Below are 56,302 nucleotides of genomic sequence, written 5' to 3' on the forward strand. Positions count from 1 at the left end.
TCAAAAATAACCTTTAAATGTTGCTGCACAAAATTAACGTAGTCGGCATTGTTGCTGGCGGAGATCCCTTGTGATTCAGCCGCTTCAACCATACCGTTTATACCAATAGTCAAAAACTGCTTATCCAGTGAAATAAACCCCGCATCGTAAACCGTCAGCAGTCCCGCTGCTTTGTATTCCTCTATCAACTTTCGATAGGCGACTTGGTAGCGATGAATTTTCGTAATTTCAGTCGCCAAATCTCGACCATCTTGCACTAAGCGATTCATATTAATGGTAATGACATTGATAGATCCGGTGGCAACGCCACCAGCACCGAGTGAATAGGAAAAAGTATTATCGCTGATTTCACTGCGAAGACGGCAGCATGAAGCCAATGAGTCTGCGTTATCAGATTGGTACACAAAAAACGAATTCCCGGCTGCTAATTGTTGCGCAATTTCATTGGCAAATTGCAGATCTTTACACTGTCCATTTTCGGTCAACATCGCTACCGTAATAACCGGAAAAGTTAATATGGCTTTTTCCCGTTCATTGTTGATCCAGTTCAAGAAAAAGCGCTGCAGAGCGTCCACCGATTGCCACTGTGGTTTAATGAAACACGGAAACACAAATTGACCGAACATGCTGTCAAAGTAATGTTGATCATAGATAGAAATATTCCAAAACACACTTTGATAACCGCGTGCCGCAGCAGGTTGATTCAACGCGTAAACCACATGTTGCAAATGGTTTTCTATTTGTTTGGAATGCGTATTAAGATAATCATCGCCAAAGTCTTTCTTGGCGAAGTAATCAAAATACGTGAGAAACTCTACGGTCGCGACTGCTCCAGCAAATTGACTGCTGACCGCAAATACAAAATTAACAAAACAACCACAGAATGACTCCAAATGTTTCGGCGCTTGAGACTCGCCACCCAACTTGGTTAAACCGTCACGTAAAAATGGATACATGGTGAGCGATACACAATACGGCTTTAAACTGGTTTCATCATGCACATAGATCTCGTGTTCTTCTATTTGGCGCAAGTATTCAGCCGCAAGTTCAGCCCCAAAAAGTTCAGAGATTTTATTACTGACCAGTGCTCGGTTCACTTGAATAAAGTGATCTTTCATCAACTCCGCTTCTAAAGTAGCAATATTTTTTTGTGTCACATTGGCGTTGGCATCCATCTTAGAACCATCAGCAGCATTGTCTGCATGCAGATAGTTTTCAATGAAGTTGAGCTTGTTCTGAATTTGGTGAAAATTTAGCGTTTGCATAGTTTTTCTCTTGTTATTATGTGCGGATAAAACGGTGGTTGAGACAATCACCTGTGCGTAAATCAATTAGGCGTTGGTTTGTTATCGGACTTTCCAGGCCACCAAATTCTTGTTGCCAACGGCCCGTCTTTAGATAGGTTAATTGGTCTTTTAGTGTCGATGACACGTCATCACGACCTGTATATAGGCAGGTATGCAGCTGCCTGCTTTTGGCCATTTTCAACAGCGGAAGTAACGCTGATAGCTGCCATTCGCCACCTAAAAAAAGCACGCAACTGATCAACCCTTGGTATTTTTGTAAGCGTTGCAAAAAATAACTCTGACTAAGAGCAAGCCCGTTATTTTGATCCCAACTCTCACTACTATGGCAGCCTTTACATCTCAAATTACAGCCACTAATAGTAAAAGCCAGCGACACTTCATCTGGCACTTCTAAAAATACAATGTTCTCGGCGGTAAAATTCAGCACAAACACCCTATATAGTAAATTGTTAAATTATAAATACTACATCTTGTGTTTTTAGCTTAGTCAGCATTTGTGCGTAAATCCAGCACAATCTTCGTCGTTGAGGGGTGAGTCAAGCTACAAGGCGCACCAAATGGGCATTAGATACCCCATCGGTGGTAGTTCAAAAAGTGGCCACAAAGATTGTGATGTTATTGGTCTTTTACGTTGATACTGATGTCGCTGATAAGATTAGCACTCGGACATTGAAGTTTAAGCTTAGGAAGGATGTTTAAATCTTGACTGCAAATGGCAAAAAATAGCGAGACAGCCACCTACCAGGTTATGTAGTTTGTGCCCAGTGCCAAGCAAAATAGTTAACTCAGTTGATCTAGGTCAAAGGGATACTTCTAATTGCAGATATAATCATTGCTCCAACTCAGATCCGGTATTCCTAATGGCAGAATCATATATTACACCGAGGCAAACTCACGATGAGTTTTTCCCCTATTCTGGCTGTAAGGAGGATCAACTTCGATTTTTACTACGCTATGCCGTGCTCGCCCCATCCCACTACAACGCTCAACCATGGAAGTTTCGGCTTCACTCAGACGGAATTGAAATTATTAAAAATGCTTCTCGAGCGGCCCTTACCGTTGATCCGCAACTTAGAGAATTAACAATCAGCTGCGGTGCGGCAGTGCGGATGATTGAAGTGGCTGCACGGTATTTTGCCCTTGAACCTCAGGTAATTTTTCCTAGCGATAATCAATCCGACTTTTTAGCCAGAATAGAATTGATTGATCGGCATGAACCCAGTGATCAAGATGCATTGTTATTCCATGCGATTAAAGAGCGACAAACAAATCGGGGACTTTTTACTGATGCCATCATTCCCAATGAGGTGACCAAATCATGTCTTGCTAGTGCTCGTGAACTCGGTGTAGAGCTTGGGTTTACCCATAATAAAAGACTAAAGATGGCGTTTGCTTCCTTAACGGCTTTCGCTGTCAGGCACCAACTCTCCTTACCTTGGTACCGACTGGAGTTTGCCTCTTGGATGCGATCATCAATCTCGTTAAAACCAGACGGTATGACTGGGTTTGGATTTTTTGCATCAAATCTACCGTCCCCATTAGCAAGAACAACCATGAAATGGCTGAATCGCGGCAAGCAAATTGGAATATTCAACAAAAATAAAGTGATCACTGCCAGTCCTATTCTAGCCGTGATTTCAACCGATGCAGACAGTCAGGAAAGTTGGATAAACACGGGGCGCTTGCTATCTGATCTATTGTTAAAATTAACCACCGTTGGCCTTTCCGCCTCATTTATGAATCAAGCAATCCAAGAGCCAAAATTACGTAAACAAGTAGCAAAACTATTTAGCTGTGAAGCCAAACCACAATTAGTTCTGCGCATTGGCGTAGCCGAAAAAGTGCAATGGACGCCGCGTATGCCAGTTGATGATTGCATAATTTGAGTTAGTTTCCATGAAATCCGTGTTTTTAAATACTATCTCAGAGGATTTAGGAATTCATGCTGCTCATTTGAAGAAGTTGTGGCCATTTAGTGATCTGAATCAACATCCCGATTTAAAAACTGTGTCAATCTGTTAACCAAGCTAAATAACATATTGTGTACAAGAGAAAGCAGTTGTGAAAATAGAGACAGAATTGGCACAAAAAATCATATCACTGATTGATCTGACGTCGTTGAGTGGTAATGAAACACTCGCAGATGTTATCCAAATTTGCCAAAGCGCCATGACGCCTTATGGCAATACAGCCGCCGTTTGCGTTTATCCAAACTATGTACAAACTGCCAAAAATTTCCTAGCGGCTAAGGGTTGTAAAAAGATGAAAGTGGCAACCGTTGTCAACTTTCCTTCTGGTCAGCAGTCTATTAAAAAAGTCGTGGCAGATACCCAATTAGCTATCAAACATGGGGCTGATGAAATCGACATAGTGCTACCCTATCATGATCTAATAACGGGCAATGTGGATTCAGTAACGACAATGCTTAGTGCGTGTAAACAGGCCTGTACTGAAAAAGCAGCACTTAAAGTCATTATTGAATCTGGAGAGCTAGGTACACCTGAGCTGGTCAAAGCAGCATGCCAATTATCTCTTAACAATGGTGCTGATTTTATTAAAACCTCCACCGGCAAAGTGCCAGTGAATGCCACGCTTGAGGCGGCAACTTGGATCCTAGAATCGATAAAGGAGTCTGGAAACAAACAGGTCGGCATTAAAATATCCGGCGGTGTTAAGACCTATGAACAAGCAGTTGAGTATTTAACCTTAACGCAAAAAATCATGGGGGATCATTGGATAGATAGCGATCATGTCAGATTTGGTGCGAGTTCATTACTCATGGATGTGATGACACATATTGAACAAACATCTGCGCTAACATCACGAGCGTTGAAATGAATGACTTTGTGACAATTATCGATCGAAAAAAACAAGGTTTGGCGTTGTCGTCTAAACAAATAGTATTACTAATCAGGGCCATAACCGATTGCAGCGCTTCTGATCAGCAGATAGCCACCTTTACTCAAGCCGTGTGCCAACATGGTATGACAAGTACCGAAACCCTTGCGTTGACGGTTGCCATGAGTCAATCAGGCGAAAACCTCAAATGGAAGCTAAACGGGCCAGTTGTAGACAAGCACAGTACTGGTGGTGTGGGCGATTTTATGAGTTTAGTTCTTGCCCCAACGCTAGCTGCATGTGGTGCCTATGTGCCCATGATCACTGGCAGAAGTTTAGGTCATACCGGCGGTACAGTGGACAAGCTTGAAAGCATTCCTGGCTATAATAGCAGTCCTTCTTTGTCTCAGTTTCAGCAATGCGTAAAGGAGGTAGGCATGGCGATAGTGGCTCAATCATCGAACATCGTCCCTGCGGATAAACGCATGTATGCGATCCGAGACGCTACCTCGACCATATCCAGTGTTCCGCTGATTGTTTCTTCGATTCTTTCTAAAAAAGTAGCCGAAGGTTTGGATGCCCTGGTTATAGATTTAAAATGGGGAAATGGTGCTTTTGCTCGCCATTATGATGTTGCTTTGGAGTTGAAAAGCGGGATTGTTGAGGTTGCACAGGCCATTGATTTAAAGGTTGAATGTTTGCTCTCGGACATGAGTATGCCTATTTCTTGTAATGTCGGAAATAGCCTTGAAATCATCGAAGTGATTGAGTTTCTCAGCGGCCAGAAACGCCATCCTCAAGCGCTCATGTTACTCGAAAACTTGGCCTCGTCACTATTGATAAAGTCAGGTTTGGCGGTCGATAAACAACAGGCGCTGGGCATGATCGACACGGCACTAAGTAGCGGACGTGCGGCGGAGCAATTTGCCAAAATGATCCATTATCTAGGAGGTCCCAGTGATTTAGTTTCGCGGCCAAATGCGTATTTGAAGGATGCGAAGGTAATTAAACCCGTGTTCGCCAAAAGATCCGGCCGCATTAGCGGCTACAATATGAAACATCTGGGCGAAATGTGTCGACAGTTAAGCATATCAAAGAATAAGCCAACCACTATCAGTCGTCATCGAACTGGCGTAAGCCTGCTTTTACCAGTGGGTACACAAGTCGATATTTGTGTTCCATTATGTCATTTACATGCTGAGAGTCATGAAGACTGGGATACCCAAGCGCGTTTCTTACAACAGCATTGTATCACGGTCGATAGCGGCGAATTCACACAAACTCACCATCCAATTGGACAATCGGCATGACAGTCGTCCCTCTGCGGCGAGCATTAGTTATTGTGTTGGATTCGGTTGGCGTAGGCGCTGCTCCAGATGCCGACAGCTTTGGTGATATCGGCGCAAATACAATCTTGCATATTGCTCAAGCTTGCGCCGACGGACTGTGTGAACAAGGCCGTAATGGATTATTACACTTACCAAACTTACAAACGTTAGGCTTGGTACCCTGTTGTCAATTAGCCTGTAATCAAACCATCCCATTACGTGAATCAATAGTGCCTAAAGACGCTGCTTTTGGTTGTGCCAAAGAAATCAGCACGGGCAAAGATACGACTTCTGGGCACTGGGAAATGATGGGGGCTCCGGTACTATTTAACTGGGGTTACTTTAGCAATCCAACAGATAGCTTCCCTGCAGACTTCATTGTACGACTTATCGAGCAAGCAAAGTTACCCGGCATCTTAGGTAATTGCATCGCTTCGGGCACTGAGATTATTGAACGTTTTGGTGAGCAGCATAGGTTGAGCGGCAAACCCATATGCTACACCAGCGCTGACAGCGTCTTTCAGATTGCTTACCACGAATCTGTGCTCTCGCCAGCTAAAGCAGACGCAGTCTGCCAAATTGCCAGAGAATTATTGAATGAATATAACATTGCGCGGGTCATTGCCCGGCCATTTTCTGGGCAAAATGCCAATGATTTCCGCAGAACTGCCAACCGTAAAGACTATTCTGTTGCACCAACGCAAACGACCTTTCTAGACCAATTACTTGAACATCAGGGACGGGTTATTTCAGTAGGTAAGATAGCAGACATATTTGCCAATAAAGGGATAAGCCAAAAGATTAAAGCGAATGGTTTGGAACAGCTGATGGATAGCACCATCGAAGCATGGCAAAGCTGCCGAGACAAGGATTTAGTGTTTACCAATATAGTTGATTTCGACACCCTTTATGGGCACCGACGAGATGTTAACGGCTATGCATTAGCATTAGAACAATTTGACCTTCGTTTGGGAGAGTTATTAACGCATGTGAAAGACTCTGACTTAGTGATCTTGACGGCTGACCATGGATGCGACCCAACGTTCCCAGGCAGTGATCACACTCGAGAATTTGTGCCATTGTTGAGCAAAGGCGCATTTCAATCTGGCAGCATCGGTATTCGCGAGACCTTCGCCGATATCGGCCAAAGTTTGGCTGAATATTTTGATATGCCACCTATGTCTAATGGAAAAAGTTTTATCAACCACACTCAATAGAGACACGCTATGACGACCGCACACATTAATGCGCAACCCCATGACTTCGCGAAAACTGTACTCATGCCCGGTGATCCGTTGCGCGCCAAATATATTGCTGAAAACTATTTACAGAACGTTAAGCCGGTAAATACGATTCGCAATATGCTCGGCTACACAGGCTTTTTCAATGGTCATCGGGTCTCGGTAATGGGCTCGGGTATGGGGGCGCCTTCAATATGTTTGTATGCTCATGAACTCTATTCTGATTTTGGCGTTGAAAATATCATCCGAGTTGGAAGCTGTGGGGCATTGCAAGCGCATGTAGCGTTAAACGACATAGTCTTTGCGATGGGAGCGACGACAGATTCAAATATTAATTTGATCAGAACAAATGGCTACGACTTTGCTCCAATTGCCGATTTTGATTTACTCCAGCAGCATGTATCCATCGCCAAACAAAAAACACTCAAATTCCATGTGGGCAATGTATTTACAACGGATCTTTTTTACAACTCACATACAGAAACGACCAAAACAATGACGCGATTCGGGGTGTTAGCCGCAGAAATGGAAACCGCGGGCTTATATTGTATTGCCGCACAATTTGGCAAAAAAGCGTTAACGATTTGCACCGTCAGTGATCATATTTTGCTGAATCAACAGCTCTCTACTAGCGAGCGAGAAACCGGTTTCGATACCATGATTGACATTGCGCTACAAAGTCTCGACACAAAGTATTAGCAGTACTAAAACAGGCAACATCAAGTAGATTACTGGTATGTTGCCTATATTAATTGCCTATGATTTTGCTATGAGATCGAAGCAATGACACTCATAGGACGAAAAATGTGTGCGTTAATCGTTAAATGCAGCTTCTGCCATATTACACTGGCATACCTGTTATGCTCTACCTAGTAAAAATTAAAAAAAGTGAATCCCTTGTCAGACCCAAGTAAAAATGACCAAAGCCTGAACAAGGCATCACAGCTGCAGAGTACTAATCACTTGATCGTGGAAGCCATTGTCAATATGACCAACATTGTCGAGTCTATGCATCATCGACTAAGTCCCATTTCGAAACGGACAGAGTCACCGCAAACTGAGCGAGCTAGAGGCCTAGCAGGATTAGTTTACAAGAGTATTCGAAGTTTAACGGAGTTAGTGGGAAAAAGCCTTGATGCGCCGCTAGGGATAATGAGTGAGCTGCTGTCACAAAACTCAACGTTTTCAAGTAAAGATCGCCTATTGTCAGCCCTAAACGGTGTCTTGGGTGATCATTTAGTAAAGCGAAACAGCTCACTTGCAATTCCAATGGCACTTAGAAAACAAGGGATACAACTTGCACCAAATAGACTGGCCAAGTCTCTGCAGCAATCAAATGGCAAGCTTGTCATCATGATCCACGGATTATGTATGAATGATCTACAGTGGAAGCAAAAGGAGCATGACCATGGTAAAGCGCTCGAGACTGATCTAGGTTACACCGCAGTTTATCTGCATTATAACACCGGCCTGCATATTTCCGAGAATGGCAAGCTATTCGCGCACATGCTTGAGCAACTAATATCAGACATGGATCTTGCCAATATTGGCTTACCACTAGACATATCAATTGTTGCCCACAGCATGGGAGGCTTAGTCACCAGAAGTGCACTTCAGCAAGCAAACATCATCGGCCATCAGTGGCCTGACAGAATGAAAAATATTGTTTTTCTTGGTACTCCTCATCACGGTGCTCCATTGGAAAAAGCGGGGAATTGGATGGACCTACTTCTTGGTGTTCACGCTTATACGAGCCCACTCAAAGGTTTGTTAAGGATCCGCAGTGCTGGGATCACCGATCTTCGCCATGGTAATCTTATTGAATCTGATTGGCATCAACGCAGCCGCTTTGACTTTTCTAAAGATAAGCGAACCCCAGTAGCCCTGCCTGAAAACGTCAATTTTTATACAGTGGCAACCACTGCCTCAGCCAAGACAAACAACATCAACGAACAGTTAGTCGGAGACGGATTAGTCCCTATCGATAGCGCGCTGGGTAAGCACCAAACAAAAGCCTTCACATTGGATTTTGCTAAATCACATCAGTGGATCGGCCGAGATATCAATCATATGCAGTTACTCAGCAATCCTGAGGTTTATACTGTTATCAAAAACTGGCTGGTTAAGAACTCATACAGTAGCAATGAATAGCTATCCGATACGATATTGCTCAAATGGCTCCGTGTTGCAACGATAAGTTGATAGGTTAGCTTGTTTTGTTGTCCAACCTCTTTTAGCTGTATCGATAGGCTGGAAATTGATCAATATCAACAAACGCCGTCCCCGATCATGTCAGTCTGGTTGTGAATACGACTAATACCTTTGAGCATTGAAAAGTGAACGGAGAACAACATGAATAGCAGATTTCTTTTATTCCCATTTATGCTAACGGTGGCATTACTAGCGTGTAATTCGGGCCCAGAAGCACCTAGAGGCTTCAGCTTACCCGAAGGTGACGTGGCTAAAGGTGAAGCGGTATTTAGAAAGTATCAATGCCTTGGCTGCCATTCACTTGAAGGCTTTGAAGATCCAGACATTACCAAAGAGTTTTCTCGCCCAGTCATGCTTGGAGGCGACTCATCTAGAGTTAAAACTTATGCTGAACTGGTCACTTCTGTCATCAATCCATCCCACAAGTTGGTACCTCGCGCTATCAAGCTTGAAAGTGTGGTCAATGAAGATGGCACATCTAAAATGCGAGTCTACAATGATGTCATGACGATCAGTGAGTTGATTGACTTGGTTGCTTTTTTGCAACCTAAATACCAAGTCAAACCAATGCAATATACCCACTACAACATCTATCACATTCCGTAGTCGTGATGCGTGAACAAGTGGCATTGCATTATCCATAGTAGCACAGTGCCTCGTCTTAGCTGACTTTGTCGCTGGTATTAAGGCTCGTTCGCTGCGCTAAAAACGATTGTGGATTTAGTCGCTGGATGCATCACTATCCCATGTCAGCATGTTTGTTCATTTTCACGATGCACAGTGAGGAAGTTAGATGGAATTTAAAGACTACTACCAAATACTAGGGGTCAATGAGGATTCCGATCTAAAAGATATCAAAAAAGCGTACCGAAAGCTGGCGTTAAAACTACACCCCGACATGAACCCTAAAGAAGGCGCGGGGGATAAATTCAAACAAGTCGTTGAAGCATACGAGGTACTAAAAGATCCGGAACGTCGAGCGGAATATGATGAACTGCGTAAATACGGTGGTAACTCCCCTGATGGCTTTGAACCGCCGCCAGGTTGGCAAAGCAGTCACAGTGGTGCGGCAGGCTCACACAGTCAAAGCGACTTCTCGGATTTCTTTAATTCTATTTTCGGAGGCGGTGGTTATGGCCAGCACCAATCGAGATCCAAAACGGGCCGTCAATCGCATCCCTTTGACAGCAAAGGCAGTGATGCCGAAATTGAAGTGCCTATTTTCTTAGAGGATATCTTTTCTGACCAAGCAAAAACCATTCAATATAGCTACCCGTCGCTGGAAAATGGCCAAGTCAAGCATATTAATAAAACCTTAAAAGTAAAAATACCCGCTGGCGTAACTAACGGTGAGCGTATTAGATTAAAAGGACAGGGAGGCGCAGGGCAAGGCAACGGACCCAACGGCGATTTATATCTGCATATTCGGTTAGTGCCCCACCCTCTGTTTGACGTTGAAGCTCATAACCTGATTTTACCCGTACCTATTGCACCTTGGGAGGCGGCACTTGGCACCAAAATTACAGTGCCGACCTTAACGGGTCACATTAACCTAACAATCAAACCCAATAGTCAAAGTGGTCAAAAGCTGCGAATAAAAGGCAAAGGATTGAGGAAGAAATCAGGTAGTGGTGATTTGATAGCGATCCTTAAAATCGTCATGCCCGATGAGTCTACCGAAAAAGACAATGCACTGTGGCAACAACTTGCCCAATATCACCCTTTTGATCCACGGGCACAATGGAGCAAACAAAATGACTGATACCATGTTAATCATATCCTTTGCCGAATTATGTCAATCAGAGCAACTCAATCAAGAGGTGATAATTGACGTGGTTGAGTATGGTATTGCACAGCCCATCTCCGGTAATCACGCGCAAGAGTGGATCTTTGACACTGGCAGTGTTCATTGGTTAAAAAAGGCTGTCAGATTGCATTATGAATTGGAAATCGATTGGGTTGCGGTTGCCGTGATTGTCGACTTACTAAAGCAACAAGAAACGTTAAAGTCCAAGATCGAAACCCTGCAAAACCGACTAGAGCGATATTGAAACCACTTTATCTTGATCTGAATCAATTAGGATTATGCCCAGCTCACTACCATTGGGGTTGATTCGATAGGCAATAGGGATAGATCATGAAAGCACCTAAAAACATACTGGTAGTAATAAGTGGCAAGCGTAAAACCCATGAAGCACTTGAGCGAGCCTTATTGTTTGTCACCAACAAAGCGGTGCATCTGCACATTTTCAATGCGATTTATGAGCCCGTTATGGAACTGTCAGATGTGTTATCCAGCGCCCATCGTGAGGAAATGAAACAGCAATACTTGGCGGATCGCCATCTGTATATGGACGAAATAGCGGCGCAACTTGAAAACAAAGGGATCAAGTGCAGTGTGCACGTTGCTTGGCACAGAGAGCTACACGAAGCAATAGAGCAAGCGGCAATCGAGCTCAAGCCTGACTTGGTGATAAAACGCATTAGCGCTGATACCGATAGTATCAATCCTTTTGCCATGCCAGTTGATCGACACCTTCTTCGCTATTGTTCTGTGCCGCTACTACTGATAAAAGGCTCTCAGTGGAGCAAAGGACCGATTTTAGCCACCATCGATCCTCATGCCTCTGACGAGGCTCACATTACCCTTAACAATAAGGTGCTTAATTACGCTAAGCTGCTGGGCAAAATGACCGATAATCCAGTCTATGGTGTCGCTAGCTATATCGTGCCCTCTATGAGTCCAGCAATCGGGTTGCCGGGGGTTGACTATGATTTAATCCGCCAAGATACCTTTAAGTTTTATGAGGAAAAAATGCAAACGTTGCTCACGGCTCATAATATCCCGCTTAGCGACATGCATATCATCGAAGGACAACCACAACGTGCCATTCCCAAGTTTGTAGAACAAAATGACGCTCATTTGGTGGTGTTAGGTACGGTGGGCAGAACTGGGATCTCTGCTGCATTTATTGGCAATACAGCAGAGCATGTGTTGGCTAATTTGGAGTGTGAAGTATTAGCGCTAAAGCCAGCTAAAGAGATTTAACAATCCGCTTGTAGCTTGCTTTAAGCTCCTCACCTAATAACTGGGTAGCGGCGAACACATCTTTGGACGCCGCTTGAGCCTCAATGCTGGCATGTCGGGCGCTGCCTTTGAAGTGATGCCATTTTTTCTCAAGGGCTTCCCATTCATCTTTGGTCTCCTTTTTGAACAAGTGGGCCTGCAATTTAAGTTCGTCGCGGTTTTGTTCAATATCCCCTACCAACTTATCAAACATACTCTTGTCATTTTTCTCTTTCATCTTGAATTCCTTTAATGATTTAATTCAACTAACAGGCTAGTTAGAAGCCAATAGCGCATCTTGACCCAGATCAATTACTTCAAGCTTAAACGACACTAATGCGAGACAAAATTGACTATCTATAATTGTAAACACTGCCTTTTTGTACCATCTATAGAGACATCAAATAACACTTTAGTTTATTAATGACACCTGTTCGTTACTCGCTATTAACGGTATTTAATCGTTGTATAGCGCCCCGCTCTGATTAAGCAAGCGCGTCACTAACATTAGCGTTTAACACAGGTGATATGAAGCCTTTGGGTTTAAAAGCCAACACAGAGCAAGAGACCTCATTTAGTACTTTTTCTGCAGTATTACCAATGATAAATCCTGCAATTCCAGTGCGGCAAACAGTACCCATAATAAGTAAGTCAATATTTTCCTTGTTGGCTAAATTAATAATCTCTTCGGCCGGATTGTTAGAGCGAGGGAAATGCGTTTTTAATTCTGAATCCCCCCAATCCTGTTCAGAAATGACTAACTCGACATTCTGTTGAAAGTCCCGCAAGGTTTCAGCCCTCAGCTGATCAATGGTTTGTTCCGATATGCCACCTCTTGAAGAAAGATAGCCCTCTCCATAGACGGACCAAACTTGAACGAAATGAATCGACTCATTGCCAGGTTCAACAACGGCTTTAGTCGCTTCAACCAGCGCGTTATTCAATGGCTCGTCTTCATTATCTAAGGTGTCGATAGGGGTTAAGACTCTTTTGAAAATAGGTCCTGAATCCGGTTTCAAGATCCAAACTGGGCTAGGACATTTCCTCAACAAATGCATTTGAGTACTGCCAAAAAATTTTTCTGAAATGCTACTTTTTTGGTTATCCGTCATCATCATTACCAAATCATAATGATGTTGTGCAACTAGCCGGATAATTTCAACAAAGGGGATCCCTTGAAGCACATTTGCATTCACCCTAATACTGCGATGTTTGAAGAAGTCATTGGCGACGGTGAGAGCAGCATCAGCGTCAAGCTGCTTAGCCGTTAATATTTCTTTGGCATATTTTTCAAGTATCGCTAGCTCTACTGGTTGTGGAATCGGCTGCACCACAGCGCACAATGAAATATCCGAACCAAACTTTTTAGAAAGGGTTAGTGCGCACTGCAACATATTTTCACTATTTACGTTGGGATCGATGAATAACAATATATTTTTGAACATGTGCTTTTTCACTCCTGTAAAGAGGTTAAATACGTCTCACGTCGTGCTAATAGACAATTCCATCATCAGGCTTTACGTCGCTATTGTGTGTCGTTACTTTCCCAATAAGAGACCAAATGTTGGTACGCTTGTTTTGCTGTTTCAACGATATGAAAAAGTTCCATGTCGTCTTCTGCTATCGCCCCCTGCTCCACTAAAAATCTAAAATCGATTAACCTGTTCCAGTAATCTTTGCCCACTAACACAATTGGCACTGAACGAATTTTTCGGGTTTGTATCAGGGTCAAGGTTTCGAATAGCTCATCTAGGGTGCCAAAGCCTCCTGGAAAAGCGACCAAGCCTTTCGCACGCTTTAAAAAATGCATTTTTCGTATTGCAAAATAGTGAAATTGAAAACACAGCTCTGGTGTGATGTAGGGGTTAGGCTTTTGTTCAAAAGGCAACACTATATTCAACCCAATACTCTTGCCGCCCACATCTGCTGCACCGCGATTAGCGGCTTCCATAACTCCCGGGCCACCGCCAGTAACAATCACGAACTCCTTACCCTCGTGTTGCAGTGAAAGTGCTGTAATTTTCTGTGCCAGTGCTCTTGCTTCAGCATAGTAATGACTATTTTTCCAGACGTTTTCGGCTCTCGTTTTCTGCAGTTTCAGTTTTGCCGATGCGGGCTCTTGCGCTAGTAATTTGCAAGCTAGATCAAATGATTGTTTAGCTTTGTCATGATCATCAAAGCGGGCACCACCGAAGATCACTACCGTTGAATCAATGTCATTTTCCTCTTGAATTAGATCAGCTTTGCGCCACTCTAGTTGCAAACGAACTGCTCTTAAATCATCTCGCATAAGAAAATCGTCATCTGCATACGCTAAACGATAGGCGGGGTTATCCATCCTTTGCGTTCTTGCCAACTCAAAATCTTCTGCTGCGCTTGGAAAAACATGCGACTTTTGATCTTGTTTAGTCATAGGGCCAAACCCAGTTATCGACCTCGGGTAAATCGACACCATGCTCATGAGCATAATGCTGACATTCTATCTGTCGGTCTCTAAACATTTGTTTTGCATGAGCGCCCGATACCTTCAACCGAGGAACGCGGTTAATGACATCAATCGCCAAGCTAAAGCGATCAATTCGATTTTCGATTGCTAATTCCAGTGGCGTATTAATATTGCCCTTTTCAATGTATCCCCTAACATGCAGGTTGTTATGATTGGTGCGTCTATAGGCGAGTCGGTGAATTAACCACGGATAGCCATGGAAATTGAAGATAATGGGCTTGTTCATTGTAAAAAGACTGTCAAAATCATAATCTGATAGTCCATGAGGATGTTCGGTTTCAGGCGTCATTCGAAACAGATCGACGACATTAATAAATCGAATTTTAAGGTCAGGGAACTCGTTTCGTAGTAATGCTGTTGCTGCCAACGCCTCTTTGGTCGGAATATCACCACAACCCACCATCACAACATCTGGCTCTGTGCCTTGATCATTGCTTGCCCAAGACCAAATCCCCAACCCTTTAGTGCAATGCTTGATAGCATCATCCATATTCAGATATTGCATATGCGATTGTTTATCACACACAATCACATTGATGTCATTTTGACTACGTAAACAATGATCTGCGGTAGACAACAAGCAGTTTACGTCGGGCGGAAGATAGATGCGGGTTACCTGCGGGCTTTTATTTACAACCAGATCTAAAAACCCCGGATCTTGATGGGTGAAACCATTATGATCTTGCCGCCATACCGTAGAAGTAATTAACAAATTGATAGACGCTATCGGCGCTCGCCAAGTTAATGCTTCGCTAATTGCCAACCATTTAGCGTGTTGATTAAACATCGAATCGATAACGTGCACAAAGGCTTCATAGGTCGCAAAAAAACCATGCCGTCCGGTGAGAACATAGCCCTCAAACCAGCCTTCTAAAGTGTGCTCTGATAGCATTTCTAACACACGACCATCGGGACTAAGCTGTCCACCATCATTATCTTCGGGTAGATAGTCTGCTAGCCACAGTTTTTTCGAAACTTCATAAATCGCATCTAATTTATTGGACGAGTTTTCATCTGGCCCAAATACCCGAAAATTAGTTTGGTTGATGCGCATGATATCCCGCAACATGGCGCCAAGCGGCTTGGTATTCATCGCCTGAGTTTTTGCTGGCTGCTCAACAATAGCAGCGTAGTTTTTAAAATCTGGCATCCTCAAGTTGCGTTTGAGTAAACCACCATTTGCATGTCGATTAGCACTCATGCGACGCTCACCTTGCGGTATTAGCGCCTGTAATTCAGACACCAATTGACCATTCTCATCAAACAGCTCCTGTGGACGATAGCTTTGTAACCAGCTTTCTAACATCTTAAGGTGCGTTTGATTCTTACGCACATTGGGCAAAGGTACTTGGTGAGCTCGCCAAAAGCCTTCAACTTTATTGCCATCCACCTCTTTTGGCCCTGTCCATCCCTTTGGAGAGCGCAATATAATCATTGGCCATATTACCCGTTGGGCAATGCCCGACGCACGGGCCTGTTGCTGATGTAGACGAATATCTTGGATACACTGCTCCATGGTATGCGCCATTTGTTGGTGCATAGTGGCTGGATCATCTCCCTCAACAAAGTAAGGTTTCCACCCATAACCTTGGAACAGTTTTTCTAATTCATCATGGGGAATACGCGACAGCAAGGTCGGATTATTAATTTTATATCCGTTCAAATGCAAAATCGGCAAAACAGCACCATCGCGGATCGGATTGAGAAATTTACTCGAGTGCCAAGACGTCGCCAATGGGCCTGTTTCCGCTTCGCCATCGCCAACGGCGACAGTTACGATCAAGTCTGGATTATCAAATGCCGCGCCAAAGGCGTGAGAGACACTGTATCCAAGCTCCCCGCCTTCATGAATTGAGCCAGGCAACTCTGGGGTACAATGACTACCGATACCACCGGGAAAAGAAAATTGTTTGAAAAATCGTTTCATACCCTCGGCATCTTGACTGATGTCAGGATAGACCTCTGAGTAAGTCCCCTCAAGATACACAGGACCCAATACGCCCGGCGCGCCGTGTCCTGGTCCAGCCAAAAAGATAGCGTTTAAATCATATTTGTTGATCAGACGATTAATATGCAAATACATAAATGCCAACCCAGGGCTGGCGCCCCAATGCCCTAACAAACGATTTTTTATGTGTGCCGCTTCCAAAGGCTTGGTCAATAACACATTATCTTGTAGGTAAATCATACCAACAGCAAGATAGTTGCAAGCGCGCCAATAAGCATCGATTAAACGCAGCTCCTCTTCGCTTAACGGGTATTTAGTATTGCTGTCACTGCCCTTGTCGTTTTTCATTATTATGCTCCTTTATCCGTCTGTTGCCGTTTGGCATTGTGCTACTGCATAAGCCTGAGTGGCTGGTAAGTAGTAAACGCTAAGCACTGCTGGCCATCATCACTTCTTCATCACTGTTAATTGCAAACACTTTAATTGCGCTATTTTCACCGCTTATAAGCACATTGTTAGCGCGATTAAAATCGGCTTGAATAGCGATGCCAAGCCAACTTAATTGTTGACATATCTGCTGCCGAATGTGGCTGCTATTCGCTCCTACACCACCGGTAAATACAATGGCATCTACTCCCTGCAAAGCCCCCATAAGCGAGGTCATCTCACGACAAGCACGATAAACAAAGTACTCAATTGCAAATAGCGCATCTTTGTCGTTGCTACTAAGCAAAGTACGAAAATCACCACTGTTTGCCGATAGTCCAAGTAACCCTGATTGTTGATTGAGTAACTCGGAAATTTCAGCAAACGTCAGTTTTAACTCACTCGCCATATACAGAACGGCGCCGGCGTCTATGGCTCCGCAGCGTGTTGCCATTGGCAATCCGTCTAGTGGCGTAAAAGTCATGGTTGAGGCAATGCTTTTGCCGTCTTTTAACGCGCACATACTGGCGCCCGCGCCTAAATGCGCAATAATGACTCTTGCGGGTAAATGACCATCATTTGAATCTGGTAGGACGGTTGCAATATAGTGATAGGACAATCCGTGAAACCCGTAGGGTTTGATACCTGCAGCCGTCATATGCTTGGGGATAGCGAAAGTTTGAGCGACCCTTGGCATGGAGCGATGAAACGCCGTATCAAAGCAGGCTTTATGAGTGGCATCAGGAAAGCTCGCCATAAACACCTCAATGGCATCTAAGCCAATAGGTTGATGCAGTGGCGCAAGCGGAATCAACGATTTTATCGCCTGAATAACATCCGAATCTAAGCGCACAGGTTGATTAAATTGATTACCGCCATGAACAATCCGATAACATACTGTTGCTATGCTTAATGACGATAAAAAACGGCATAACCACTGACTAAGCGCATGATGTGCTTCGGTTAAAGTTGAGAACGTTAATTGAGCAAAGGCATCGACTGCTTGTTGCGGGATATTTTGCATTGTGTGTTGATCAATTTGCGTAGTTGGTGAGTCACCTATACCCGTCAATACACCGCGGCAAACACACTTCGGAAACCGGCTTTGCGAAGCCGATTTAAACAACCCAAACTTAATGCTGGAGGACCCAGAGTTAACCACTAAAATCAAATTAGCCAAGTGATTGCTCCGGTGCCGTTGTGGCGGCAGGATTATCGGTTACGCTCGGCGAAAAATACTGCACAGTGGTGCAAGCCACCACGTCACCTAAGACGTTAATAGAGGTTCTGCACATGTCGAGTATTCGGTCAACGCCAAGAATTAATGCGATGCCAGCGGCAGGAATGCCAACCCCTTCTAAAACCATGCTTAAAATAATGATCCCGGCGCCTGGCGTAGCTGGGGAGCCTATCGACGCAGCAACCGCCATAGTCACGATAAAAAGATAGCTCGATAGGCTCAAATCCACGTGAAAGACCTGAGCCAGAAATACGGTCGCAACCCCCTGATACAGTGCGGTGCCAGTCATATTGATGGTTGCCCCAAGGGGCACTAAAAAGCGTGAGATCTCTGCCTTGACCTTGAGCTTTTCTTCAACCACCTGCAATGTTAACGGCATCACGGCAGCTGAACTACTAGTAGAAAACGCCAGAAGTAATAACTCTCGCACACTAGTAAAGAAGTAACCCAACCGTTGTTTAGAGGTTATTTTAGCAACTGCAAAATAGAAGCAAGCAATTACCAGCAACCCTGCAATCACGGTCAATACATAAACAACGATCCCTCCTAGCACTTCCACACCTAGGTTAGCCACCAAGCGAGTAATTAACCCAAATACTGCAATAGGTGCCAGCAGCATAGCCCAGGATACGATGCGTAAACTAACTTCTTGCAGAGCACCCAGCAAATCGAATAGTGGCTTAGATTGTTGCGCAGGAATCGACAACAGTGCCGCTCCCAATACGGCGGCGAATAAAATCACTTGCAACATTTCACCGGAGGCCATTGAAGCCAGTGGATTTTTAGGGATCAGGCCTGACACTTTGCTTGGTAAATCAGCTAACGCAGGAAAGCCCTTGGCCGTGACATTGGTCACCGTCTCGGTACCCGACTCAACTAATAATGAAGCGTCGACGAAATAACCCGGCTGAATATTCAACGCTAAAACAATACCAACCACAGCGGCTAATGCGGTTGAAAAAAGTATGAAGAGTATCGCAATTATACCGTTCTTCTTCATCGCATCAGGATTATTATTGGCCGCCAATCCACGCACTATTGAGGCCACAACAAGGGGTACGACAATCATTTGAATGATAGCTAAAAACACTTGACCGGGTAACGCTAACCAAGCCGTGATATTGGTAACTGCACTTGCAGAAACCAAGCCCAAATCGGGACCTAATAAAATACCCGCAATGACGCCTAGCGCAAGCGCGAGTAATACTTTCAACCAAAGCCGACCGTGTATCAATTTATCAAATTGGTCTGCTATGTTCTTTAGCGGATTAGTAAACCTTTGATTCATTGTGTTGCTTCCCAATATTCGGCTAGAATTTTCATCTTGACTAAGCTTTCACAATCAAGGCATCAACCGCCAGTCGCTCAAGTATTTTTTCAGCGGTATTCCCGACTACGAATCCTTTTAGGCCGGTTCTGCCAACATTGCCCATGATCACCAAGCTGGATTTTAGTTTTTGCGAGACCGAGGATATTTCCTTAGATACAACACCAACAGATACGAAGGTTGAATAGACAATAGGTTGGCCTTTGGTACTGATCATATCGGCTAATCTCGCCTTAATCTCTTTGCCCTTAGTTGCCATTAACTCATGTGGGATTGCGATATCTAACTCTTCACGAATTCCTGATATTTCGATGACACTCAATAGAGTTAATTCCGCTTGAGTCATATTTAGAAGCTGCACTGCCGTATCAGCAACTTTGTCATTTAGTAAACCTTGAGATGGACTGTCGTCAACCATATCGAGCGTGGCCAGGACCTTCATTTTTTTCTTCCATTTGTTGTCCCCACAAAATAACACTGCCGATTGAGATTCACTTTGAAGCACGGCCTTTACTAACCCAAAATCGTGCTGACCTTGTCCGAGTTGAGGTCGATAAATTACGACCATGTCAGGGTTAGTGTGACTGAGCAAATCCGTCATGCTTAGCTTCTTCGCGTGCTTATCAAAGGCAGAATTAATTATCAGGTTGGCGGTACAATGGCCCGCGGCAACGTCATTAAGTACGGTCTGGACATCCGCCGCAACAGCGTTACTATCACTGAACAACACTACGCTGATGCTCTCTGGTAAAAATCGTAACGACTTTTCCAACATCATCTTGGCACTGTCTGCACTCTCGACTACCACTAAGATATTTCTCATTTAAAACCCTTTGTTCAATAATAGTTCAACTACTTGTATAACTCAGGTTGCTGATTGCGCAACTTTAACGTTGTAATTATTCAATTTCCGTTGCACAAACTTTTCGACTTCAACGATAAGAAGGATAGGAAAAGTGCAGACTATTATTTTTAACCAGTCATCTAAACTAATGCTTACCAATCCGAAAAGTTGCTGCGACTGCGGCAAGTAACTGAAGCCAAGCTGCAAGCATATAACGGCGGCAGAAGCGATCAGCATGGGTTGACTGCCGTTTAGGAAGTGGCCACTAAAAACAGATTGATTGAGGAATCGGCAGGTAAATAAATAGAAAAGCTCGATCATGACAAGGGCGTTGACCGCTACTGCCCTTGCGTACTCAATCGAGGATCCGTTATTCCGATAATACGCAAATAGCTCAAACACGATGGTTGCGCCAATCACGCCCACTAACACCATTCTAAGCAATAGCGCAACCGTAAATAACCCTTGCCCAAAAGGCCTAGGTGCCTTGTTCATGACATTGGGCTCTGGATGTTCAAACGCCAATGCCAGTGCTAAGGTGATCGCCGTGATCATATTCACCCATAGTATTTGCGCTGGCGTGATTGGCATCATCCTGCCTAGCATTATCGCAGTAAATATCACCAAAGCTTCGGCTAGGTTCGTGGGTAAAATAAAAATAATCGATTTAACAATGTTGTCGTATACCGTTCGACCTTCGCGAACCGCGCTGGCGATGGTACTAAAATTGTCATCGGTCAACACAAAGTCAGCCGCCTCTTTTGCGGCATCAGTCCCCTTATGCCCCATGGCTACGCCAATGTTAGCCTGCTTCAACGCAGGAGCATCATTGACACCATCGCCAGTCATGGCGACAACATGCCTATTCTTCTGCAAGGCTTCGACTAGTTGTAGTTTATTGGAGGGGCTGGTGCGGGCAAATACGTCAACCTGCTCGACGAGCACTGACAATTGAGCGGCAGGTAAATTATCAATCTCTTGACCGGTCAGCACGCGCCGTACATCAAGGCCGAGCTCGGCGCCAATCGCCGCTGCAGTAACAGGGCTATCACCGGTGATCATCTTGACGCGAATGCCCGCGCTATGGCACATTTTTATGCTGTCGATAGCCTCTTTGCGTGGCGGGTCACTGATGCCCACCAGCCCGACTAGAATCAAATTACTTTCAACCTCTTGATGGCTAAGGGTATCTGGCTTGGTATTGTACCTTTTCATTGCCAATGCCATTACTCGCATTCCCCTGCGCCCATAATCTGCGGTCATTGCTAGCCATTGAGTTTTGTCAACAGGTTGCACCCCAGACTCATCCAATTGATGGCTGGCATAATCGATGAGTCTCTCTGGCGCACCTTTGACCATTAAACTCACTTCGCCAAGGGTATTGTGATGTAAGGTTGCCATGTAACGTTTTTCGCTTTCAAATGGCAAGATATCGATACGTGGCAAATCGTGCTGCAAACTACCGACCGTTAGGCCATGCTTGAGGGCCAATGTCAGCAACGCACCTTCCGTAGGATCGCCATGTAGGAGCCAATCACCGTTCTCATGTTCAATGTTGGCATCGTTGCATAACAAGGCTATTACGCAAGCCTGAGTGAAACAGCTATCGTGATCGATCAACACAGACTCTGAAGTGCTATTCGATTTAATCAGTCCCTCAGGTTTATACCCTTCTCCTGAAATACGGTAACCACCAGAGGCGGTATAAACCTCGCGCGCGGTCATTGCATTTGCGGTGAGGGTTCCAGTTTTATCAGAGCAAATCACGTCCACTGCACCGAGCACTTCTACCGCAGGTAAGCGTCTAACCAAGGCATTATTTTTAGCCATTCTCTGAACACCGATAGCCAATGCAATGGTTACAATAGCCGGTAACCCCTCAGGTATAGAAGACACCGCGATACCAATGGCGGCTTGAAACATATCGCCTAATGCATATTGATGAATGAAAATTCCCAGCACCATGGTAAGAACGGAAACCACGATAATCCCTATGGTTAATTGATGGGCGAATCTCGCCAATTGCAGCTGCAGTGGTGTTTGCATCAATTTAACTTTGCCTACCAAGTTGCTTATCTCACCGATTTGGCTTGCTAATGCTGTATGGGTTACCACACCGCGCGCAAGACCATAGGTAACCATGGTGCCCATATAGGCCATGTTCTTACGTTCAGCTAAAGGAACGTTACCTTCAATGGGGGTAATACGTTTGCTTACAGGCTGCGCTTCTCCGGTCAGCGCGGATTCATCGCACCTGAAATCTTTACTGAAGAATAGTCGGATGTCTGCGGGCACCCGATCACCTGCCTGCAACATCACCACATCACCAATGACCAGCTCACTGCTGTCTATGGACTCAAGCGCCCCATTTCTTACAACCATGCACTGCGATTTCGTCATTGACATGATTGTACGTAATGCATTCTCGGCTTTTCCTTCTTGGATAAAGCCAATAATGGCATTCACTAACACCACCGCAAAAATCACACCGCTATCGACATAATGCTGTAATAAGATACTAAGTACGCCACTGCCTATGAGCACATAAATAAGGACGTTATGAAATTGGGAAAAGAAACGTTTCCAAGCTGAACGTGCCGGTGCCAACGGCAAGCTATTTTTGCCATACAATGACAAACGTTCAGAGGCAAGTTGTTGTGATAATCCTGCTTCACTGCTTTGAAAAGTGGAGAAAACTTCATCAACCGTACTGTTATGTGGAACGATATTCGCACTCATAACACAACCTTAATCTGTTGACATTTCCGTTTTTGAAAACCACTGACTTTCAATGCAACTCCAGCCATAAAATGCCAATTAAAACGCAATCGATTGATCTAATATGGGGATCTCAGACTCAATGCCTTTTTCGTCCCACAATTTTTGTGACAAACAATCTAGCGCCTCTGGATCACCATGCACTAAAATTATTCTTGGATTACTTTGGAAGTTTGACACCCACTCGATAAGCTCCAGCTGTCCTGCGTGAGCAGAAAACCCGCCGAGGGTTTCAATTTGTGCTTTCACCGCATAACTGTCATTGAATATTTTAATCATGGATTTACCATCCACTAACAGCCTGCCCAAAGTTCCTTTGGCTTGGAACCCACAAAAGATAATGGTATTGCGACTATCCCAAATGCGTTGTTTAAAGTGGTGGCGAATTCTGCCACCGGTGCACATACCGCTGCCGGCTAGAATAATCGCTCCTTGTTTAATTTTGTTGATTGCCATTGAGTTTTCTGGCGTAACGGACAAAAACAAACGTGGAATAAAGTCTTTTAGTAATGAATGAACCGAGGGCGTTGCCTGCTCAATTTCGTCATTGTCTAAGGAATCGAACCAGCGGTCATACACTTTCGTGACTTCAATCGCCATAGGACTGTCTAAAATGACCTGCCAGTTTTCTAGCAATCCCCGATGGTGTAATTGTCCTAAATAAAACAACAGCTCTTGTGTGCGCCCCACAGCAAACGCGGGGATCATGATGTTGCCGCCACGCTTTTGTGTATCTTCGAGTATGGTTATAAGTTGCTCAACGGTATCTTCGATTGAGCGATGGTTTCTATCACCGTAGGTGCCTTCCATCAGTACCACATCAGCTTGGGTTAAGATGGCTGGATCATTCATTAACACGGCGCTTTTATTGCCCAAGTCACCAGAGAAAACCAATGTTTTGCGTTTGTTGCGCTCTGAAAAAGTGATCTCGACAATGGCGGAGCCAAGAATGTGACCGGCATCGTGAAATGTCACATGCCCATCCTCTGTTAAATTAAAGGCTTCACCGTAATTTTTTGTTATGCATTGGCTTAAGGTCGCATGCACATCCTCTTCGGTATACGAGGGCTCCAACAACGATTTTCCTTTGCGCGCACGTTGGCGATTTTCTCGTTCCAAATCACCTAAATAGATGCCCACTGAATCGAGCAACATGATCTGCAACAAATCAGCAGTCGCATCCGCGCAGTAAATGGGCCCCGTAAAGCCTTCGTGCACCAATTTGGGCAACATGCCGCTATGATCTAAATGAGCATGAGAAAGTACCACAGCATCAATGCTAAGGGGGTTAAACAAAAATGCCTCTTGCTGAGTTCTACGCTCCCAACTCCCACCTTGATGCATGCCACAATCAAGTAGAATGGTACCCAGTGCCGGTGACGTTAGCATATGACAGGATCCTGTCACTTCTTGAGCTGCACCACAAAATTTGATCGAGGCCATATAAAAATCGACGAATTGTTGAATAGTGCACTCACTTCACCATCAGACGCTTAGTGCTATATTGATCTTAATCAAGTTTTCCAGCGATAGCAGTCAAAACCGTTTATTTTTCAAAGGGTTCTATATGAACAACGGCATCTTCAATATGAAATTTAGTCGCCAGTAAATGCTCAATACTGTCTGCAACTTGGTGCGAATCAGCGGTAGACATATTCGGATCAACCGTCACCACAACATCGGCAATGCGGTATTTTCCGCTCGATCTTGACCGCACTCGGCGCACCTCTTTTACGGCGTCGATATTCATAATGGCATCCGTCATTTTATGTGCATCGACTTCGCTGGAGTCGACAAGTATCGGTATCGCACTTTGAAAGAGCTTAAAAGCAAGATAAAAAATTATACTGGAGATAATGATCGCAAAGACAGCATCTATCCAATAATAGCCTCTAGAAGCAAGTTGCCAACCAACGATGACGGCAATACTGGTCAACACATCACTTAGCGTATGGGTGGCATCTGCAACTAATATATCTGAGTTTAATCGCTTCGCCCAATGACGCTCCCATAGCGTTAAAATCGTATTAATAATCAATGCCGCAATAAGTATAATTAACCCCAAAAAGCTGTGTTCCACTGGCTCGCCGATGCGTTGAAACGCGCTCAGGGATATTTCAAACGCAACAACAACTAGCAAGGTTGCTAGAACAAAAATGGCTAACTGTTCAAACTTTTGATGGCCATAAGGATGCCCTCTGTCCGCAGGCGTTTCAGAAATGGTGACAGCCATCCAGGCCACAATATTATTCGTTACATCGGTAAAAGAATGCACTCCGTCGGCGATAATGGCGGTCGAGTTTGTCATAAAGCCGACACTGAGTTTACACAGCGCAATCAATAGATTAACGCAGCCTTCAATGAGCAAGACAGTTTTTACCTGCATAAGTCTCTCAATCTTATAGTTGCCATTTTCGTGTTACTTTTTTCATTTTTAAACTCACAGAATATTGTTTTATGTCAATGTCATAGTGCGTGTAAGCAATATGCTTGTCTGTGCCAATTAAAGGGGCATCGAATGTTTTAGTATAGCCCCAACTAAAGGAGCGCAAATGCAAATAGGTATTCTTACTGGCGGCGGTGATTGCCCTGGCCTGAATGCGGCGATAAGAGCCACAGCTAAAAGCCTGATGTTAAACTGCAATGCGAAGATTATCGGAATTGAAGATGGTTTTGCTGGCTTAATAGAGCAACGGGTAAGGCCTCTTTCCTACTCTGATTGTAGCGGCATTTTATCTTTAGGCGGAACCATCCTAGGAACCAGTAACAAGGCCGACCCGTTCAATTACCGAGGTGCAGATCACAGTGCCAAAGTTGTCTCCTATTATCATTCATTAGGACTCGATGCAGTTGTCGTGATCGGTGGTGACGGCACTTTGTCTATTGCCTATGAGCTGTCTAAACTGGGCATGAATATCGTTGGCGTCCCTAAAACCATAGATAACGATCTCATGTGCACCGATCGAACCTTTGGTTTTGACACTGCGGTGTCTATTGTCACCGAGGCGCTAGATCGCTTGCGTACCACTGGTCAATCACACAAACGCGTGATGATCCTTGAAACCATGGGCCGTTACGCTGGCTGGATCGCTTTACATGCAGGTGTCGCGGGTGGAGCTGACGTTATATTGCTACCTGAATTTCCGTACGATATGGATGAAGTTGCCAAAGCATGCAAATTACGCGCAAGTGATCAACAATATTCCATTATCGTAGTAGCGGAAGGTGCCATGCCTCAAGGGGGTCAAGCCACGGTTCGTGAAACCTTAGGTTGTGCGCCAGATCCTATCCGATTAGGTGGTATCGGTAATACATTGAAGCTTCAGCTTGAACAGCGGCTTGACGCAGAGGTAAGAGCCACCGCTCTGGGCCATATTCAACGTGGAGGGACGCCAACAGCGTTTGACCGGATATTTGCCAGCAGTGTGGGCCAAGAAGCAGCCTCTTTGATAGCGGCAAAACAGTTTGGCCGAGTAGTTGTGATGAATAACAACCAACTAAGCAATGTGATGCTGGAACAAGTCGCCAATCAAACCAGAATGGTTCCTGCAGATGATACATCCCTGAACACAGCATTATCATTAGGGATCAGCATTGGCGTGCCTGCTCTTACTCGTATTAGTGAAATGGTGTGACTCTGCAAGCAAGACTAAGCAGCGTCTCTCTAAGCAATCTCAAACTCAACGCGATAGCGGCCTGTATTAATCATCAAACCTTGATCCGGGTCAATTGTAACCTGTTAAATCGCTACATAATCACCCCTAGATATCAACGATCAAAAGCACAATCACAACTCTGATGAACATCGACAAGCATGCCACAGATAGTAAACCTAAACGCTTAACAACGACTGCGACAAGCGATTTTCTAAATTGTGATGCAAAGGTGATTAGTTATGTGCCGCACTTGCTTACTATCTATGTCGCTTTAATTATTGCCTTTGCTGATCGTCTCTTTGAATTACCTAGTCTTATTCGACACTATTTAGTGGCACAAACCGGAGGATGAATCATGCAATTTGATTGGTTTACGATGACCATACAAATTTTCAATTTGGCTATTTTGATTTGGCTTCTTCGATGCTCTTTCAATTTACCTGCTGTTGATAGTCTGCAAACATCTGCCCCTCACCAGAATAATACGTTTGACCAAGCAACTCCCAAAGCCGAATCAGCAGAACAATGCGAGCAACACTGTGTCAGTATGCTCAAAGAGTTAGACCATCAGCGCATCAATATTGTCAAAAAAATGCATGAAGAGGCTGAAGAGCAACGCAACTCACTATTTAATTCAGCCCAGAAAGCGGCCGACGAAATGCTACGTAAACGATTAAACTCGCTGCAATCTGAATTGTATCAACTGCAAAATGATGTACTGCGTAAGAGTGTCAAAGAAATCTATGCCATCGCCGGTAAAGTGTTAACCGACCTTGCAGGACAAGATATTCAACAAGTGATGATCGACAAATTCTTGGAACAGCTTGCGTCACTCGATGCAACACAACACGCTGACTTAGTGAAAGCACTGACAACGTCTTCTTATCATATTAACCTGCGCTGTGCATTTGAGATCTCTGATGTGCAAAAATCAGTCATAAACCAAAAAATAGCGAATATAGTTAGCCAAGCCAAAACAATCAAAATAAAGTTCACATATCAACATATACCCGATTTGATTTCAGGTCTTGAGTTGAAAATCGGTGATTGGAAGTTAACGTGGAGCGCCCATCATTATTTGGAAGAGTTACAAGAACATATCAGCGATATAGTGCAATTAACGCCGCTAAAGCAACAAAATCTCACGCCAAGTGTTAGAGAATCCCTAACTAGCCATGACAAATAAATTCGCCAGTTTCAGTATAGAGCATTGGTTCCATTGTCAAATGGACAAGGCCTTTGATGACGTTTTTAATGATTTGAAAAAGTTTCGAGAATCCCTTGATGTTGGCCTTTCACTTCAACAAACAGGTACTGTGATCAAGCTATCTGACGGTATTGCTCTCGTTAGCGGTTTGGCTAGTGTTGCATTTGAGGAATTACTGAAGTTTCCCTATGGTATTTATGGCTTTGCTTTAGATGCAGATGACGCAGGAACGCGTGTTGTTCTGCTGGGTGATTACAGCAAAATTGAAGTCGGAAACGAAGTCAAACGAACCAGACGAATCTTGCACAATGCCGCCAATGAAAGACGAATCAACAGAGTAAGAAATCATCTGGGCCGCTGCGCTGACGGCAAAACCTTGGGGTAATCGATGCCGAGACTCGACTACGAGTATCCTAGGGTTCCTTCATCATTATTCGTATGCACAGATTAACTTTGCACAGTGACATCACATTCCAGTAGGGTTTCAGTGGTTAAAGAGTTTGCCACCAAGCAATTTTGATCCGCTTTGTGCAAAATGCGTTCGGCGTCTTCGATGCTTTGATTTTCGCCTATCACTAAACAGGCTTTGGTGACTACTTTGGTAAATTGTGTTTTACCATCGACTCTGTCTAAGGTGCCTTCGGAGTGACACTCGAGTGACACCCAGTTCAGTTTAGAGGCTCGCGCGACGGCTCTAAATGATAAAATAAAGCAGCTGGAAATCGATGCCATAAAGAAATCTTCTGGCGACCACACATCGCCTGGCCCACCAAATTGTGCAGGTGGTGCAACGGCCATATCGTCTAAATTATTAACACTGACGATAAGACTGTTGTCAGACTTTCCCTTGGCTTTGATCTGGTATTGATGAGGTAATGCTTGCATAAGGTAACACTCCGATTTTAGTAGATTTTAATATGCTAAATAACCTGAACTTTGGTTAAATATAGTATTGAGATAATGTGCTTATTCACATGCTTTTTGGATTGTGTCCAAATCGCAGGTGATCACACTGACATTGTTAAACCCTATTCTAGCCAGTTGTTCAGCGGATAGAATGGCTCTGACTGAGGTAGCACAATGCAAATAGATAGCCCGATTTGGATCTTTTTCTATCTCCAAAACCTTCATTTCAAGTAACCCTCGGGGAATGTTAATCGCACCTTTTGCCCCCTTTGCTTGATGTTCTGCTGGCTCTCGAACATCAATTAATAGGCCCTTGTTGTTTTCCAATTCTCTGGTTGCTGTATCAGCATCAATCCGGCGTACATTTTTTGCTGCTAGCTGCACTAATTCGGGAACGTTTTTTAACATTTCTTACTCCTGTAAATCTGCGTTTTTTAGGATGGTCTTCATTGGACACCAATGGGTGAATGCAGACTGAATTAAATTGATTGCAATAAAGATAGTCAGAAATACCCAGTTAGTATTAGAAAATAAATTAAAGCCAGTGACACTAAAACCATCACGTCTGCGATTAATAGTAACGCGGCATCTACTTTCATCAATAATTCGTCTTTGTGTGGCGTCGATTATATTAGATTTACCTTATATTAGTTGACACTAATATAAGGTAAATCTAATATACAAGTTGCAAGGTGTCAACCAAAGCTACATTTTTATGAGTTTGGAGTAATCAAAAATGGATCTACATCAATTAGCCGCGAACGCCTCCGAGGCAGAATCATTTATGAAATTGCTGGCAAATAAAAATCGGCTAATGATCCTGTGTAGCCTGATCGAAAACGAATGCAGTGTGTCACAACTCAATTTACGGATCCCGCTTGGGCAATCGGCGCTGTCGCAACATCTGGCGACCTTACGTAAGCATGAACTGGTTTCAACTCGGCGCGATGCGCAAAGTATTTATTATTCGGTAAGCGACCAACGAGTGAAAGATATCATCGGAACGCTATATCAGTGCTTTTGTGTCAAGTAAGGAGTTTGATAGGTGAAAGACCTTTATGTAGACAAATTGGTCTAATATTCTTTAACTAGTAAGCTGCCACTGTTGCTATTCGTGTTTGCTGGGGAATGTGATCAAATGCAATGCAAGTGGCGGGGGAATGCCTGCCACTTTCACAAAAACATCAGTCACATTGAGCGATTGAGCACAAATATCGAAATGCCCTCAATTAGGCCACCAAAGCTGAGCTTGATTGGAACTTTAATTGTTGCACTTTACAATCAGGTGTCCACGAATTACCCGGTTCATCAAGCAAGCAGCGTTGTAATTTGTCCATATTAATTAAGTTAATCTGCCGACGATTCACCTTAATAATCTTCTGCTGCTGTAACTTGGTCAAAAGACGGCTAATGGTTTCAATCGCCATACCAAGAAAATTAGCAATATCGATTCGCGTCATACTTAGGTCAAATGTTGTTGCACAGAGTCCCTGTAATTCGAAACGTTCAGATAGATCCAATAAAAATTTTGCAAGCCGTTGTTCAGAGCTCAACTTAGCCATATTAACTAGCATCCGTTGTTCATCGACCAGTGCGTGGCTCATGCTTTTCAACAGTTGCCCGCGCTTAGTAGGTGACTCAATTAAGGCTTTATCAAGCTCGTTAAGCCCTATCCAGCAAACACTGCTCGTTTCTAAGAATTTTAAGCTGTGACCGTGTGTCATATTGTCAAAGCCATCGGCGCCGAGCATATCTCCTTTGTAGAAAAAACCCGATATCTGCTCGTCCCCTCTTGCTGTACTCACAAATGACTTTGCAGAGCCAGTTCGCATAATATAAACCGCCGCAAACTCATCTCCCATGGAAAACAGCGTCTCTCCGCGATGATAGACTTTGTGCGACCTTTGGAGCTGTTGAGAAGATGTGCCACCTAAACTACCGAAGCACATAGCCGATCTGGCACATTGTCGACACAAATTTGATGATGTTAATGACTTCTCGCTCATAATATTGCCTCCCAAAAAACGTGTAAGGCAATACATCAGAATTTGCCGAATAAAGTTTCTTACTGCTTAAAAAACCATAACGCTAAATGTAAAATGAGGATATTCGTTGTTTTGCGTATTTTATTGCGGAAACTACCTAGTCCGAGGTTGGAAATTAATCCCGCACTGAAGAACAACAATCAAATTTACAGCGTTCTATTGCGTAATCTCAGAGCATTGCCAATGACGGAAACCGAACTTAACGCCATGGCAGCGCTTGCGAACATCGGGCTGAGTAAAATGCCAAACCATGGATAAAGAATGCCAGCGGCGATCGGCACTCCAAGAAAATTATAGATGAAAGCAAAGAACAAATTCTGGCGAATATTTGTCATAGAATGCTGACTTAGCAAGCGCGCGGTGGCGATTCCTCGCAAGTCCCCTTTAACGAGCACAACTCGTGCACTGTTCATTGCAACATCTGTTCCGGTCCCCATGGCAATACCCACGTTAGCTTGAGCTAAAGCCGGTGCATCATTGACGCCATCTCCAGCCATGGCGACGATATGTCCTTTGGATTGCAGCTGCTTTAAATATTTTAATTTATCTTCTGGTAAGGCTTCTGCAATAAAATCCTTAAGCCCGAGTTGTTTAGCAACAGCGGCGGCTGTAGTTGTGTTATCACCTGTCACTAAAATGATGTTCAAACCTGCGCTTTGTATTGTCTTAAGGGCTTCTTCTGATGTCGATTTAATTGGATCTGCCACACTGACAACTCCAGCCAATGCCCCTTCAACACTTAAAAACATCACCGTTTGCGCATTCTCTCTCAGCTTTTCCACCTCACAGGCAAGAGCCGAGATGTCAGTGTTTTGCTCTTGCATCATGCGCACGTTACCCAGTGATAATACTTTTCCGTGCAATACCCCCTTTACACCTCTGCCGGTAATAGACTCAAATTGTTCAATAACCTCAACAGATATATGGTTTGCTTTAGCGTGCTCGACAATAGCAACCGCTAATGGATGCTCACTTGAAGAATCTAAATTTGCTGCATATTGCAGTACAGTTTCCTGATCAAATCCAGCCACTGGGATCACGTTTTGCACTTTTGGTTTGCCAAGGGTAAGCGTGCCAGTTTTATCTATCACTAAGGTATCGACTTTCTCCATTAACTCTAAGGCTTCAGCATCTTTAATTAAAACGCCCTCAATTGCGCCACGACCGACTCCCACCATGATAGATATGGGTGTTGCTAAGCCAAGTGCACAAGGACAAGCAATAATGAGTACCGAAACTGCTGCAACCAGCCCATTAGCAAATGCGGGTGTGGGTCCTAATAACGCCCAAATCACAAAAGCCAGCACGGCAATAATGATGACAGCAGGCACAAACCACCCTGCTACTTGGTCCGCTATTTTTTGTATCGGCGCACGAGAATGGCCAGCATCATTTACCATTTGTACGATACGCGACAACAAGGTATCGGCACCGACCTTACTGGCTCGCATTAAAAACGTACCAGTTTGGTTAACCGTGCCAGCGGTCACCCTGCTACCAATTTTTTTCTCAACAGGTGCTGGCTCACCGGTTATCATCGATTCATCAACGTTGGAGTGGCCTTCAGTTATCTCGCCGTCGACTGGGATTTTGCCACCGGGCTTAACTCGCAACAGATCACCAACCTTAACCTGATCCAAATGCACCACTTCTTCATTGCCATCGAGATTAATACGTAACGCTGTATTGGGCGCTAGTTCAAGAAGTGACCTGATAGCATCACTAGTACGAGAGCGTGCTCGCAACTCCAATACTTGCCCGAGCAACACTAGGGTAATAATGACTGCTGCGGCTTCAAAATACAGCGGAGCCATACCATTTAATTTAAATGCGTCAGGCAACATAGTTGGCAACAACAAAGCGTAAATACTAAAAGCAAATGCCGATCCCGTGCCCAGCGAAATCAAACTGAACATATTGAGGTTCCACGACTTGAATGAAGCCCAGCCTCTGGTGAAAAATGGCCAGCCGCCCCAAAGAACAACTGGTGCAGCCAGCATTGCTTGTAACCAATTAAAGGCATTCATACCTATTAGCTGATGTAAATTAAAGCCGGGGATCATGTCGCTCATGGCAATTAGCATCAGCGGTAAACTTAATGAAAGACAAAACCAAAAGCGGCTTGTCATCGCTTTTAACTCACTGTCGTCTGCCGTTGTTGTGATATCCATTGGTTCTAGCGCCATGCCGCAAATTGGACAACTACCAGCACCAACTTGCTGGATTTGTGTATGCATTGGGCAGGTATAGAGCACATTTTTGTTTAATGTTTTTATTGAGTCTGATGCAATAGCAGATACCGCAGAAGTTGCAGTATATTGCGCTGGGTCGTGACGAAATTTATCAAGGCAATGCTGGCCACAGAAATAAAAAATGCCCGCCGCGCACTCAACCGATTTAGTTGGATTGATGGACACTTTCATGCCGCAAACGGGGTCAATTACGGATCCATCGGTTGCGATGGTCGAATGAGGTGTTTGTTTATCAGTGTGACCATTTTGAGTTTGATTTTTTTTCAACATAATACCGACCTTGCTATTCTCAATATATTCGCTGGTTTTCGGGCTTTGGAATTAACTCAAAAAAGAACTTTGAACAGCAAGCGTCAATCCACCTAGCAGTATTGATATAACCCGGTATGCTTATGGAATACGGTAGTTTTATTTTCAAGCTCAAGCAGTTTATCGTAGCGGTAAGTTGGTCCCTGTTTACACACTAGTTCATTGGCCAGATAGCAATGGCCACACAGACCTATCCCGCAGCGCATTCGCTTTTCAAGAGACAACCAAATTTTATCGCTGCTAATCAATAAACGATGACAAGTGATGGCTACCGATCTCATCATCGCTTCCGGACCGCAGGTCAATACTATTTGGGGGTGCCGGTCTGACTCAGCTAACACATTTTCGATGTGTTGAGTTGGCGTCCCTGACTTGTCTGCGTCATTAGTTTGCATAAAGGTGTCATGCACTAGAATCTTATTTTGCCAATTTCTTCGTTCTCGGCTTAACACCTGTGACGGCCTATCTTTAGCACCATAGATCAACGTTGTGTTCCCCGCCCGGCCTATCTCAATCAGATGATCAATGGTTGCCGCCAAAGGCGCTATCCCGCAGCCACCGGCAACGATCAACACCTCTTTATTGGCAAGCATTTCAATCGGCCAGCCTTGACCGTAAGGACCGTTATATCCTAATACAGCGCCTTGTTTGAGAGCATAAATAGCCTTGGTGAGTTTACCGACTTTGCGGATCAATGCGACAAATCGCCCTTTGCTATCAGGAAGCGAGGTGTAGGTGAACGGAGCCAAGCCTGCGCCGGGGACACTAAGCATAAAGAACTGCCCAATACGAACCGGTTGTTCGTGGATAAAGTCTATAGGCTCAAAGGTAACGTGTTTAGCATTTTGGCCATCTTCATAGCTGTCGACGATACGGATTGAACGAGGTGTTAATTGCAACATACTTGATTTATCCTCTTCATCACGCTGTGCACACCAATACTTCCAGCACACGTTTGTTCACAACGCCCACACCCTACGCATCCATAGCGACCAAATTCTGGCAAATAAGCGTTTGAAAATTTATGAAACCAGAAGCGTTCTGTACGTTGTGCGGCTAACTGACTCGGATTGTGATTACTGGCTTCTCGCTGAAAACCCTCAAATTGACATGAATCCCAAATACGGCGAGTTGTGGTTTGATTTGATTCTGAATCATATTGCTCATAAGAGCTGTAACAACTGCAGGTCGGACATAAGTTAGTGCATCCGGAGCAAGCTAGACAGCGAACGCTTAGCTCCTCCCACAACTTCGCGGGCACCTGTCCCTTGTTAATGATCTCAGTACTGCTTTTGATATAGCTAAAGTCTGCAAACTTAGCCACTACTTGCTGCTTGAGCTGCTGGCGCAACTCAGGCCAGTTCTCAGGTGCATTTTGAAGCACCAGCCCTTGTAGACTGTCGCGTCCCTTTTCTGTGGCCGCAATTAATAACCAAGCCCCTTTTGCTGTTTCAGTCGATGAAACCGCTGTGTTTTGTAGATCGCTAAATTGGCTGAGAATTAAGTCTGCATGCGCAGAATCTACATGAGGGCCGGCATTCATTTCATGACAAAATCCCTTCTCACAAGGGCTGTTGCAATCAATCCCCACAAGCAGTGTTTGCTGTCGTCTGGCCTGGTAGTATGGATCATCTTTAAAGAAGGTGTCTTGATACGAAATGGCAGTAAGATCGCACGCCTGCACGCCAAAGATAGCCCGCGGCTCAATTTTTGGTTTAATCGGTGAAAAAGTGTTTCCATTAAATGAATATATGGCTTCATTTTCTGCAAAGAAAAAACGTTTTAGCGATACTAAAGGTAGGTTTTTTGGTCCAAATAAAGGTAACACCTCATCCGCTTCACTTACCTGCCAGCTTTTCTCTCCCTGACGATCAGCCGTAATCTGATATACATCGAAGCGTTTAAGCAAGTGACGCTTTAGGCTCATAATGTTGTCAAGAATAAATCGTTGCTCATTCATAATGGATATACCTTTGGGTAAACGCCTCTGGTTGCCGCTCCGCGTTTAACGCTTCTATGCTGACCGCGCAAGCTTTTAACTCGGGCATTTCGGTTGTTAAGTCCATTGCATCATTAGTCAGTTGATTAGACGGAGTCTCTTTGAAATGATACGGCATACTGACTAAACCCGGAGCCACCTGTTCAGAGAATATAATCCGAGTCTCCAAATACCCTCGCCTAGATTTTACGCCTACGGGCTGATGATCTTTAAGTCCCAGATCGTGGGCATCTTGTGGGTGCATAAACAACAAGCCATCTGGGGTTTCTCTTTCCAATACTGGAGACTGTCGTGTCATCGAACCACAACCATAATGATAATGAAGTCGGTGAGTGGTTAACCAAAATGGGTATTGTGAATCTGGTTTTTCAGCGGTCAAGGTTTGTTCAACCGGTATCAATCGCGCTTTACCAATGGGGAACGAATCTTGATGCAGACAATGACTGCCAAATGGATGATCAGCATTACATGGCCATTGCAACCCATAGTTTTTATCAAGTAAAGCGTAATTCATGCCACTAAAAGAATGAGTTAGTGCCGCCATTTCATCAAATATTTGTTCACTGTCACGCCAACACATTTGCTCTGCCATGCCCATTTTATCTGCAAGGGCTGCCAGAATCTGCCAATCTGCCTTAGCTTCAAATGGCGGTAATATAGCTTGTCGCACCAATTGTACCCTGCGTTCACAGTTAGTAAATGTGCCTTCTTTTTCAGCAAAATTGGCAGCCGGTAAAACGACATCAGCCAGTTTTGCCGTTTCTGTCATAGACAATTCGACAACCACTAGAAGATCTAACGCACGGATCCCCGCTGCGACCTTATTTTGATCAGGGTCAGTCACTACCGGATCCTCGCCGAAGATAAGTTGTCCATGAAAATTACCTTTGCGCGCCTGATTGCTCATGCCCAAAGACGTTAGCCCTGGCTTAGTAGCGACGCTGGTTTGCCAGGCTTTTGAGAACTTCTCTATAACCCCCGTATCTGTGGCGCTTTGATAATCGGGGTAAACATTGGGCAAGCAGCCCATGTCACAGGCCCCTTGAACATTATTTTGCCCCCGTAGCGGATTGATGCCCGTTCCGGGCCTGCCAATTTGACCGCAAACCAACGCCAAGTTTGAAACGGCAATAACATTATTCGTGCCGCTGATAAACTGGGTGATCCCCATTCCATAAGCAAGAAATGCAGCTTTGGCATGGCTGTATAATTTTGCCGCTGCGATTAGCGCCTTTTCGCTAACACCAGTCATTTTCGCCACATCTTTGAGTGGATAGTTGGCTACTTGAGCCTCTAAAGATTCGAGACCCTCGCAGCGTGACAAAAGAAAGTCAGCATCGTGCCAACGGTTTTGCAAAATGATATTAACTAAACCATTTAGCAGGGCTATGTTACTGCCAATGTTGATTTGCAAATGAAGATCAGCAACTTGGGCTAAGCGAGTCACCCTAGGATCGATGACAATCAATTTCGCCCCATTTAGTTTGGCACGCATAATTCGACCGCCCAGAATAGCGTGGTTTTCTGTCGGGTCGGCGCCAATCACTAGAATAACGTCGGCGTGATCAACATCTTCAACACTATTTGTCATTGCCCCTGAACCAAGGGTTTGCTTCAGCCCTGCTACAGATGGGCTGTGACATATTCGTGCACAGTGATCAATATTGTTGGTTTTTAGTACTGCTCTGGCAAATTTTTGCGCGGCGTAATTATCTTCATTAGTTGCCCTTGCGCTACTGACCACACCCACGGCATGAGAGCCATACTGACTGATATAGTACTTTAATTTAGTGGCTACAAAATTAAGCGCTTCGTCCCACGAGGCTTTATGGAAGACTCCATCTCGTTTAATGAGTGGATGGGTAACGCGATCAGCTGGATTAATTCCAAAAGTAGTATTCCAGCCTTTTGCGCAAAGTTGCCCTTGACTGATTGGGTGGTTGCGCAGCGGCTGAACGGCAATGACGTTATTGTGCTGTGTTGTTAATCCAATTCCACAACCCACACCGCAAAACGGGCAAATGCTATTGACGATTGATGTGGTCTTGTTCATGACATTTTCAACTCAGATAAAACACCTGCCCATTGTTTTACATGAGTGAATCGATGCATTGATATACATCAATAATCGCGTCTTTTATGGTGTTTAGGATGTCGATAAATAACATGATAAACCAGACCTACCAGCACGCTTCCGCCAACCAAATTGCCCGCGATGACGGGGAGTAAATGATACACAAACCCACCCCAGCTAATCATGAGAGAGGCTTCCTCAACCACAGAAAATTGCTGGATAAGTATTGCGACGGGAATAAGGTACATATTGGCGATACTGTGTTCAAATCCTGCGGCCACAAACAGCGTGATAGGAAACACCACAGCAACAACTTTGTCGACCACACTGCGTCCAGCCAGTGCCATCCAAACGGCCATGCACACCAATATGTTGCACAGTACGCCTCTAAAGAACGCACTACTAAAGGATAAAGAGTTTTTGGCGATTGCAATATCAATATACTGCTGCGCTATGCGCCCATCATTCATCTCGGTATGGCCAGATAGATAGACCAAAATAGCAAGACCAAGCGCACCAATAAAGTTTGCAATGCAGACAACGCACCAGCTTTGCAGAAGCTTTACAAAGGTAATCTTTCCATCAGCCCATGCCATCACAATTAGGTTATTGCCGGTAAAGAGTTCAGCTCCCGCGACAACAACCAGAATAAGGCCCAAAGAGAACATCAGGCCCCCTAACAATTGACTGCTGGCAAAGCTGAGACTGGGATCCGACTTTACTAATACAAACGCCAGTCCGCCCAACCCTATAAACGCGCCGGCCAGCATGCCTAGCATCAGCATTGACAAAAATGGCAGATTAACTTTAACGACAGCGACCTGATCAATTCGCTGTGCGATTTCCTTTGGAGAATAGGCATCAAAGCCAAAGATTCCAGACAAGACAACCTCCTACACTTCACCGTACTGATTTAACAATAAGTTTAATAATCTATTCGCTTAGAGGAGGAGGATGTTGACCTGCGTCAAGTATACCAACTTATGCTGTAGTCTTAGGCACAACATATAAGCAACCTTTTCGGACCAAATACTTTTCGAATTTAACTTCAATCGCCCCCCAACAAAGAGAGGGCAATAAATCGAAACATGACAAAGGTTGAGTATCGATTAGTCGTATATCTACGCCACAATATCACCAGCCTCTAAATTAACGATATCTCCAGGAACCAGCTCAATGGGTGAACAAACTAGCCTCTTTGCATCTCTAGTTACTTGAACTCGGGGGGAATACAAGGCTTTAAGGGAGGCGATTTCTTTCTGAGCTCGGAAATCTTGAGTCGCACCTATGATAGCGTTAAAAGCGACTATGACGATGATTGCGATAGTATCCGTCAATTCATCTAATAAGCCAGAAACCATAGCGGCGAACAGCAAGATCAGGATCATAAAATCACTAAATTGAGCCAGCGTGATAACAAGTAACGAGCGCTGCGACTTGGTTGGAATATCATTCGCACCGTAGTCCGCTAAACGACGTTTGACCTCGACGGCACTTAAACCTGCTTTTGACGTAATAAGACGCTTTAATATCTGTTGTTGATCTAATTGATAACACGGACTGTCAAACACACGGCTAACCGGTAATAAAATAAATCAGTGAGGCCGTGACAATCGCCAAAAACAAGGTTTCAATGCCGCTTTTTAGCCACCAAACGCCTGCAATCCGCCCTAGAAAGACACCCAATAAGAAGACCATAAACAGTGCCATCAAAATGGCGCAGTAAAGTGGTGGCAAAGGTAGCCAGATGTCCGCATTGGCTAACCACAAGGGCGTTAAAATAAACAGGCAAATTAATAGCGGAGCACTGCCATTAACGAGTGCAACTAAGATGGGGGCGTGTTTGGCAGCTTTACCATGATCACTACCGCTTAGATCACACACCATGGCATCTTCTAATCTGCTCAATTTACGCTGCCGCTCGGCCGTTTCGCTCACATAGGCACTGCTTAAACCACTCATACCAAGCGCTACAGCGGCTCCCAAGCATACATTCATTACAATATTCAGGTCCGCCGGACGGCTAAAAACAAAGCCCATCATTAAGCCCAACATGGTTAGCGCCCCATCAAAGCCATTAACGACAAAGTAGCGGCGGATAATGTCGTCACTTTTTGCGAGTTTGAGCAAAAACAAATAATCCGTTAAGACGCGTTTAAACAAAGCCCGTTTAGCGAGTTTCATGTTCATTTGTCGCTATCACTTCGTCAACGCTGTGTAATGATGCTCCCATCCCTTTTAAAGTAGCTGCGATAAGTTCGAAATCCAGAGTATCCCCTGTGATTTCAAGTTTTATGGTCTCGGTTTGTTTATCTAGCTCAACAACCGAAACCTTGACACTATAATGATCTCCCAGCCCTGCAATATCACTTGCCACCTTAAAAATGCCCGGCTCATGCGGTTTTAAAACATCAAGCAGCATTCTTTTGATCGTTACCATCAAGTTTCACCCTGTTTGTATTAGCCTATATTGAACAGAGTCTGGACTTATTTTTAGACCATTTATTGATTCACATCAGCTTTCTCTCAGTCATTTTATTTACAGTCATTATCTTGGCTTAAAGTGGGGCAATATGGAAAATCTATCAATATTAATGACGGGGCTCACTGCGACCGTACTGTTTATTTTTGGACTAGAAAATTTTTCTAAGGAAATAGAACGAATATCGGGTGAACATTTTCGTAAGTCTTTGAGTAATGCAACTAAATGGCCTTTAGCTGGGGTGGCAATCGGGGCAGTAGTTACCGCTGTCATTCAATCCAGTTCAGCGACATCGGTGATCAGCATTAGTCTTGTCAATGCTGGGGTGTTGTCATTTAAAAACAGTGTCGGCATCATATTCGGCAGTAATATTGGCACCACAGTTACAGCTCAGCTCGTGGCATTTAAACTTACCAACTTTGCCCCTCTTGTCATTGTTTTAGGCTTCTTTTTATCTATCATCCCCAGCAGAGTAAGCATTTTTGGTAAGGCGATATTCTATTTTGGTTTTGTGTTTTTTAGTCTTAATTTGATTTCTACCTCTCTAGAACCTTTACACACCAACCCTGCCCTGCTTAAAATTTTAAGCACACCGCAAAACCCGCTCTATGCCATCGTATTTGGCTGTATTTTTACCGCCTTAGTGCAGTCCAGCTCCGTCACGACTGGCTTGGCAATAGTGTTTACCCAACAGGGGCTGTTAGGCTTAGAAAATGCGGTGCCGATCATAATGGGCGCCAATATTGGCACCACGGCGACGGCTTTTATCGCGGTGTTCAACATGGATATTGCGGCAAAAAAAGCGGCTCTTTGTCATTTTCTGTTTAATGTTGGAGGCGTCATTTTATTTACCCCTGCGTTGCTAATATTTGGTCATAGGCTCAGCACCTTAAGCATGGAGCCAGCGTTAGCTTTGGCGAATATTCATCTGGCATTTAATCTTATTACCAGCTTAATTTTCATGCTTGCAATCAATCCATTTACCCGCTTTATCGATTATCTTTTAGGTGAAGGGAAGATGGATTTCACCCGCCTAGCGCTGCCCGTGTTTGAGGAAAGTGAAAATTTTGAAACGGTTAAATCAAAACTCGAGAAAGGCAATGCTGATCTGTTCTTTTTCCTGCAAGAAAACTACAACAGTGTCACCTTGAGCATAGAAACAAACTATCGGGGCGTATACGATGCATCAGAAAAACGTCTCAGCTACGTTAATTTTGTTAAAAAAGAATATATTAGCTATTTTTCAAAGGTGGTATCCCTGATCAAAGAAGAAGATGACTCAAAGCACCTTATTAAACTGATCAACCAATTTGATTACTTATTTCAAATTCATGATTCAATTGATGATTTGTTTGAGTCCAAAACCGCGATGAACAAACAATACATAGAATTAAAAAGCGATGTTCTTTTTCTAGTTAGAGCCCTTTCTACTGAAACACTTGGCTTTTTTGATGAAATTCATCGAGCAATAAGCACAGATAAGGCAATGAACATAAAGGCGACGGCCAAAGCACTTCAACAGCAGATAGATTCAGCAAATCGCGACCTCCTCTCAATGCTTGGAGACCCCACTCGAGTTGATGCAGGCGCACTCACTAACTTTATTACTTATTCGCAGCGCTTAAAAGACAAGCTAACAAATTTTGCTAATCTGAAAGTGCACGATGAAAAATTAGACGCCTTAGAGGGCTGAAGTAAATAGCAATAAAATCCTAATTGGAGTACTTAACAACCAATGTCTGCAGAATCTATTGATCTCTATCAACAAATAGCAACCCTAAATAAGGTAAAACCTTGTAATACTTAACTATAAGGATTGTAAAAGCATGTTTGTTCCTGACTTAATGGTAAAACAGATTTATACGATTGGCAGTTTGCGAAAATCTGGCGATGGTTTCGTTTTTAAACTTAAAAACAGACTTAAAGAGAGCAGTTTGCGCAGGATCATTTCACTGTCGATCAATAATCAGAGCATAAGTCCAGAAAAAATCTCTATCTCTACTGCCGAGTTAGACAACATTACCCCCGCCGAATTGCAGAACTCTGACGGCATCACTATATCACTTGGTGCAGAGGTCATTATATCGATAGATGATTTTGATTTAGCCCCCAATGATACCCATCACATCAGCATGCGCATGGAGTTTAAACCGCTTGGCGAAATACATCTAAAAGTAAAAGATGCTATTAAACAAACGACGACGCTAGAGCGGGAATTACCCCGAAATGCCAAAAATGACTTAGAACCGAATATTATTAAGCAACGCCAAGACATGGTGCGAGACTTCTGCAAATCTTCTCCCGGCACTCTGTTTGATTACACTCTCAAAACCCAATCAATTAAGGGCAATATAGAGCACTTTGTAGGTGCCGCTCAGGTGCCTGTCGGCATAGCCGGGCCACTGACGGTAAATGGTGAGCATGCTAAGGGACAATATCTGATCCCAATGGCCACAACCGAAGGCACCTTAGTAGCGTCATATAATCGGGGAATGAAACTGTTAAACCGAAACGGCGGTGTAACGGCCACTGTGGTTGAAGATTTAATGCAGCGCGCACCGGTATTTGTGTTCAATGATGCCCGTCAAGCCAGAGACTTCGCAATGTGGATTGACCAACATTTTGAACAGATTAAACAGCAAGCCGATGACACAGACCCTCACGTTAGCCTGATCTATATCGATACCATGCTATCGAACAAATTTGCCTATTTACGCTTTAATTTCTCCACCGGCGATGCCGCCGGTCAGAATATGGTTGGCCGTGCAACCTTTGTTGCCTGTAGTTGGGTATTGGCGCAATACAAAGGCGTCGCCAACTTCTTTCTAGAGTCCAATATTGCAACCGACAAAAAAAGTTCACAAATCAATATAATGCGTACTCGAGGAAAACGCGTCACTGCCGAAGCGACTATTAAGCGCGACGATCTGAGGAATCTAATGCGCGTGGAGCCTGAACAGATAGACTTCCATGCTCGGGTCTCTGCTGTGGGTTCATTTCTTGCGGGTACAACCAATACCGGTCTGCATTCTGCAAATGGTATCGCCGCTATGTTCATTGCAACCGGACAAGACGTTGCTAATGTGGCCGAGTCATCGGCAGCCATTCTTTACTCTGAGGTGGACAAAAATGGTGATTTATATTTGTCTGTGACAATCCCCGCCTTGATCGTGGCAACCTGTGGCGGAGGCACAGGATTAAGCACCCAACGTGAGTGTCTTGACATGCTTGATTGCGTTGGCGCTGACAAAGCCCGAAAACTGGCTGAAATTATTGCTTCTGTGGTGTTAGCCGGTGAAATATCCCTTGCTTGTGCCATTTCATCGCTAGATTGGGTCCCGTCACACGAAGAGTATGGCAGAAACTAAAGCGCGATTCTCGCGCCATGAAGATTGATCTTGGTCAATTACAACCGTCAGTATTGGATTAAAGTGATCGCTACATAAATTTTTACACCTAGTGAGCTCTCAAGATGGACGCAGCAAAAACGACAAACACCGATCATACTCAAATATACAATAAATTGAGGAATTTGAGCGCCAAACTAATAGTCGAAATTCCCGAAACAATGGCAGGCTTTGGTCAGTTACATGCCGCGGCTGTGGCACCTGCTGCGCTGGATACTAAAACTAAAGAACTCATTGCATTAAGCATTGGTATTGCTGTTCATTGCAATGGATGTATTGCCTTTCATGTTCATGACGCCCTTCAAGCAGGAGCCAATCGTCAAGAAATTTTGGAAACCATCGGCGTCGCCATTCTGATGGGGGGGGGGCCTTCAATGGTATATGGTTGCGAAGCGCTGGAAGCGCTGGAAGCGCTAAATCAGTTCGAGGTGGAACAAGACCTACCATTATAATCACAGTTACGTAAAAACCCTTTCATTTCAAAATCCGCTTGTCTAAACGCAAAGCGGCACTAATTCGCGTATTAAAAGTACAACAAATCTTTCACAGTCGCGATAAATCATATACCGTATTGTTATGTCTCAGCTTACTTTCGAGCATACCCCAGCGTAAGTAATTTCAAAGGATGAGAATTTGACCAACAGTGAAAGTCGAATTAGCCCAGACGCAAACGCCGAGTTCAACGCGTTAGTTAATGCGGCAATAGATGGGATAATCATTATTGACCATCGCGGCAACATTGAACTTTTCAATGCTGCTGCTGAAACCATGTTTGGTTATGATGCCGCTGATGTTATGGGGAAAAATATCAAAGTGCTCATGCCTGAACCCTATCAGTCTGAGCATGATGACTATTTGCAGCATTACATGGATACTGGCGAAAAGCGTGTCATCGGCATTGGCCGTGAAGTGAATGCCCGTCGAAAAAACGGTGAAATATTTCCAATCGAGCTCACCGTTGGTGAAGTCAAACAATCAAGCCATCGACAGTTTGTCGGAATTATTCGTGACATAACCGAACGGGTTCAACTTCGTTCTGAGGCGATTGTTAATCGAGAACGTCTTGCTCACGCTTCGCGATTAACGACTATGGGTGAATTGGTTGCAGGGATCGCCCATGAGATAAATCAGCCGTTGACGGCCATATCTTCCTATTCTCAAGCCTGTCGCAACATGCTCTCGCGAGCGCACGACGACGATATTAAACCGGAATTCAACACTGACATGGCAAGGGTGCTGGAAAAAATAACAGATCAGGCATTCCGAGCTGGACAAGTGATCAGCAGGCTTCGAGGCTTTGTATCCAAACGCGACCCGATACGGGAAACGGTGCGTTTAAATAGCTTAATTCACGACACCATTGAACTGGCCAAAGTCGATACCCGGATACTAGAACACGGCATTCGATTGCATCTCACCAAAGAGCCAGAGCCTGAATTAACGGTTGATTCCATTCAGCTACAACAGGTGCTATTCAACCTGATTAACAATGCCATAGACGCAATGGCAGAACAGCACGAACAGCCGGTTTTGATACATTCGCGCTGGATCACCAATGAAATGATTGAAGTGGCCGTGATCGACAGAGGACATGGGGTTAAGAAAGAACATGAAAACACCCTATTCAATCCATTTTTTACCACCAAAGAACAAGGTATGGGAATGGGATTAACCATAAGCCAGTCGATAATCGCTGCCCATGGTGGTAAATTAAAACATTGTCACGGTATCCCTGATGGCAGTATTTTTGCGATTGAATTGCCAGCTAAGCCCTATAGTTCTTATATTGAGTAGCTGAATGATAAATCCTTCTACAACCTCTGATTTTGATCCCGTTGTGCATATCGTAGATGATGACGAAGCGGTACTCGACTCGCTAAAAACACTGCTCAATTCGTTAAATATCAACAATGCAACTTATTCTAATGGTCAAGAATTTTTAGACGCGATAGCTGCAACCGAAATACATACACTAACCGGTTGTGTGGTGATGGATGTCCGCATGCCAGGAATCAGTGGTATTGAGTGCCAGCAAGCGCTAAAAGACTTAGGTTGTAATCTACCGATTATATTCGTCACTGGTCACGGTGATGTCCCCATGGCGGTACAAGCGATCAAAGAAGGAGCCATTGAGTTTATTCAAAAACCTTACCGTGAACAGGAACTAATCGATTGTATTCAAAGCGCAATACAGCAAAACATCCAATCGCAACAAAATATACTGTATGCAAGAGAGGTTGCACTACGCATTCATTCCTTAACGAGTCGTGAACAAGAAGTGATGCGCAGAGTCATATCTGGGCAAGCGAATAAAACCATAGCGACAGAATTACATTTAAGCCAGAGAACTATCGACATCCACCGCGCAAACGTGATGGAAAAAATGCAGGCTACCTCTTTAGCGGATTTGGTTACTATGGTATTGACACAGGATTAGTCTTTTCAACCTCAAACATAGGACAAGTTAAACGACTTGTCGGTTTGTCTAGAGTTTTGCTGCGGCCATGATATTTTAGTTTTCACGCCGAGATTAGCCGTAAGGCACCATCAGGCAATTGTCCGCCAACGGCCGCATCTTTGTTCAGCATCTCTTTAGTCACTAAGGTGATCCCTTGCTCACTAATACGAAAGCCTCTTTGCTTATCCAGCTCTTTATTGACCCCGATTGTCATCCCTTCCGGTATTTTACATCCCTCATCCACGATGGCGCGGTAAATAGTGACATGTCGACCAATATCGACTTTGGGCAAAATGACGGACTCTTCAACTGAGCTGTAAGAATGCACGTGTACATCAGTCGATATAAGTGACTTATTGACCATGGCGCCTGAAATAATGCAACCACTGGCAACGGCCGAATCCAACGCATAGCCTCTGCGTCCATCGTCGTTAAATACGAATTTGGCTGGCGCACGCTGCTTTTGATGAGTCCAGATTGGCCAGTTATCATCGTAGATGTTCAATTGCGGCGTCACCGCAATTAAGTCCATGTTGGCTTGCCAGAAGGAGTCTAGAGTTCCGATATCTCGCCAATAGGGTTGCGAATTATTTTCACAGTCCTTAAACCTAAAAGCATCAACTTGATTATCTTTAATTAAAGCGGGAATAATGTCTTTGCCAAAGTCATGTTCAGACTCTGGATTCGCAGCATCTGCTAGTAAGTGTTTAATAAGAAAATCGGTGTTAAATACATAATTTCCCATCGAAGCTAAGGTATAGCCAGGCCTCTCTTTTAATGGGCAGGGATGCTCCGGTTTTTCATGAAAATCCGTTATGTGATTATCTTTATCAACACACATTACGCCAAAGGTGCCGGCAGCATCTTCTAGAGGTACTTCAATGCACGATACTGTCATATCTGCGCCACTTTGTGCATGATGCGCTAGCATGTCTGCATAATCCATTTTATACACATGATCGCCAGATAACACCGCGACATACTTGGGGTTGTGATCTCGAATAAATTCAATATTTTGATAGGTCGCGTTTGCCGTGCCTTCGTACCAGTCTGCCGTGCTGTGCTGAGAAGCAGGCAGCAACTCAACAAACTCGCCAAGGTCGCGATTGAGATGGCTCCAACCCGCAGCTAAATGCCGGATCAGTGTATGAGGTCGATATTGTGTCATCACACCGATTTGTCGAATTCCAGAGTTGACGCAATTAGACAAGGGAAAGTCAATCACCCGAAATTTACCGCCAAAGTTTAACGCTGGCTTAGCCTGAATTTGGGTTAATTCGCACAGCCGTGTTCCTTTACCCCCCGCTAATATCAAGGCAAGTGTATCTCTTGTTAATTGGCTCACAAATCGAGTGCTGGAGGTAACCATTGAACTTACTCCTCTAATTCACGCTTTATTGAGATTAATCTCACACTTTCACGGCTAGTACATCCCTTTGCACACCGTGTAATACGGCATTAGCAGTTGAACCTAATAAAAGTTTTAAACCACTGTGACCGTGGGTTCCTAGCACAATTAAATCTGCTTTGAGGGTTTCAGCCTTGTTATGGATTTCATCTGCAGGGTGACCAACAACACAATGTACGTGTGTCGCAGGGATCTTATATTGAGAGGCAATCGCGTTCAGTTTCTGCAGCGATTGTGCATGAAGGTCCTCGACAACGTTTGCATCAAACGCTGCACCATAAGGTTCAAAATATACGTGCGGCATTGCGACGTATAACAAAGATAGGTCGGCTGGTTTTTTCGCTAACTTGAGCGCTCGCTCGACAACGGACTCATAAGTTCGGTAGATATCTAAAGCCACTAATATGTTCTTATAATTTTGCATATCGCCTCTCCATCTCAAAGTGGTTGATCAATTAAGTTTTCGCTTCAATTCGGTTGTTTTCCTTAGACTAAGAATACACTCGTAGTTGCAACCCATATTATTTTTCGTTGGTAGGCTTTTGATGTTTTTTGATAGCAAAAGTAACTATAAATTTTTATTAGTCCCTACCAGTCTATTAGAGCCAATATACAAATCGGTAGATTGATCCAGGTCAATTAAGCTAACACCAAGAAATCAAAAGTAACGTGGAGTTGGCCTTTGAGTAAGAATCTAAAATATTGATCATGCTAGCGTTGCGTCAGCTAAACTTTTAGGCGAGAGCTCTTATTGCATGAGGAAAGGCCCTAAATGGAAAACGTATTCGTGAAAGTCATGCAAATAATGCTTCTTGGGATGTTTTATTCACCAGCCATTTTTGGGGCTTGGTTAATCGCCGAAAAAGTAACTATTGTTATTCAATCAGAAACGCTTTCAGCGTCAATCTCACATTGTGAAAAGCGCGCCAAAGCATCCAACAACCGCATTCTTGGTGGTTGGGTGCCTATAGCAAAAACTCAGTCAGGAGTTGAAATTGAAGGCACCTTTTCGGTAAAAAACCAATGGTGGTGCCAGTGGCAAGTAACAGACAATGTAAGCGTTCTAAAAACCGGGGAGCGCGCGACTGAACATCATATTGTGAATTTTTGGCAATTCTTTTTCTTGCCGGTACTAGTGTCGTCTATTGGTGGCTTAGTGGTTTACCTTGGTATTCGAAATTTTGTCAAAAATCGCAAAAAGGAAACGGACTAAATTTCTTTGATTGTGAGATACGGGAATACTCGCACAAATTGAGTAATGCAAGATGATTGACGACAAACTCTTAACAGCCTATCACTGCGCAAAATATATTGTTGAATATGAAGGTCAAGAATACCCCATTCAGGTAGGTGAAACCTGCGAAATAGCGAACAGATTACTCAGTCATCACAAGGTTCACAATGGCTATTTTATTACGCCAGAGAACCCGCTTAGCTGTTTACTAAGTGATGATGAGAATATCCAAAGGCATGCTCGATTTTTAGACCTGCTACATCAGCGGAACTGTGTTTATCTAAGCGGATATGGCACAGATGAAGCGCAAACGTGGCCAAAAGAGGTCAGCTACCTTATTTTTACTGATGACGAATTGTGGATCAAAAATTTAGCGGCAGATTTTGGTCAAAATGCGTTCTTGAAACTCACGACAAGGCAACCCACGCAATTGTATGTATTAGCGTCACAACATTATGTTCCTAGATAGCATTGCTAATACACCTTAATCGCGAATGGCTCAATATTTTAGAATAAAAAAGCTTCGTTATTTCAGAAGGTTATAAAATAATATCGTTTTTCAAAACACGGATACAATAGAATAATGAATGTTTAAACAACAAGGAGTGCAGGAATTGAACATGAATAATCCAAGCTATGTGAACTTACTTGCTAGCACGAGCTTCGCCAAAGCCCAAGCATATTTAGACGAGCTAAAATCAGCTAAACAAATAGCCGGCAAACGACTACAAAAATGTCTAGCGACTAGATCGTTGGCGTCGCTTTCCGTGACTGAATTTATCGAATGTTTACTGAACACTAAAAAAACACAAATCTTTGCTGAAAGTAGTGTGTTTGGTGATGGTTCAGATTGGAAGCTTGCCGAATTGACCTTGCTTGGTGATATCTCAATGGCGATGGAAGTTGAGGTATTTGATAATGGCCTGCATTACTCCCCTGCTACTCATTCATCTCCATTCAACGCACTGTTAATTTACACTCCTGGCGCGTTATTAAGAAATGGAACTGGCCATCTGCCGGCCGATTGGTCGGAAGTCATTACTGATGATCAAATTAATTTTCCAGCCTTTCGCACTTTGTACGAACGACGCTTATTACCTTGTTTGCTGTACGCTAATGAAGTAGCGCGGGCGAAAGGTGTTAAAACAATCATTACCATTCCGGGATTAGGATGTGGCCAGTTTGCCGGTAAATTCAAAGGCCAATTAGGTGAGATTTTAAAACAAACATTACTAAGCCTGCTGACACAATATGCAGCGCAGTTATCGTCTGTCCACGCAATTTACTACGACCCTTTCGATGAATGTGACAATGAGCGTTTTGAGATAGCACATTTATCATTGCTCGTTAGGCCACTGACCAAAGACAATGAAGACAAAGGACAATTATGTTTACCCTCCGATTATGAAGATCCTAACGATGACTTTAGCGACTGTTCGTTAACCAGTTTAGTGGCATGGGATCATGTTTCATGGCCAGGTAATGACTTTTATATTGGCAGCAGAGCCACCGATGATGGTGTTAAAGCCGCGGCCACCAGCACTATGAAAGTAATGACCTCTTTGAGCGGCAACTATTGTATGGATTCATACAGCTACCAACCACCGAAAGGTTTTCGAACGTGGGGCGATGTGGTTAGCAAAAACAAGATCCCATTGCTGTGTAGTAATAACGTAAAAGTGTATTGATTGAAATGGTATTGAAAGGAGCGCAATTAACGTTAAGTGACAAATAATTACTAGCAATTAACCACTCAAACCATGCAGGTATAGCAAATGTATGTGTAAAGTATGGTTAATATATTGCTAACTTGCGATTCGACTATATAATATACGATATGGTTTTTATTACTCTAAATGAGAGGTTTGTATGCCAGTTTCACCAACAACGTTTAAATTTGACGAAGAGACTACTGCCTTAATGGATAGGTTAAAGGCTAAACATGGGGTCGGTTCACGCTCAGATATCGTACGTAAAGCGCTAAAGTTACTTGAAGTTGCTGAAGCTGCTGGAGATAGAAAAGCGAAGCTGATGGTAAAAGAAGAAGATGATAAAGAGAAAGAAATCATTCTCTGGTAAATATTATGAGCGAAGAAACCATCGATTTAAGTAAATCAGGTGATACCAATACCGATAGCGTTATTGAGCTAAGCGCGGGTGAAAAAGCCCAAATTCAAATGACGTATTGGGTCTTAGGTGGTGTATTTGTACTTTTTATACTTGTTTTCTGCGCCTACATTTTTACCGGGGATGGGCGCAGTGAATTTGTCGAGCAAGTCAATGCTCTGTGTATGGGAAACAGTATTCAAACCGATGATATATCGCAAAAAGTAAAGGAGTTTTGCACTAAAAATCAGCCCATAAAGGATGTAGCTAACACTGCTGCTGCGCAAGTCTTTGACTTCTGTAAAAACTTCTTACCTCCAATCGTAACCCTAGTTCTCGGTGCCCATTACGTGCACAAATCCAATAATGGTAATTCGTAGTGACTAAACTACTCAGGCTTTTGTAAGACTAATTACAACAATGTGAATTAGTGTGATTACCAAGGGATTATGTCGGTCTAATTACCGAGCATATAAACATGAACACACAATTTTAAAATCGTTTAGTTCTAAATATGATACTGCTTTAGATTATGAAAAATCATAATAAGGGGATGGTTTTAATATCGTAAAATATCACTCAGATAAAAGAGATAGAGCCTAGGTTTTGCTAGGCTCGATAAAAATCTCTTTGATCAATGGTACCGTCACATCAGCACTGCATTTTACAATTAAACTTAACCCTTTAGAGGGCAGCGTTTCGCATTGAAGATTACGTATTTGTGCAATTCCCGCAGTTTGTGCCACCGCATCTTCGGTAAACTCTTGTCGTGAATATCGTGTGTTATTACCCCCTGAAGATACTTCAACGACTGTAGTATCAATCTTTGAAGTAGAGCGGATCACAACGCCATTCACCTCTTCAGTTGCTATTTGTACAATTTCTTTTTTTGCACGATCCTCTAAATCTTTTAAAGTTTGCGTATCATTTCCTGTAATGATCGTTGAACGATTTAGTGTTTTAGTAATGTTGTGTCCATTAGCATCTTTTTGATAGTAAATTTTAAAACCACCATCCGTTTTCGCCGCTAATGGTAAGATTATTTTGTCGGTCTGTGGCTTTACAAACACCAAATCGTAAGTGTTCTTTTGGGTGCTTGAGCACCCCACCAGCACTAATGTAATGCATAAAAATGCTACTCTCATTTATCGCCCTGTTTGACTTTTATGTGCGTCGTTAAGCACTTTATAATTTTCAACTTCTTTCATTGAATCAAGAATATCTAGATTTCTAGGATCTATTAAGTTGGCCCGCGACATAAGTTCAAATGAATCGGCATGTTTACCTTGCATTAATTTAATTAAGCCTTGGTTATGCAATGCGATCGCTTGATCCTCTATTGAACCGGTATTTTGGGCAACTTGACCGAATATACTATACGCTTGCTTCAGTCTACCTTTCTTAACATATTCAATACCCAAATCAATATTCTCATCATCGCCCGTCAAATAGCTTAACTTAACTTTAGCTTTGTATGGTGAGATTTGTTTAACAATATACTCTGCAGCTTGATCCGTTAAAATATCTGCAATTTCTTCATTCGAACGTAATCTTTCTTTCGCTTTGGTATAGCTATCATACGAATCTTTTTCTTTACTATAACTAAAGGTTTCTGAACCACTGGTAAGTGTCTGGCTCCTATAAATAACAGAATAGGAAACCGTTAAAGTTTGCTTAACTGAAGCATGATAGCTGTACCATGTTTCCTTTTTGCCCTCATGTTTTTCCCGCCATGTCTTTCGTTCAACCCGAGACGGGGAAATCTCTCCAACTAAAATATAGGGAGAGCCAGCATAGATTTTTATGTACCCCTGATGCATCAATCCCGCTTTGATTTTTGCCGAGAGTACATTATTTGTAATGCCGTAACGATTACCTTTAAAACCCTTAATTGCTAGTTGATTTAGGGAAAGCCCAGACTCGCTTGGCATGTTCATCAAAGAATCAACCTCAATTTTTGAGGCGCAACCGCTAAATAGAACAAAAGACAAAATGATGAGTAGAGATCGACCTAAGGTTTTAGCCATTTTTTGCATTTTTAATTTCCGTTTGTTGTTACGTTTAAAATAAACAAAGTGAAAATTCTTACCACTTTATTCATGAGTCGTAATTCTTATTGTTGTTGATCAAAGATTCAGTTTAAATTCGGTCAAAACTGGCGTAGATAGATTGACGTTTTGCAACCTTTTCAAGGTATTGCTGAGTTTCTTTATACGGTAAATTGGTCACTAATCGTTGATAAACCTGCTGCGGCGTCATTTGATTTATCAAGGTCGCTGCCTTATTAATATTTCTTGAACCATCGATGTTAAAGGTTTTTGCCACGTTCCCAGCTCCCGTATTATAAGCCGCAATCATGCAATAAATACGGCTCTGCTTGTTAGTGATTTTGGCCAAGTATCTTGAGTCCAAAATATGCATGTAAGCAATACCGGTTTCTATATTATTGGCGGGTTGAAAAAGATACTCTTTAGTCATAACGGCATCTTTTTTGTGCAAAAATCGATTAACGTCTAAGCCCGCACTACGCGGCACGATTTGCATTAGGCCAAATGCAGGCACGTGTGACTGTGCAACCGGATTGAAATAGCTCTCGGTATGCATAATCGCAAAAAGCAAACTTTCAGAGAGATCCCAGCGCTCGCTATATCGTGAAACATACTCTCTAAACGGCTCTGCTTTTTTTATGAAATTAGCCTGTTGCAGCGGCATAGTATAGGTCGTTACTTTTTTATCTTTGAGTGCTTCTCTTTTCTTTTTAGCTTCCTGACTACTGGTATTCTGAATTAGCTTTCGTATCCGAGCCTGCTTTTCTTTATTTATTTGGGCTATTTCGCTTTGTACTTTAGTTTTTGTTGACGCATCAAGATCAGGGGCTCCAGCCAAGGGGTCAGCCAAAGCCATGTCGACTATTTTTTCGACCTGTTGCGCTTGCTCTCTTGACTGCGATTCTATTTTTTCTATTTCTTGATTGAGCACCCCTTTGGGGTCAGCAATTATATCGGTGCCTTTTTCAGTGACTACGGCAATTGCAATGTTGTTTTTAAGAGCTTGAAGTCCTAGATCTTGATTGAGTGATGGTGAGAAATCCGCCGAATTGATGGTCTCCTCTATTATATTTTCAACTTGAGATGAATCAACTTGCTGTGTTGCATTATGTAAAATACTGACTCTAACGACGTTATTTTCAAAATCAACGACGGTTTTCGCTTGTTTGTCAGAACTGTAAAGAACGGCTTCGCTTGCCCGTTGTGGATCTGACTCCCCCCAGGTATTGATTAAATGATCGCGGATATCGTCAATTCTTTGGAAGTGCTCCTGCCTAAACGCTTGATATTCTGCTAAATAGTTTTCTTTCCATGCTTGAAAAGCCTGTATATCTGAAGTGCTACCTTCTGATTCAAGCTTGCTAATTTCTTGTTCAAGCTCTTCGAAAGGATCCTGCGCCTGCTGCGCACTGGCCAATGGTAATGATAAGACCAATGCCGCGGTTACTAGCGTCCTCGATGTCATGTTAAAAAATTTCATAAAAACCTTACTACAACTAACTTTTGGTAAATGTTTGATATTCAAAACGCGTCAATAGCGACTCTGCAATAATGTCGTTATCTAGCTCAGTGATGGCGTAATAATTTGGCACAACTTGTTTTCTTAATGCTTCCAATGCAGTTAACATCTGTGTTGTATTTTCAGAAAATACGGCTTGTGATTCGAGTGCCTGAATTTTATCGTTCACAGCATTGACATAGTTTGCTTCATCCATAATAGAACTAGGTACAGCCGCGTATTCAATAAAACCTCGAATCAAAGAAAGGTACATTTTTTCCTTCCCTAAGTTTTGTGCCTCAACATAGTAAACTAAATTGCCTGTATCAAAGTTATACCGAAAATCGTTGGGGCTTGACGCCGCAATAGTTGACTCACCAAGGGTTTCAGAGAAAGGTATTTGAGGCGAAAAGTCATCAACTCGCGTTAACAAACTGTATCCGTCTACGCGACCATTGGATGTCATAATAGTGAGAGTGAATTTTTCTTGGTTATAATAATGAAACTCTATATCAGAGTTTATCTTTGAGCGTTTTATTACATTAGGTTCACCAAGGTCGGTTTTGATGTAAGACAGACCGCTCCCCACGTTAATCTTTTCTATCAAATCATATTGTAATTTATGCGTAAAATTTTCAATCACTGCAGTATATGCACTCAGTGCAAGATCTTTAGTATCGCCCCACTGCCCTGCCGAAATCATAACAGCAGCAGTTAGCACAACAGCATTTTGAATTTTTGCCCAAGTGGTTAATTTATTGATATTTTTCGGTTTATTCTCTGACACTTCTTGTTGCATACAACAACGTCCTTAAATGCAAAATTTGTGTATCAAAAACTGGCGCAGAAATTGGAATATTGGAATAAAGCTCTGCGCCTTTTCTAATTGAGAAATTAGTTAGTCAATCTTTTGATTTCTTTATCTAGGTCTTTTTCAGCTTGAGCTGCTTTAAATTCCTGATACAAAAACTTTTCATCAGTAGGATTTATTGTGCGTTTACTTTGTGCAAGGATTTCATCAAATAACGCCTTTGTCGCTTCAGGCTCTAACGTTGTTAAAACACACAAATAATCTTTGCCAGATATATTCACAACATCAGATTTAATCACTCTTGAACCTTGAAGTTTTTGTTTTGTTAGCTGCTTTGACACAGAGCTAAAATTAGTGCCTACGGTAGCATCTTCATTGGAATCAACGCGGCTACTATATGTTTTCTCAAGTCCCTCAACGCGCGTATCTATTTGCTGTGCCAGAGCTAACCGACTATTTGCAGTAGCCATTTTTTTATCCACTGATAGATTGCCAGAAAAACTAACGCAGTCTGTTGCAGCGATTCCGTTAGCTACTTCAGGGTTTAATACCCAACTAGGCACACTTGATAAGGCACTAATTGTATTTGAGTCAGGGGTTGAACCGCATGCCGACAGCCCAGAAATAGCAACAGTGGTTAATAAAATTTTAGTTATTTTCATGTAATTGAAAACCTTATTGGGAGTTTGAATAAAATATTAATGCATAAAAATACGCACCCATCTTGCGGTAAGAGGGATATTTTCATGAGTTTATTGCAAAGAGGGAGTGCAGATCAGGCGCAATCGATAACAACCGCTTCCTTGCGTATATATCTTAACAAAGATAATGAACTAAAACGCATATAAATGGAATGATTTTATAAAAACATATGCGCTAAATTGATATTTCTCTCGCCCCCTTTTATTGCAACTCTAAGTTCACAATAACTTAGTTATTTTAATAAAAATCAAACGGATGAGTGCAATGTCGATGAATTGCAAGAAAAATGGTGCGTCCGAGTAGACTCGAACTACCGACCTCGGCGCGGGTCATAAAGTACGGTGGTGCGAAGCGCTGCATTCAACTGGAACTAAAAAGGAAAATGGTGCGTCCGAGTAGACTCGAACTACCGACCTCGGCGCGGGTCATAAAGTACGGTGGTGCGAAGCGCTGCATTCACTGGATCTAAAAAGGAAAATGGTGCGTCCGAGTAGACTCGAACTACCGACCCCGGCGCGGGTCATAAAGTACGGTGGTGCGAAGCGCTACATTCAACTGGATCTAAAAAGGAAAATGGTGCGTCCGAGTAGACTCGAACTACCGACCTCGGCACGGGTCATAAAGTACGGTGGTGCGAAG

The 56,302-nt window shown here is 43.5% G+C and carries 55 protein-coding genes and 1 pseudogene (1 of these 56 running past the window's edge); 24 read left to right on the forward strand and 32 right to left on the reverse strand.

All coding sequences use genetic code 11. From position 1 onward, the window contains the following. Positions 1 to 1,265, reverse strand: the 5' portion of a protein-coding gene (gene nrdD / locus ABD036_RS16290; protein ID WP_343861841.1) for an anaerobic ribonucleoside-triphosphate reductase. It extends 544 nt beyond the left edge of the window; the window shows 1,265 of its 1,809 coding nt (coding positions 1-1,265); its start codon is at positions 1,263 to 1,265; its stop codon lies off the left edge, out of view. A 16-nt stretch (positions 1,266 to 1,281) separates the two neighbouring features. After that, a complete protein-coding gene (gene nrdG, locus ABD036_RS16295) occupies positions 1,282 to 1,734 on the reverse strand; it encodes an anaerobic ribonucleoside-triphosphate reductase activating protein (protein ID WP_343861843.1) in 453 nt (150 codons plus the stop codon). Positions 1,735 to 2,167: 433 nt separating this feature from the next. On the opposite strand from nrdG, the gene ABD036_RS16300 reads away from it, so the two are divergent. The 10 genes from ABD036_RS16300 (at position 2,168) to uspE (ending at position 11,974) form a co-directional block, all read left to right on the forward strand. Beyond that, positions 2,168 to 3,193: an Acg family FMN-binding oxidoreductase gene (locus ABD036_RS16300; protein WP_343861845.1), complete on the forward strand. Its 1,026-nt coding sequence runs from the start codon at positions 2,168 to 2,170 to the stop codon at positions 3,191 to 3,193. 175 nt (positions 3,194 to 3,368) lie between these two features. Further along, positions 3,369 to 4,145, forward strand: coding sequence for a deoxyribose-phosphate aldolase (gene deoC / locus ABD036_RS16305; protein WP_343861847.1), 777 nt, complete (start codon positions 3,369 to 3,371; stop codon positions 4,143 to 4,145). An 8-nt stretch (positions 4,146 to 4,153) separates the two neighbouring features. Beyond that, on the forward strand, positions 4,154 to 5,455 hold the full coding sequence (locus ABD036_RS16310; protein WP_343861849.1) for a thymidine phosphorylase: 1,302 nt from the start codon (positions 4,154 to 4,156) through the stop codon (positions 5,453 to 5,455). 11 nt (positions 5,456 to 5,466) lie between these two features. After that, the gene (locus ABD036_RS16315) at positions 5,467 to 6,690 is read left to right on the forward strand and encodes a phosphopentomutase (RefSeq protein WP_343861963.1); all 1,224 of its coding nucleotides are present in this window, start codon (positions 5,467 to 5,469) and stop codon (positions 6,688 to 6,690) included. 9 nt (positions 6,691 to 6,699) lie between these two features. Further along, positions 6,700 to 7,413, forward strand: coding sequence for a purine-nucleoside phosphorylase (deoD, locus tag ABD036_RS16320; protein ID WP_343861851.1), 714 nt, complete (start codon positions 6,700 to 6,702; stop codon positions 7,411 to 7,413). A gap of 198 nt (positions 7,414 to 7,611) precedes the next feature. Further along, a complete protein-coding gene (locus ABD036_RS16325) occupies positions 7,612 to 8,865 on the forward strand; it encodes an esterase/lipase family protein (protein ID WP_343861853.1) in 1,254 nt (417 codons plus the stop codon). Positions 8,866 to 9,066: 201 nt separating this feature from the next. After that, positions 9,067 to 9,531, forward strand: a complete 465-nt coding sequence (locus tag ABD036_RS16330; RefSeq protein ID WP_343861855.1) for a c-type cytochrome — start codon at positions 9,067 to 9,069, stop codon at positions 9,529 to 9,531. 187 nt (positions 9,532 to 9,718) lie between these two features. After that, positions 9,719 to 10,687: a DnaJ C-terminal domain-containing protein gene (locus tag ABD036_RS16335; RefSeq protein WP_343861857.1), complete on the forward strand. Its 969-nt coding sequence runs from the start codon at positions 9,719 to 9,721 to the stop codon at positions 10,685 to 10,687. Then, positions 10,680 to 10,976, forward strand: coding sequence for a chaperone modulator CbpM (locus ABD036_RS16340; RefSeq protein WP_343861859.1), 297 nt, complete (start codon positions 10,680 to 10,682; stop codon positions 10,974 to 10,976). Before ABD036_RS16335 ends, ABD036_RS16340 begins: the two co-directional genes overlap by 8 nt. 86 nt (positions 10,977 to 11,062) lie before the next feature. Continuing rightward, the gene (gene uspE, locus ABD036_RS16345) at positions 11,063 to 11,974 is read left to right on the forward strand and encodes a universal stress protein UspE (RefSeq protein ID WP_343861860.1); all 912 of its coding nucleotides are present in this window, start codon (positions 11,063 to 11,065) and stop codon (positions 11,972 to 11,974) included. Here the strand turns inward: uspE and ABD036_RS16350 are convergent. The 10 genes from ABD036_RS16350 to ABD036_RS16395 all read right to left on the reverse strand — a co-directional run bounded on the left by ABD036_RS16350 (position 11,961) and on the right by ABD036_RS16395 (position 25,447). Beyond that, positions 11,961 to 12,230: a hypothetical protein gene (locus ABD036_RS16350; protein ID WP_343861862.1), complete on the reverse strand. Its 270-nt coding sequence runs from the start codon at positions 12,228 to 12,230 to the stop codon at positions 11,961 to 11,963. The genes uspE and ABD036_RS16350 overlap by 14 nt on opposite strands. A gap of 247 nt (positions 12,231 to 12,477) precedes the next feature. Then, positions 12,478 to 13,437, reverse strand: coding sequence for a universal stress protein (locus tag ABD036_RS16355; RefSeq protein ID WP_343861865.1), 960 nt, complete (start codon positions 13,435 to 13,437; stop codon positions 12,478 to 12,480). 80 nt (positions 13,438 to 13,517) lie between these two features. Next, positions 13,518 to 14,405: an LOG family protein gene (locus tag ABD036_RS16360; protein WP_425542584.1), complete on the reverse strand. Its 888-nt coding sequence runs from the start codon at positions 14,403 to 14,405 to the stop codon at positions 13,518 to 13,520. Beyond that, positions 14,398 to 16,794 carry a phosphoketolase family protein gene (locus ABD036_RS16365; protein WP_343861867.1) on the reverse strand — a complete coding sequence of 799 codons (2,397 nt, stop codon included), beginning with the start codon at positions 16,792 to 16,794 and terminating at the stop codon, positions 14,398 to 14,400. The genes ABD036_RS16360 and ABD036_RS16365 overlap by 8 nt, the downstream gene beginning before the upstream one ends. Positions 16,795 to 16,873: 79 nt before the next feature. After that, positions 16,874 to 18,052, reverse strand: coding sequence for an acetate/propionate family kinase (locus ABD036_RS16370; protein ID WP_343861868.1), 1,179 nt, complete (start codon positions 18,050 to 18,052; stop codon positions 16,874 to 16,876). Further along, the gene (locus tag ABD036_RS16375; RefSeq protein WP_343861870.1) at positions 18,045 to 19,400 is read right to left on the reverse strand and encodes a dicarboxylate/amino acid:cation symporter; all 1,356 of its coding nucleotides are present in this window, start codon (positions 19,398 to 19,400) and stop codon (positions 18,045 to 18,047) included. The genes ABD036_RS16370 and ABD036_RS16375 overlap by 8 nt, the downstream gene beginning before the upstream one ends. Before the next feature lie 40 nt (positions 19,401 to 19,440). After that, a complete protein-coding gene (locus ABD036_RS16380) occupies positions 19,441 to 20,262 on the reverse strand; it encodes a universal stress protein (protein ID WP_343861872.1) in 822 nt (273 codons plus the stop codon). 42 nt (positions 20,263 to 20,304) lie between these two features. Further along, positions 20,305 to 23,022, reverse strand: coding sequence for a cation-translocating P-type ATPase (locus tag ABD036_RS16385; RefSeq protein WP_343861874.1), 2,718 nt, complete (start codon positions 23,020 to 23,022; stop codon positions 20,305 to 20,307). 78 nt (positions 23,023 to 23,100) lie between these two features. Continuing rightward, complete coding sequence (locus ABD036_RS16390; protein ID WP_343861876.1) at positions 23,101 to 24,504, reverse strand: MBL fold metallo-hydrolase RNA specificity domain-containing protein; 1,404 nt, start codon at positions 24,502 to 24,504, stop codon at positions 23,101 to 23,103. Positions 24,505 to 24,607: 103 nt separating this feature from the next. After that, the gene (locus ABD036_RS16395) at positions 24,608 to 25,447 is read right to left on the reverse strand and encodes a cation diffusion facilitator family transporter (RefSeq protein WP_343861878.1); all 840 of its coding nucleotides are present in this window, start codon (positions 25,445 to 25,447) and stop codon (positions 24,608 to 24,610) included. A gap of 166 nt (positions 25,448 to 25,613) precedes the next feature. On the opposite strand from ABD036_RS16395, the gene ABD036_RS16400 reads away from it, so the two are divergent. The 3 genes from ABD036_RS16400 to ABD036_RS16410 all read left to right on the forward strand — a co-directional run bounded on the left by ABD036_RS16400 (position 25,614) and on the right by ABD036_RS16410 (position 28,309). Then, positions 25,614 to 26,696: a 6-phosphofructokinase gene (locus ABD036_RS16400; protein ID WP_343861880.1), complete on the forward strand. Its 1,083-nt coding sequence runs from the start codon at positions 25,614 to 25,616 to the stop codon at positions 26,694 to 26,696. Positions 26,697 to 27,072: 376 nt separating this feature from the next. Next, on the forward strand, positions 27,073 to 27,903 hold the full coding sequence (locus ABD036_RS16405; protein ID WP_343861882.1) for a F0F1 ATP synthase subunit delta: 831 nt from the start codon (positions 27,073 to 27,075) through the stop codon (positions 27,901 to 27,903). Then, complete coding sequence (locus tag ABD036_RS16410) at positions 27,893 to 28,309, forward strand: F0F1 ATP synthase subunit alpha (protein ID WP_343861883.1); 417 nt, start codon at positions 27,893 to 27,895, stop codon at positions 28,307 to 28,309. The genes ABD036_RS16405 and ABD036_RS16410 overlap by 11 nt, the downstream gene beginning before the upstream one ends. A gap of 62 nt (positions 28,310 to 28,371) precedes the next feature. Here ABD036_RS16410 and ABD036_RS16415 read toward each other — a convergent pair whose 3' ends face one another. The 3 genes from ABD036_RS16415 to ABD036_RS16425 all read right to left on the reverse strand — a co-directional run bounded on the left by ABD036_RS16415 (position 28,372) and on the right by ABD036_RS16425 (position 29,460). Next, positions 28,372 to 28,809 carry an OsmC family protein gene (locus tag ABD036_RS16415; protein WP_343861885.1) on the reverse strand — a complete coding sequence of 146 codons (438 nt, stop codon included), beginning with the start codon at positions 28,807 to 28,809 and terminating at the stop codon, positions 28,372 to 28,374. Positions 28,810 to 28,890: 81 nt separating this feature from the next. Next, a complete protein-coding gene (locus tag ABD036_RS16420) occupies positions 28,891 to 29,238 on the reverse strand; it encodes a rhodanese-like domain-containing protein (protein ID WP_343861887.1) in 348 nt (115 codons plus the stop codon). Positions 29,239 to 29,241: 3 nt separating this feature from the next. Beyond that, positions 29,242 to 29,460, reverse strand: coding sequence for a YgaP family membrane protein (locus ABD036_RS16425; RefSeq protein ID WP_343861967.1), 219 nt, complete (start codon positions 29,458 to 29,460; stop codon positions 29,242 to 29,244). A gap of 106 nt (positions 29,461 to 29,566) precedes the next feature. Here ABD036_RS16425 and ABD036_RS16430 point away from each other — a divergent pair, with 106 nt between their 5' ends. Continuing rightward, entirely contained in the window at positions 29,567 to 29,863 is a 297-nt protein-coding gene (locus ABD036_RS16430) for an ArsR/SmtB family transcription factor (protein WP_343861890.1), read from the forward strand. 196 nt (positions 29,864 to 30,059) lie between these two features. On the opposite strand, the gene ABD036_RS16435 is transcribed toward ABD036_RS16430, so the two are convergent. From ABD036_RS16435 to ABD036_RS16475, 9 genes are all read right to left on the reverse strand, one after another. After that, complete coding sequence (locus ABD036_RS16435) at positions 30,060 to 30,836, reverse strand: helix-turn-helix domain-containing protein (RefSeq protein WP_343861891.1); 777 nt, start codon at positions 30,834 to 30,836, stop codon at positions 30,060 to 30,062. A gap of 185 nt (positions 30,837 to 31,021) precedes the next feature. Then, positions 31,022 to 33,397 carry a heavy metal translocating P-type ATPase gene (locus ABD036_RS16440; protein WP_343861892.1) on the reverse strand — a complete coding sequence of 792 codons (2,376 nt, stop codon included), beginning with the start codon at positions 33,395 to 33,397 and terminating at the stop codon, positions 31,022 to 31,024. Positions 33,398 to 33,489: 92 nt separating this feature from the next. Then, positions 33,490 to 34,338 (reverse strand): iron-sulfur cluster-binding protein, encoded by an 849-nt coding sequence (locus ABD036_RS16445; protein ID WP_343861893.1) that lies wholly within the window; start codon positions 34,336 to 34,338, stop codon positions 33,490 to 33,492. Continuing rightward, positions 34,326 to 35,396: a 4Fe-4S dicluster domain-containing protein gene (locus tag ABD036_RS16450; RefSeq protein WP_343861894.1), complete on the reverse strand. Its 1,071-nt coding sequence runs from the start codon at positions 35,394 to 35,396 to the stop codon at positions 34,326 to 34,328. Before ABD036_RS16450 ends, ABD036_RS16445 begins: the two co-directional genes overlap by 13 nt. Then, positions 35,389 to 37,488, reverse strand: a complete 2,100-nt coding sequence (fdhF, locus tag ABD036_RS16455; RefSeq protein ID WP_343861896.1) for a formate dehydrogenase subunit alpha — start codon at positions 37,486 to 37,488, stop codon at positions 35,389 to 35,391. Before fdhF ends, ABD036_RS16450 begins: the two co-directional genes overlap by 8 nt. 68 nt (positions 37,489 to 37,556) lie before the next feature. After that, the gene (locus ABD036_RS16460; protein ID WP_343861898.1) at positions 37,557 to 38,393 is read right to left on the reverse strand and encodes a formate/nitrite transporter family protein; all 837 of its coding nucleotides are present in this window, start codon (positions 38,391 to 38,393) and stop codon (positions 37,557 to 37,559) included. Positions 38,394 to 38,630: 237 nt separating this feature from the next. Further along, entirely contained in the window at positions 38,631 to 39,080 is a 450-nt protein-coding gene (locus ABD036_RS16465) for a cation-transporting P-type ATPase (protein ID WP_343861900.1), read from the reverse strand. Between the two features lie 4 nt (positions 39,081 to 39,084). Continuing rightward, positions 39,085 to 39,699 carry a VIT1/CCC1 transporter family protein gene (locus tag ABD036_RS16470; RefSeq protein ID WP_343861902.1) on the reverse strand — a complete coding sequence of 205 codons (615 nt, stop codon included), beginning with the start codon at positions 39,697 to 39,699 and terminating at the stop codon, positions 39,085 to 39,087. Continuing rightward, positions 39,680 to 39,949 carry a DUF211 domain-containing protein gene (locus ABD036_RS16475; protein ID WP_343861904.1) on the reverse strand — a complete coding sequence of 90 codons (270 nt, stop codon included), beginning with the start codon at positions 39,947 to 39,949 and terminating at the stop codon, positions 39,680 to 39,682. The genes ABD036_RS16470 and ABD036_RS16475 overlap by 20 nt, the downstream gene beginning before the upstream one ends. A gap of 133 nt (positions 39,950 to 40,082) precedes the next feature. Between ABD036_RS16475 and ABD036_RS16480 the strand changes: the two genes are divergently transcribed. The 5 genes from ABD036_RS16480 to ABD036_RS16500 all read left to right on the forward strand — a co-directional run bounded on the left by ABD036_RS16480 (position 40,083) and on the right by ABD036_RS16500 (position 45,835). Further along, entirely contained in the window at positions 40,083 to 41,684 is a 1,602-nt protein-coding gene (locus ABD036_RS16480; protein ID WP_343861905.1) for a Na/Pi cotransporter family protein, read from the forward strand. 133 nt (positions 41,685 to 41,817) lie between these two features. Next, positions 41,818 to 43,359, forward strand: a complete 1,542-nt coding sequence (locus ABD036_RS16485) for a hydroxymethylglutaryl-CoA reductase (RefSeq protein ID WP_343861906.1) — start codon at positions 41,818 to 41,820, stop codon at positions 43,357 to 43,359. A 104-nt stretch (positions 43,360 to 43,463) separates the two neighbouring features. Next, positions 43,464 to 43,850 carry a carboxymuconolactone decarboxylase family protein gene (locus tag ABD036_RS16490; protein WP_343861907.1) on the forward strand — a complete coding sequence of 129 codons (387 nt, stop codon included), beginning with the start codon at positions 43,464 to 43,466 and terminating at the stop codon, positions 43,848 to 43,850. A 181-nt stretch (positions 43,851 to 44,031) separates the two neighbouring features. Next, positions 44,032 to 45,192 carry a two-component system sensor histidine kinase NtrB gene (locus ABD036_RS16495; protein ID WP_343861909.1) on the forward strand — a complete coding sequence of 387 codons (1,161 nt, stop codon included), beginning with the start codon at positions 44,032 to 44,034 and terminating at the stop codon, positions 45,190 to 45,192. 4 nt (positions 45,193 to 45,196) lie between these two features. Next, positions 45,197 to 45,835, forward strand: a complete 639-nt coding sequence (locus ABD036_RS16500; RefSeq protein WP_343861911.1) for a response regulator transcription factor — start codon at positions 45,197 to 45,199, stop codon at positions 45,833 to 45,835. An 82-nt stretch (positions 45,836 to 45,917) separates the two neighbouring features. Here ABD036_RS16500 and glgC read toward each other — a convergent pair whose 3' ends face one another. Continuing rightward, positions 45,918 to 47,225, reverse strand: coding sequence for a glucose-1-phosphate adenylyltransferase (gene glgC / locus ABD036_RS16505; protein ID WP_343861912.1), 1,308 nt, complete (start codon positions 47,223 to 47,225; stop codon positions 45,918 to 45,920). A 40-nt stretch (positions 47,226 to 47,265) separates the two neighbouring features. Next, positions 47,266 to 47,688, reverse strand: a complete 423-nt coding sequence (locus ABD036_RS16510) for a universal stress protein (RefSeq protein ID WP_343861914.1) — start codon at positions 47,686 to 47,688, stop codon at positions 47,266 to 47,268. A gap of 348 nt (positions 47,689 to 48,036) precedes the next feature. Here ABD036_RS16510 and ABD036_RS16515 point away from each other — a divergent pair, with 348 nt between their 5' ends. From ABD036_RS16515 to ABD036_RS16535, 5 genes are all read left to right on the forward strand, one after another. Continuing rightward, entirely contained in the window at positions 48,037 to 48,477 is a 441-nt protein-coding gene (locus tag ABD036_RS16515; RefSeq protein ID WP_343861916.1) for a hypothetical protein, read from the forward strand. A 52-nt stretch (positions 48,478 to 48,529) separates the two neighbouring features. Then, positions 48,530 to 48,967, forward strand: a complete 438-nt coding sequence (locus ABD036_RS16520; RefSeq protein ID WP_343861918.1) for a DUF3293 domain-containing protein — start codon at positions 48,530 to 48,532, stop codon at positions 48,965 to 48,967. A gap of 151 nt (positions 48,968 to 49,118) precedes the next feature. Then, positions 49,119 to 50,186: a hypothetical protein gene (locus ABD036_RS16525; protein WP_343861920.1), complete on the forward strand. Its 1,068-nt coding sequence runs from the start codon at positions 49,119 to 49,121 to the stop codon at positions 50,184 to 50,186. 181 nt (positions 50,187 to 50,367) lie between these two features. Continuing rightward, positions 50,368 to 50,577 carry a ribbon-helix-helix domain-containing protein gene (locus ABD036_RS16530; RefSeq protein WP_343861922.1) on the forward strand — a complete coding sequence of 70 codons (210 nt, stop codon included), beginning with the start codon at positions 50,368 to 50,370 and terminating at the stop codon, positions 50,575 to 50,577. Between the two features lie 5 nt (positions 50,578 to 50,582). Continuing rightward, positions 50,583 to 50,984, forward strand: coding sequence for a hypothetical protein (locus ABD036_RS16535; protein WP_343861924.1), 402 nt, complete (start codon positions 50,583 to 50,585; stop codon positions 50,982 to 50,984). Between the two features lie 219 nt (positions 50,985 to 51,203). On the opposite strand, the gene ABD036_RS16540 is transcribed toward ABD036_RS16535, so the two are convergent. From ABD036_RS16540 to ABD036_RS16565, 6 genes and pseudogenes are all read right to left on the reverse strand, one after another. Continuing rightward, positions 51,204 to 51,749 (reverse strand): hypothetical protein, encoded by a 546-nt coding sequence (locus tag ABD036_RS16540; protein WP_343861927.1) that lies wholly within the window; start codon positions 51,747 to 51,749, stop codon positions 51,204 to 51,206. Next, entirely contained in the window at positions 51,750 to 52,640 is an 891-nt protein-coding gene (locus tag ABD036_RS16545) for a DUF6340 family protein (protein ID WP_343861929.1), read from the reverse strand. A gap of 103 nt (positions 52,641 to 52,743) precedes the next feature. After that, complete coding sequence (locus tag ABD036_RS16550) at positions 52,744 to 54,132, reverse strand: transglycosylase SLT domain-containing protein (RefSeq protein ID WP_343861931.1); 1,389 nt, start codon at positions 54,130 to 54,132, stop codon at positions 52,744 to 52,746. 16 nt (positions 54,133 to 54,148) lie between these two features. Continuing rightward, complete coding sequence (locus ABD036_RS16555) at positions 54,149 to 54,949, reverse strand: ETEC_3214 domain-containing protein (RefSeq protein ID WP_343861933.1); 801 nt, start codon at positions 54,947 to 54,949, stop codon at positions 54,149 to 54,151. A gap of 95 nt (positions 54,950 to 55,044) precedes the next feature. After that, positions 55,045 to 55,623: a hypothetical protein gene (locus ABD036_RS16560; protein ID WP_343861935.1), complete on the reverse strand. Its 579-nt coding sequence runs from the start codon at positions 55,621 to 55,623 to the stop codon at positions 55,045 to 55,047. Between the two features lie 423 nt (positions 55,624 to 56,046). Continuing rightward, positions 56,047 to 56,174 (reverse strand): annotated as a pseudogene (locus ABD036_RS16565). Between the last annotated feature and the right edge of the window lie 128 nt (positions 56,175 to 56,302).

It is taken from the genome of Aliiglaciecola litoralis (assembly GCF_039523355.1).
In the GTDB taxonomy this organism is placed as follows: domain Bacteria; phylum Pseudomonadota; class Gammaproteobacteria; order Enterobacterales; family Alteromonadaceae; genus Aliiglaciecola; species Aliiglaciecola litoralis.

Coding starts and splice junctions, on each gene's coding strand:
- ABD036_RS16300 (WP_343861845.1), top strand. CDS start 2,168: ATGGCAGAATCATATATTACACCGAGGCAAACTCACGATGAGTTTTTC.
- deoD (WP_343861851.1), top strand. CDS start 6,700: ATGACGACCGCACACATTAATGCGCAACCCCATGACTTCGCGAAAACT.
- ABD036_RS16330 (WP_343861855.1), top strand. CDS start 9,067: ATGAATAGCAGATTTCTTTTATTCCCATTTATGCTAACGGTGGCATTA.
- ABD036_RS16335 (WP_343861857.1), top strand. CDS start 9,719: ATGGAATTTAAAGACTACTACCAAATACTAGGGGTCAATGAGGATTCC.
- ABD036_RS16340 (WP_343861859.1), top strand. CDS start 10,680: ATGACTGATACCATGTTAATCATATCCTTTGCCGAATTATGTCAATCA.
- uspE (WP_343861860.1), top strand. CDS start 11,063: ATGAAAGCACCTAAAAACATACTGGTAGTAATAAGTGGCAAGCGTAAA.
- ABD036_RS16350 (WP_343861862.1), bottom strand. CDS start 12,230: ATGAAAGAGAAAAATGACAAGAGTATGTTTGATAAGTTGGTAGGGGAT.
- ABD036_RS16355 (WP_343861865.1), bottom strand. CDS start 13,437: ATGTTCAAAAATATATTGTTATTCATCGATCCCAACGTAAATAGTGAA.
- ABD036_RS16360 (WP_425542584.1), bottom strand. CDS start 14,405: ATGACTAAACAAGATCAAAAGTCGCATGTTTTTCCAAGCGCAGCAGAA.
- ABD036_RS16365 (WP_343861867.1), bottom strand. CDS start 16,794: ATGAAAAACGACAAGGGCAGTGACAGCAATACTAAATACCCGTTAAGC.
- ABD036_RS16375 (WP_343861870.1), bottom strand. CDS start 19,400: ATGAATCAAAGGTTTACTAATCCGCTAAAGAACATAGCAGACCAATTT.
- ABD036_RS16380 (WP_343861872.1), bottom strand. CDS start 20,262: ATGAGAAATATCTTAGTGGTAGTCGAGAGTGCAGACAGTGCCAAGATG.
- ABD036_RS16385 (WP_343861874.1), bottom strand. CDS start 23,022: ATGAGTGCGAATATCGTTCCACATAACAGTACGGTTGATGAAGTTTTC.
- ABD036_RS16390 (WP_343861876.1), bottom strand. CDS start 24,504: ATGGCCTCGATCAAATTTTGTGGTGCAGCTCAAGAAGTGACAGGATCC.
- ABD036_RS16395 (WP_343861878.1), bottom strand. CDS start 25,447: ATGCAGGTAAAAACTGTCTTGCTCATTGAAGGCTGCGTTAATCTATTG.
- ABD036_RS16400 (WP_343861880.1), top strand. CDS start 25,614: ATGCAAATAGGTATTCTTACTGGCGGCGGTGATTGCCCTGGCCTGAAT.
- ABD036_RS16405 (WP_343861882.1), top strand. CDS start 27,073: ATGCAATTTGATTGGTTTACGATGACCATACAAATTTTCAATTTGGCT.
- ABD036_RS16410 (WP_343861883.1), top strand. CDS start 27,893: ATGACAAATAAATTCGCCAGTTTCAGTATAGAGCATTGGTTCCATTGT.
- ABD036_RS16415 (WP_343861885.1), bottom strand. CDS start 28,809: ATGCAAGCATTACCTCATCAATACCAGATCAAAGCCAAGGGAAAGTCT.
- ABD036_RS16420 (WP_343861887.1), bottom strand. CDS start 29,238: ATGTTAAAAAACGTTCCCGAATTAGTGCAGCTAGCAGCAAAAAATGTA.
- ABD036_RS16430 (WP_343861890.1), top strand. CDS start 29,567: ATGGATCTACATCAATTAGCCGCGAACGCCTCCGAGGCAGAATCATTT.
- ABD036_RS16435 (WP_343861891.1), bottom strand. CDS start 30,836: ATGAGCGAGAAGTCATTAACATCATCAAATTTGTGTCGACAATGTGCC.
- ABD036_RS16440 (WP_343861892.1), bottom strand. CDS start 33,397: ATGTTGAAAAAAAATCAAACTCAAAATGGTCACACTGATAAACAAACA.
- ABD036_RS16445 (WP_343861893.1), bottom strand. CDS start 34,338: ATGTTGCAATTAACACCTCGTTCAATCCGTATCGTCGACAGCTATGAA.
- ABD036_RS16450 (WP_343861894.1), bottom strand. CDS start 35,396: ATGAATGAGCAACGATTTATTCTTGACAACATTATGAGCCTAAAGCGT.
- fdhF (WP_343861896.1), bottom strand. CDS start 37,488: ATGAACAAGACCACATCAATCGTCAATAGCATTTGCCCGTTTTGCGGT.
- ABD036_RS16470 (WP_343861902.1), bottom strand. CDS start 39,699: ATGAACATGAAACTCGCTAAACGGGCTTTGTTTAAACGCGTCTTAACG.
- ABD036_RS16475 (WP_343861904.1), bottom strand. CDS start 39,949: ATGGTAACGATCAAAAGAATGCTGCTTGATGTTTTAAAACCGCATGAG.
- ABD036_RS16480 (WP_343861905.1), top strand. CDS start 40,083: ATGGAAAATCTATCAATATTAATGACGGGGCTCACTGCGACCGTACTG.
- ABD036_RS16485 (WP_343861906.1), top strand. CDS start 41,818: ATGTTTGTTCCTGACTTAATGGTAAAACAGATTTATACGATTGGCAGT.
- ABD036_RS16490 (WP_343861907.1), top strand. CDS start 43,464: ATGGACGCAGCAAAAACGACAAACACCGATCATACTCAAATATACAAT.
- ABD036_RS16500 (WP_343861911.1), top strand. CDS start 45,197: ATGATAAATCCTTCTACAACCTCTGATTTTGATCCCGTTGTGCATATC.
- glgC (WP_343861912.1), bottom strand. CDS start 47,225: ATGGTTACCTCCAGCACTCGATTTGTGAGCCAATTAACAAGAGATACA.
- ABD036_RS16510 (WP_343861914.1), bottom strand. CDS start 47,688: ATGCAAAATTATAAGAACATATTAGTGGCTTTAGATATCTACCGAACT.
- ABD036_RS16515 (WP_343861916.1), top strand. CDS start 48,037: ATGGAAAACGTATTCGTGAAAGTCATGCAAATAATGCTTCTTGGGATG.
- ABD036_RS16520 (WP_343861918.1), top strand. CDS start 48,530: ATGATTGACGACAAACTCTTAACAGCCTATCACTGCGCAAAATATATT.
- ABD036_RS16525 (WP_343861920.1), top strand. CDS start 49,119: ATGAATAATCCAAGCTATGTGAACTTACTTGCTAGCACGAGCTTCGCC.
- ABD036_RS16530 (WP_343861922.1), top strand. CDS start 50,368: ATGCCAGTTTCACCAACAACGTTTAAATTTGACGAAGAGACTACTGCC.
- ABD036_RS16535 (WP_343861924.1), top strand. CDS start 50,583: ATGAGCGAAGAAACCATCGATTTAAGTAAATCAGGTGATACCAATACC.
- ABD036_RS16540 (WP_343861927.1), bottom strand. CDS start 51,749: ATGAGAGTAGCATTTTTATGCATTACATTAGTGCTGGTGGGGTGCTCA.
- ABD036_RS16545 (WP_343861929.1), bottom strand. CDS start 52,640: ATGCAAAAAATGGCTAAAACCTTAGGTCGATCTCTACTCATCATTTTG.
- ABD036_RS16550 (WP_343861931.1), bottom strand. CDS start 54,132: ATGAAATTTTTTAACATGACATCGAGGACGCTAGTAACCGCGGCATTG.
- ABD036_RS16555 (WP_343861933.1), bottom strand. CDS start 54,949: ATGCAACAAGAAGTGTCAGAGAATAAACCGAAAAATATCAATAAATTA.
- ABD036_RS16560 (WP_343861935.1), bottom strand. CDS start 55,623: ATGAAAATAACTAAAATTTTATTAACCACTGTTGCTATTTCTGGGCTG.